The sequence below is a fragment of the Mucilaginibacter sp. OK268 genome (genome assembly GCF_900103125.1).
In the GTDB taxonomy this organism is placed as follows: Bacteria; Bacteroidota; Bacteroidia; order Sphingobacteriales; family Sphingobacteriaceae; genus Mucilaginibacter.
On the sequence record NZ_FNJV01000006.1, the window covers coordinates 173,015 to 230,685 of the forward strand.

48 protein-coding genes and 1 pseudogene (1 of these 49 cut by a window edge) are annotated in these 57,671 nt (G+C 42.1%); 29 read left to right on the forward strand and 20 right to left on the reverse strand.

Features of this window, described 5'->3' with window-relative positions:
- Positions 1-736: the 3' end of a M13 family metallopeptidase gene (locus BLR84_RS19170; RefSeq protein ID WP_090471344.1), read on the forward strand. The gene continues 1,316 nt to the left of window position 1, outside the view; 736 of the gene's 2,052 nt are visible here — the last part of the coding sequence; its start codon lies beyond the left edge, outside the window; it ends in the stop codon at positions 734-736.
- Positions 737-922: 186 nt separating this feature from the next.
- On the opposite strand, the gene BLR84_RS19175 is transcribed toward BLR84_RS19170, so the two are convergent.
- Entirely contained in the window at positions 923-1,870 is a 948-nt protein-coding gene (locus BLR84_RS19175; protein WP_090471726.1) for a tryptophan 2,3-dioxygenase family protein, read from the reverse strand.
- Positions 1,871-2,008: 138 nt separating this feature from the next.
- Between BLR84_RS19175 and BLR84_RS19180 the strand changes: the two genes are divergently transcribed.
- Positions 2,009-2,479, forward strand: coding sequence for a universal stress protein (locus BLR84_RS19180; protein ID WP_090471346.1), 471 nt, complete (start codon positions 2,009-2,011; stop codon positions 2,477-2,479).
- Between the two features lie 74 nt (positions 2,480-2,553).
- Here BLR84_RS19180 and BLR84_RS19185 read toward each other — a convergent pair whose 3' ends face one another.
- Positions 2,554-3,843 carry an HAD-IB family phosphatase gene (locus BLR84_RS19185; protein WP_090471728.1) on the reverse strand — a complete coding sequence of 430 codons (1,290 nt, stop codon included), beginning with the start codon at positions 3,841-3,843 and terminating at the stop codon, positions 2,554-2,556.
- A gap of 280 nt (positions 3,844-4,123) precedes the next feature.
- Entirely contained in the window at positions 4,124-5,089 is a 966-nt protein-coding gene (locus BLR84_RS19190; protein ID WP_090471348.1) for an NAD-dependent epimerase/dehydratase family protein, read from the reverse strand.
- A gap of 200 nt (positions 5,090-5,289) precedes the next feature.
- Here BLR84_RS19190 and BLR84_RS19195 point away from each other — a divergent pair, with 200 nt between their 5' ends.
- The 3 genes from BLR84_RS19195 (at position 5,290) to BLR84_RS19205 (ending at position 8,932) form a co-directional block, all read left to right on the forward strand.
- The gene (locus BLR84_RS19195) at positions 5,290-6,471 is read left to right on the forward strand and encodes a formimidoylglutamase (RefSeq protein WP_090471350.1); all 1,182 of its coding nucleotides are present in this window, start codon (positions 5,290-5,292) and stop codon (positions 6,469-6,471) included.
- A 57-nt stretch (positions 6,472-6,528) separates the two neighbouring features.
- Complete coding sequence (locus BLR84_RS19200; protein ID WP_090471352.1) at positions 6,529-7,701, forward strand: TlpA disulfide reductase family protein; 1,173 nt, start codon at positions 6,529-6,531, stop codon at positions 7,699-7,701.
- 85 nt (positions 7,702-7,786) lie between these two features.
- Positions 7,787-8,932, forward strand: coding sequence for a TlpA disulfide reductase family protein (locus BLR84_RS19205; RefSeq protein WP_255366991.1), 1,146 nt, complete (start codon positions 7,787-7,789; stop codon positions 8,930-8,932).
- Between the two features lie 131 nt (positions 8,933-9,063).
- On the opposite strand, the gene purD is transcribed toward BLR84_RS19205, so the two are convergent.
- From purD to BLR84_RS19220, 3 genes are all read right to left on the reverse strand, one after another.
- Entirely contained in the window at positions 9,064-10,338 is a 1,275-nt protein-coding gene (gene purD, locus BLR84_RS19210; protein WP_090471354.1) for a phosphoribosylamine--glycine ligase, read from the reverse strand.
- Between the two features lie 105 nt (positions 10,339-10,443).
- Positions 10,444-10,860 carry an acyl-CoA thioesterase gene (locus tag BLR84_RS19215; RefSeq protein ID WP_090471356.1) on the reverse strand — a complete coding sequence of 139 codons (417 nt, stop codon included), beginning with the start codon at positions 10,858-10,860 and terminating at the stop codon, positions 10,444-10,446.
- Positions 10,861-11,017: 157 nt separating this feature from the next.
- On the reverse strand, positions 11,018-11,899 hold the full coding sequence (locus tag BLR84_RS19220) for an AraC family transcriptional regulator (RefSeq protein WP_090471732.1): 882 nt from the start codon (positions 11,897-11,899) through the stop codon (positions 11,018-11,020).
- Positions 11,900-11,988: 89 nt separating this feature from the next.
- Between BLR84_RS19220 and BLR84_RS19225 the strand changes: the two genes are divergently transcribed.
- Positions 11,989-12,939 carry an NADP-dependent oxidoreductase gene (locus BLR84_RS19225; protein ID WP_090471358.1) on the forward strand — a complete coding sequence of 317 codons (951 nt, stop codon included), beginning with the start codon at positions 11,989-11,991 and terminating at the stop codon, positions 12,937-12,939.
- 268 nt (positions 12,940-13,207) lie between these two features.
- On the forward strand, positions 13,208-14,092 hold the full coding sequence (locus tag BLR84_RS19230) for a DUF3078 domain-containing protein (RefSeq protein WP_090471359.1): 885 nt from the start codon (positions 13,208-13,210) through the stop codon (positions 14,090-14,092).
- A gap of 72 nt (positions 14,093-14,164) precedes the next feature.
- Here the strand turns inward: BLR84_RS19230 and BLR84_RS19235 are convergent, their stop codons facing one another.
- Complete coding sequence (locus tag BLR84_RS19235; RefSeq protein WP_218128392.1) at positions 14,165-14,803, reverse strand: DUF1349 domain-containing protein; 639 nt, start codon at positions 14,801-14,803, stop codon at positions 14,165-14,167.
- Between the two features lie 184 nt (positions 14,804-14,987).
- Between BLR84_RS19235 and BLR84_RS19240 the strand changes: the two genes are divergently transcribed.
- A complete protein-coding gene (locus BLR84_RS19240) occupies positions 14,988-15,863 on the forward strand; it encodes an OmpA/MotB family protein (RefSeq protein WP_090471362.1) in 876 nt (291 codons plus the stop codon).
- A gap of 103 nt (positions 15,864-15,966) precedes the next feature.
- On the opposite strand, the gene BLR84_RS19245 is transcribed toward BLR84_RS19240, so the two are convergent.
- Entirely contained in the window at positions 15,967-16,608 is a 642-nt protein-coding gene (locus BLR84_RS19245) for an FISUMP domain-containing protein (RefSeq protein ID WP_090471364.1), read from the reverse strand.
- Between the two features lie 55 nt (positions 16,609-16,663).
- On the opposite strand from BLR84_RS19245, the gene BLR84_RS29755 reads away from it, so the two are divergent.
- The 5 genes from BLR84_RS29755 (at position 16,664) to BLR84_RS19265 (ending at position 22,784) form a co-directional block, all read left to right on the forward strand.
- On the forward strand, positions 16,664-16,921 hold the full coding sequence (locus BLR84_RS29755) for a hypothetical protein (RefSeq protein ID WP_143013951.1): 258 nt from the start codon (positions 16,664-16,666) through the stop codon (positions 16,919-16,921).
- Positions 16,864-18,219, forward strand: coding sequence for a Gfo/Idh/MocA family protein (locus BLR84_RS19250; RefSeq protein WP_090471367.1), 1,356 nt, complete (start codon positions 16,864-16,866; stop codon positions 18,217-18,219). The genes BLR84_RS29755 and BLR84_RS19250 overlap by 58 nt, the downstream gene beginning before the upstream one ends.
- A gap of 119 nt (positions 18,220-18,338) precedes the next feature.
- Positions 18,339-19,376, forward strand: coding sequence for a DUF6807 domain-containing protein (locus BLR84_RS19255; protein WP_090471736.1), 1,038 nt, complete (start codon positions 18,339-18,341; stop codon positions 19,374-19,376).
- 295 nt (positions 19,377-19,671) lie between these two features.
- Positions 19,672-21,126, forward strand: coding sequence for a serine hydrolase (locus BLR84_RS19260; protein WP_090471369.1), 1,455 nt, complete (start codon positions 19,672-19,674; stop codon positions 21,124-21,126).
- A gap of 134 nt (positions 21,127-21,260) precedes the next feature.
- Positions 21,261-22,784, forward strand: coding sequence for a M20/M25/M40 family metallo-hydrolase (locus BLR84_RS19265; RefSeq protein ID WP_090471370.1), 1,524 nt, complete (start codon positions 21,261-21,263; stop codon positions 22,782-22,784).
- A gap of 242 nt (positions 22,785-23,026) precedes the next feature.
- Here the strand turns inward: BLR84_RS19265 and BLR84_RS19270 are convergent, their stop codons facing one another.
- The 4 genes from BLR84_RS19270 to BLR84_RS19285 all read right to left on the reverse strand — a co-directional run bounded on the left by BLR84_RS19270 (position 23,027) and on the right by BLR84_RS19285 (position 27,354).
- Entirely contained in the window at positions 23,027-23,464 is a 438-nt protein-coding gene (locus BLR84_RS19270; RefSeq protein WP_090471372.1) for a hypothetical protein, read from the reverse strand.
- Between the two features lie 56 nt (positions 23,465-23,520).
- Positions 23,521-24,006 (reverse strand): hypothetical protein, encoded by a 486-nt coding sequence (locus tag BLR84_RS19275; RefSeq protein ID WP_090471374.1) that lies wholly within the window; start codon positions 24,004-24,006, stop codon positions 23,521-23,523.
- Positions 24,007-24,628: 622 nt separating this feature from the next.
- Positions 24,629-26,185 carry an alginate lyase family protein gene (locus tag BLR84_RS19280; protein WP_218128393.1) on the reverse strand — a complete coding sequence of 519 codons (1,557 nt, stop codon included), beginning with the start codon at positions 26,183-26,185 and terminating at the stop codon, positions 24,629-24,631.
- 542 nt (positions 26,186-26,727) lie between these two features.
- Positions 26,728-27,354 carry a LysE family translocator gene (locus BLR84_RS19285; RefSeq protein ID WP_090471375.1) on the reverse strand — a complete coding sequence of 209 codons (627 nt, stop codon included), beginning with the start codon at positions 27,352-27,354 and terminating at the stop codon, positions 26,728-26,730.
- Positions 27,355-27,514: 160 nt separating this feature from the next.
- Between BLR84_RS19285 and BLR84_RS19290 the strand changes: the two genes are divergently transcribed.
- Together BLR84_RS19290 and BLR84_RS19295 are read left to right on the forward strand one after the other, a co-directional pair.
- Complete coding sequence (locus BLR84_RS19290; protein WP_090471377.1) at positions 27,515-29,803, forward strand: glycosyl hydrolase family 95 catalytic domain-containing protein; 2,289 nt, start codon at positions 27,515-27,517, stop codon at positions 29,801-29,803.
- Between the two features lie 220 nt (positions 29,804-30,023).
- Positions 30,024-32,120: a tetratricopeptide repeat-containing sensor histidine kinase gene (locus BLR84_RS19295; RefSeq protein WP_090471379.1), complete on the forward strand. Its 2,097-nt coding sequence runs from the start codon at positions 30,024-30,026 to the stop codon at positions 32,118-32,120.
- Between the two features lie 379 nt (positions 32,121-32,499).
- On the opposite strand, the gene BLR84_RS19300 is transcribed toward BLR84_RS19295, so the two are convergent.
- Both BLR84_RS19300 and BLR84_RS19305 read right to left on the reverse strand, forming a co-directional pair.
- Positions 32,500-34,977, reverse strand: a complete 2,478-nt coding sequence (locus BLR84_RS19300) for a TonB-dependent receptor (protein ID WP_090471381.1) — start codon at positions 34,975-34,977, stop codon at positions 32,500-32,502.
- 17 nt (positions 34,978-34,994) lie between these two features.
- Positions 34,995-35,519 carry a DUF2911 domain-containing protein gene (locus BLR84_RS19305; protein WP_090471383.1) on the reverse strand — a complete coding sequence of 175 codons (525 nt, stop codon included), beginning with the start codon at positions 35,517-35,519 and terminating at the stop codon, positions 34,995-34,997.
- 221 nt (positions 35,520-35,740) lie between these two features.
- On the opposite strand from BLR84_RS19305, the gene BLR84_RS19310 reads away from it, so the two are divergent.
- The 8 genes from BLR84_RS19310 (at position 35,741) to BLR84_RS19345 (ending at position 47,361) form a co-directional block, all read left to right on the forward strand.
- Entirely contained in the window at positions 35,741-36,754 is a 1,014-nt protein-coding gene (locus tag BLR84_RS19310; RefSeq protein ID WP_090471385.1) for a sensor histidine kinase, read from the forward strand.
- On the forward strand, positions 36,751-37,461 hold the full coding sequence (locus BLR84_RS19315; RefSeq protein ID WP_090471387.1) for a LytR/AlgR family response regulator transcription factor: 711 nt from the start codon (positions 36,751-36,753) through the stop codon (positions 37,459-37,461). Before BLR84_RS19310 ends, BLR84_RS19315 begins: the two co-directional genes overlap by 4 nt.
- 156 nt (positions 37,462-37,617) lie before the next feature.
- Positions 37,618-38,208, forward strand: a complete 591-nt coding sequence (locus BLR84_RS19320) for an RNA polymerase sigma factor (RefSeq protein WP_090471388.1) — start codon at positions 37,618-37,620, stop codon at positions 38,206-38,208.
- 71 nt (positions 38,209-38,279) lie between these two features.
- A complete protein-coding gene (locus BLR84_RS19325; protein WP_090471390.1) occupies positions 38,280-39,230 on the forward strand; it encodes a FecR family protein in 951 nt (316 codons plus the stop codon).
- A gap of 128 nt (positions 39,231-39,358) precedes the next feature.
- The gene (locus BLR84_RS19330) at positions 39,359-42,751 is read left to right on the forward strand and encodes a SusC/RagA family TonB-linked outer membrane protein (protein ID WP_255366992.1); all 3,393 of its coding nucleotides are present in this window, start codon (positions 39,359-39,361) and stop codon (positions 42,749-42,751) included.
- A gap of 29 nt (positions 42,752-42,780) precedes the next feature.
- On the forward strand, positions 42,781-44,319 hold the full coding sequence (locus BLR84_RS19335) for a RagB/SusD family nutrient uptake outer membrane protein (RefSeq protein ID WP_090471392.1): 1,539 nt from the start codon (positions 42,781-42,783) through the stop codon (positions 44,317-44,319).
- A gap of 67 nt (positions 44,320-44,386) precedes the next feature.
- Positions 44,387-45,439 carry a metallophosphoesterase gene (locus tag BLR84_RS19340; protein WP_090471394.1) on the forward strand — a complete coding sequence of 351 codons (1,053 nt, stop codon included), beginning with the start codon at positions 44,387-44,389 and terminating at the stop codon, positions 45,437-45,439.
- Positions 45,440-45,504: 65 nt separating this feature from the next.
- Entirely contained in the window at positions 45,505-47,361 is a 1,857-nt protein-coding gene (locus BLR84_RS19345; protein WP_090471396.1) for an FG-GAP-like repeat-containing protein, read from the forward strand.
- A 105-nt stretch (positions 47,362-47,466) separates the two neighbouring features.
- Here the strand turns inward: BLR84_RS19345 and BLR84_RS19350 are convergent, their stop codons facing one another.
- The 5 genes from BLR84_RS19350 to BLR84_RS19375 all read right to left on the reverse strand — a co-directional run bounded on the left by BLR84_RS19350 (position 47,467) and on the right by BLR84_RS19375 (position 51,339).
- Positions 47,467-48,147 carry an adenylate/guanylate cyclase domain-containing protein gene (locus BLR84_RS19350; protein WP_090471400.1) on the reverse strand — a complete coding sequence of 227 codons (681 nt, stop codon included), beginning with the start codon at positions 48,145-48,147 and terminating at the stop codon, positions 47,467-47,469.
- 640 nt (positions 48,148-48,787) lie between these two features.
- The gene (locus tag BLR84_RS19360; protein WP_090471404.1) at positions 48,788-49,159 is read right to left on the reverse strand and encodes a hypothetical protein; all 372 of its coding nucleotides are present in this window, start codon (positions 49,157-49,159) and stop codon (positions 48,788-48,790) included.
- The gene (locus BLR84_RS19365; RefSeq protein ID WP_090471407.1) at positions 49,149-49,781 is read right to left on the reverse strand and encodes a hypothetical protein; all 633 of its coding nucleotides are present in this window, start codon (positions 49,779-49,781) and stop codon (positions 49,149-49,151) included. The genes BLR84_RS19360 and BLR84_RS19365 overlap by 11 nt, the downstream gene beginning before the upstream one ends.
- Before the next feature lie 20 nt (positions 49,782-49,801).
- On the reverse strand, positions 49,802-50,407 hold the full coding sequence (locus BLR84_RS19370; RefSeq protein WP_090471408.1) for a hypothetical protein: 606 nt from the start codon (positions 50,405-50,407) through the stop codon (positions 49,802-49,804).
- A 266-nt stretch (positions 50,408-50,673) separates the two neighbouring features.
- Positions 50,674-51,339, reverse strand: coding sequence for a DUF6904 family protein (locus BLR84_RS19375; RefSeq protein ID WP_090471410.1), 666 nt, complete (start codon positions 51,337-51,339; stop codon positions 50,674-50,676).
- A gap of 129 nt (positions 51,340-51,468) precedes the next feature.
- Between BLR84_RS19375 and BLR84_RS19380 the strand changes: the two are divergent.
- From BLR84_RS19380 to BLR84_RS19410, 6 genes and pseudogenes are all read left to right on the forward strand, one after another.
- Positions 51,469-52,461: pseudogene (locus BLR84_RS19380) on the forward strand (TrlF family ATPase); the annotation flags it as partial.
- A 444-nt stretch (positions 52,462-52,905) separates the two neighbouring features.
- The gene (locus tag BLR84_RS19390; RefSeq protein ID WP_090471415.1) at positions 52,906-53,397 is read left to right on the forward strand and encodes a hypothetical protein; all 492 of its coding nucleotides are present in this window, start codon (positions 52,906-52,908) and stop codon (positions 53,395-53,397) included.
- 2 nt (positions 53,398-53,399) lie between these two features.
- Positions 53,400-54,068 (forward strand): hypothetical protein, encoded by a 669-nt coding sequence (locus BLR84_RS19395; protein WP_090471417.1) that lies wholly within the window; start codon positions 53,400-53,402, stop codon positions 54,066-54,068.
- 122 nt (positions 54,069-54,190) lie between these two features.
- Positions 54,191-55,675: a hypothetical protein gene (locus BLR84_RS19400; RefSeq protein ID WP_090471419.1), complete on the forward strand. Its 1,485-nt coding sequence runs from the start codon at positions 54,191-54,193 to the stop codon at positions 55,673-55,675.
- Between the two features lie 307 nt (positions 55,676-55,982).
- Positions 55,983-56,384, forward strand: coding sequence for a hypothetical protein (locus tag BLR84_RS19405; protein ID WP_090471422.1), 402 nt, complete (start codon positions 55,983-55,985; stop codon positions 56,382-56,384).
- Positions 56,381-56,590, forward strand: coding sequence for a hypothetical protein (locus tag BLR84_RS19410; RefSeq protein ID WP_090471424.1), 210 nt, complete (start codon positions 56,381-56,383; stop codon positions 56,588-56,590). Before BLR84_RS19405 ends, BLR84_RS19410 begins: the two co-directional genes overlap by 4 nt.
- Positions 56,591-56,978: 388 nt before the next feature.
- Here the strand turns inward: BLR84_RS19410 and BLR84_RS19415 are convergent, their stop codons facing one another.
- Complete coding sequence (locus BLR84_RS19415; protein WP_090471425.1) at positions 56,979-57,380, reverse strand: cupin domain-containing protein; 402 nt, start codon at positions 57,378-57,380, stop codon at positions 56,979-56,981.
- Between the last annotated feature and the right edge of the window lie 291 nt (positions 57,381-57,671).

Sequence of the window (57,671 nt, forward strand, 5' to 3'; positions counted from 1 at the left end):
CAAAGATGCTTATTACAAAAACCAGGAATCCATTGCCCGTCACCACTACAACGAAATGATCAAAAAGGCAGGCAAACCAGTTGATAAAACCGAATGGGGTATGACACCGCCAACGGTTAACGCCTACTATAACCCTACCTTTAACGAGATCGTTTTCCCAGCTGGTATATTACAATTCCCTTTCTTTGATAAGGATGCGGATGATGCCATTAACTATGGTGCTATTGGCGCGGTGATCGGTCACGAAATGACCCACGGTTTTGATGACCAGGGCCGTCAGTACGACAAAGATGGTAACCTGAAAGACTGGTGGACCAAACAGGATGCCGATAAGTTTAAAAGTCGTGTAGGTCTGATGATAGAGCAATACAACAAATTTACCGTATTGAACAACCTGCACGTAAACGGCAGCCTTACCCAGGGCGAAAACCTGGCTGATATTGGTGGTGTGGCTATCGCTTACGAAGCGTTTAAAAGAACCGAGCAGGGCAAAGGCGATGCTAAGATTGATGGCTTTACACCCGATCAGCGTTTCTTCCTGTCGTTTGGCCAGGTATGGCGCATCAAAACACGCGACGAAACTATGCGTATGCGTATCAGCATTGACCCGCACTCGCCAGAAATGTACCGTGTGAACGGTTCGCTGTCAAACACCCCGGCATTTTACAAAGCATTTGACGTAAAACCCGGCGATAAACTTTACCGCCCCGAAAATGAGCGTGTGAAAGTTTGGTAAGATATAATTGCCTGTGAGGACACAGGTAATGGGAAAAAAAGAAAAGCGCCGTCTGGTATCAGAGGGCGCTTTTCTTTTAAAATATTTTGTCATTCTGAGCGTAGCGAAGAATCTGTTCTGAAGATTGTATGTTCAAGAATAGATTCTTCGTCCCTCAGAATGACAAACAAATGTTATTAAGATATTTTAAGCTAGTACGCTCTCCACCCAGGCCTTGCCCCAATTCTCAAGCTCATCGGCGGTCCATAGCGTTGGGTAAAATATCCGTTTCTGGAAACGTGGGGGCAGGTACTTTTGCCAGTTGGTTCCTCCGGTGGCTTTGATCTCCTCGGGTTCACGGTTCAGGTATCGTACTGCCGATTTATAGTGTGATAGCGGCCAGTTGATGTTCACGTTCACATCCAGTTGTTTGAGTTCCAGTTTAAGCTCGGGTGTTAATTGCCCGGCGGCTTCAAACTGGCGGGCCAGGGCATTAAAGTTGTGGTTAACACTGGCTTTGCCCAGCTCAATAAATATTTTGGAATATTTTTTCTCAAACTGTTTGAGGGTGAGTGTTTTTTTGCCGGTGGATAGTTCCGTCGCGCCAAATTTCCAGTAGAGGTATTCAAATTGGTCCTCGATAGAAGCCTTACTGAGCTCCTGGCGTTTGTCCTTATCAACCAGGTTAATGAAATCGGTAGCATGTATCTCGATCATGCGATACTGGCCCGACTGGAACCCGCTGGCTGGCAGCAATGACATCCTGAATTGAAGGAACTGTTCTTTCTCCATCCCATCAACCATGATCTCAAATGATTGGGTAAGGGCGCCAAAATAGCGGTTGATGCGTTTTAACCGTGCGGTAAAAAACTCAACGGTAAGCGGTTGTGCTTCGGCAATTTGCCGGCACTCATGCAGGGCTAATTTAAAATACAGCTCGGTGATCTGGTGATAGATAATAAATATCTCCTCATCAGGAAAGGGTGTTTTAGGGCTCTGCAAGCTTAGCAGAGTATCCAGGTGGATATAGTCCCAGTAGGTTAAAAAATCGGCATGCAGCAGGCCGTCAAGGTAGGAGGTCATGTCCTGCCCCATGGCTTCATATTTTTCCTGCAAACGTGCCAGGCGATCTTCAATTTCAGGATGGAAATGCATGATCAAAGGTAGTAAAAATGAGATATCAGCAAATTGAGATGATATCTGCAAAAAGCAGAAACATTTTTGCGGCATAAATGTCTTTATAGCAACATACCCGATCAAAATTTTAACGCTGAAAATTTAAGCTTAAACCTCATGAAGATCAGTAAAATACTTATAGGTATTGACGATAGCGCGTATGCGCGCAATGCTGCTGCCTATGGCTTTGATATGGCCCGCGATTATAAAGCTGCTGTGGGCTTGGTGCACATCATCGAACCCATTGTAATACCTTCAACACCGGCAGATAATTTAACCGGGATACCCATGGATAGCACCTTTGGTATTCAGGATGTGGAGTTAAGCGAGGTGCAAACCAGCCAAACAGAAACACTTATTGCTAATACCATCAAAGAGTTTGGGGATGGACTGGAGATAACGGCTTTTAAACAATATGGCTCCCGGGCCGAGGGGATAATTGACTGCTGCAAAGAGTTTAATGCGGATATTATTGTAATTGGCACGCACAAACGTTCGGGCTTCGACCGCCTGCTCATCGGCAGTGTAGCCGAGCATGTGGTACGCCATTCGGCTGTTCCTGTGCTGGTGGTGCCGTTTACGGAGTAAGGTGGTACGTTATAAGTTTTACGTGATACGTTTTCATGGTTACGTACAACGCCAAACGTATAACCAACAACGTATTAATACAGCAACCTGAACTTAATAGTATGTTCAATAGCTTTTAGCTCGTTAAGTACCTGCGGATCATAACCGGTGTTTACGTCGGTAATTACATAGCCTATGAGGGCGTTGGTCACCAGGAATTCGCCTACTATATTGATGTTGTGGCGGGCAAATACCTCGTTTATTTTGGCCAGTATGCCGGGTATGTTTTTATGGATATGTATGAGCCTGTGGGCATTATTGATGCGGGGTGGCTGCAGATCTGGAAAATTGCAGCTGGTATGTGTTTTACCCTCGTTCATAAAAGCCATTACCCGGCGGGGTATAAAATCGTTATTATGGGGGTTATGTTTAGGATCGTCAAATATGATGATGCCACTTTCTGTAGCTGCATCGGCCAGCTTACGGTTGCATTTGCCAAAAATACCGATCACTTTTAGTCTGCCCGCGTTTTGTACTTGTTCCGGACTGGGCTGATTGGCTTCATCGCAAAACAAAACGCCGGCTTCTTCCAGGTATTTATCTTCAATACTTTCGCGATGGCGCAGGTTATAGCCTTCTTTTTTCATTTGCGCCAGCGCGTCATCATCCACATTACCTACTATAAGGCATTTGATGCGATTTTTTGGATACGATATAGCCCGCGGCAGCTTATTGAGGTATAAAAACTCGTCAAAGCTCGGTGTTATGTGGTCGGCTTTTTCGGCTACAGATTTACGTTCGATGTTTTCGGTAAAGGCGAAGAACTTTTTGATCATGCCCGATTCCTTCAGCTGGAAATCTGAATAACCATCACCAATGCCATAAATATCGCCGGGCAGTTGCAGTTCTTTCAGCAATTTAACTTTACCGCCTTCCTGTGATAATGGGTTTTCACGGTCGTAACCAATGATCTTGCCATCCTCGTCAAACACAAAAGTATTCGCGTAGATGTTTTCTTTTTTGATATGATATTCGGTAACTACCGGGGTAATAAACTCTTTAAAGCCACCGGATACAATCAATACCTCGTCCTGGTGATTTTTAAAAAATATGGTATTGCGCGAAAAAGAAGTAGATACCTTTTTCTTAAGATGGGTGATGAGTTGCTTTAAATGATCGCGGTTGGCCTCTAATAGTTTAACGCGGTTTTCCAGACTTTCAGTGAACGACAAACGACCTTCCATTGAGGCGTTGGTCAAATCTTCTATCTGTTTGTAAATAGCCTCCCGGTTGGGGTGATTTTTGAGGGAAATGCGGGCCAGTTCGTCAAGGGCCTCTACCTGTGTAAACGTGCTGTCGAAATCAATAATAAAGTACTGCTCCATCTTGGGTGCAAATGTGCGAAATTTTTTGCTGATGAGGTGGAATAATATATAGAATCCATAGGGGTTATCATGATTGATTACTATAAAGTTGTAGTAGGATAGGGCGTCAGGTATAATCATCACGTCATTGCGAGCTCAGCGTGGCAATCCCTAACTATACAGAGCGGATCTGCTCATCAGGGATTATTAATGTTATGCTTGTTTTATTTGGTATTAATGAGCTCCCTCTGGTCGGTTGTCTTCGTGCCTCGCAATGACGCACGGAGAGTGAAGTGCTGCTTCAGGCCAGCGCCTTGCACACCTCCGCAATAGTTTCGCTTACCGGTTTAAACTCAATATTGATGGCCGCTTTGATCTTTGAATTATCAAAATTCCGGACCTCAGAAGCTGCCCGGGCCGAGACCTTGTCGATAGCAGGTGATCCACCGGTTAAGGTGGCAATGATGGCCGCCCCGCGCCAGGCCAGGCCCATCATCCAGGGTTTGGCAAATTTGGCTGGTGGTTTTATGCCGAAATTGTGGGCAATTTCGGTGGTCATAGCTTGATAAGTATAATTTTCGGCACTGATAATATAGCGTTCGGCTGTAATATCGCTGTTCATGAGTGCTACCATACATTTGGCCACATCTACCACATCAACAAAACCACCACTGCCGCCGGTATAATATTTAAGTCCTTTGCGTACGGTCTGAAACAGGGCTCCCGTGCCGGATGTACCCGCGCTGACCCCTAAAATGAGGGATGGGTTAACAATCACAGCATCCAGGCCTTCGGCAATGCCCCGCCACACCTCCATTTCACTTTCCAGCTTGGATATGGCATAACCATCATGCTCGGTAGATTGTTCCAGGTGATGGTTCTCGGTGATCAGCTCACCTGGTTTGGCTATACCAATGGCGGCTATGGAGCTCACATGAACCATCCGTATGCCACGCTCGGCACACAGGTTAACCACATTGGCCGTACCTGTAACATTGGTATTGATCATAGGATCTTTATCCACCTGTTTTAAGGACACCCAGGCCGCGCAATGGTAAACCTGTTTAATACCTTCCAACGCGTCGGCAAGGGCGAATATATCCATCATATCGGCATCAACCCATTCTATTTGCGTTTGATAGGGTATTAACAGAGCGGGTATCCTGGAATTACTCCTTTTTGTGCAACGGATATGTTGGCCTGAATTCACCAGCAGTTTTGCCAGTTCAGCTCCTAAAAAACCTGTTGCGCCGGTGATCAGTATCATATGTGCAAATGTGATAATAAATGTGCAGATATGTAGATGTGCGGATGTGCAAATTTTTTGTTTGAATTAGAGTTAAAGATCACCAGAATTATAAAATCATCTGCACATCTGAAATTCGCATATTTGCACATCCGCATATTTGCACATCTGCACATCTATCTGCACATTTGCACATCTGCATATTTGCACATTAAAAAATTATGTCCTTAGCTGATTTTTTTACACCCATTGATCTTAAAAAGATCGCTCCTAAAAAGGGGTATTATACCAGCCAGCTTGGCGACAAAATTGTGCATTATTCTGTCGATTTTCCCGATCTGGAAGAGAAAACTGACCTGGCCATCATTGGTGTTATGGATGATCGTAATGCTACCGATAACCCGGGTTGCGCACTTGGTCCCGATTATATCCGCGAAAAACTTTACCAGCTTTATGAAGGCGGTTACAGTGTAAAAATTGCCGATCTGGGTAATATACGCGCCGGGGCCACGGTTACCGATACTTATTTCGCGCTTAAAACTGTAGTTGCAGAGCTTATCAAAAAAGATATCATCCCTATTATATTAGGCGGCGGCCAGGATTTGACCTATGCCCAATACCTGGGTTATGAGGACCTGGAACAAAAAGTTGACCTGGTAGTTGTTGATTCGCATTTTGATCTGGATGAAGACGATACGCGGGGTGGTATTGAAACCACCTCCACATCATATCTTAATAAAATATTTTTGCACGAGCCTAATTTCCTCTTCAATTACAGTAACCTGGGTTACCAAACTTACTTCGTAAGCCAGGAAAGCCTGCGGGTAATGGAGAAGCTTTATTTTGATGTACACCGCCTGGGCGAGCTTACCGGCAATGTGGCAGTCACCGAACCGGCCATCCGTAATGCCAGTATGATTAGTTTTGATGTGGGGGCCATTCGCTCGGCCGATGCTATGGGCAACGCCAACGCTACACCAAATGGTTTTTACGGCGAAGAAGCCTGTCAGCTTTGCCGCTATGCGGGTTTTAATGATAAGTTAACCTCCATCGGTTTTTATGAGTTTAACCCGGCCTATGACAGCAACGGGCAAACCGCTACACAACTGGCGCAAATGATATGGTATTTTATTGAAGGGGTTTATAACCGTAAGCGCGATTTTCCGCTTAATCCTAAAAGCCAGTATCTCATTTATAAAACCAGCTTAAAGCACGAAGATCAGGAAGTGGTGTTTGTGAAAAGCAAAAAATCCGACCGCTGGTGGATGCAGGTACCTTACCCTACAGGCGGATCACGGAACGAGCGTTTTCACCTGGTGCCCTGCAGTTATGCCGACTATAAAATGGCAGCTTCGGGCGAGTTACCCGATCTTTGGTGGCGTACTTATCAAAAATTAAACTAATAATTATAATTCAACCGGCATTCTTGCGTTAAGAATGCTTATAGTTTTGATACTCAAATGAAGAAATTGATTTTCTCTGTGGCAGCTATGTTGCCGATAATGGCATTTGCCCAAGCCCCCGATACTTTTACTATTAACGGTAAAGTAGGCACTATTGGTGCTCCTGCCAAAGTGTACCTGATATATCAGCTGGGTTCCAATAACGTGGTGGATTCATCTAACGTAACCGCTGGTAGTTTTAGCTTTAAGGGTAACCTATTAAACCCGGTGAATGCAACCCTGTCGTTAGATTATAAAGGTATCGGTCTGAACAAATTTATACAGCAGAATTATCCGGATGGTGGTCCGTCAAGTACCGCAGATGATCTGAACCTTTTTTTGGAAAAAGGTACAATAGCCATCAATAGTAAAGATTCTCTTTCCAAATCCCTGATCACCGGCTCGGTTTTAAATGATGATAACCGAAGGCTTACAGGGCAACTGGCCGCAATCAATAAAAAAGCGCAGGCATTAATGGCCGAAGCCAAAGCCGCTACGCCCGAACAACAAAAAGCGCCTGATTTTCAAAGCAGGATGCAGGCCCGTTATAAAAACATCCAGGCCGAACAGAAGGCGGTACTCAAAAATTTTATTACCAATAACCCAAACAGCTATTTGAGCTTGCTGGCTATTAACTCAGTGGCTGGCCCGGCGCCTGATCCTTCGGAGATTGAACCTTTATTTAATGGCTTGTCACAAAGTTTAAAAGATTCAGAAAGTGGTAAAAACCTGAAACACGGTATCGACGCTTTAAAAGTTACCGCTATAGGAGCCCTAGCACCAGATTTTATACAGAGCGATGTCAATGGTACACCGGTTAAGCTGTCGTCATTTCGGGGTAAATATGTGCTGATCGATTTCTGGGCTTCCTGGTGCGGTCCTTGCCGTCAGGAAAACCCGAATGTGGTACGTAACTATAATAAATATAAAACTAAAAATTTCACGGTATTAGGTGTGTCGCTTGATAAGCCGGAAGGTAAATCGGCCTGGCTGGAAGCGATTAAGAACGATGGGCTAACCTGGACACAGGTATCCGACCTTAAATTCTGGAACAATGAAGCAGCTGGTCTTTACCAGGTAAGCTCTATCCCACAAAATTTCCTGATCGATCCGGATGGAAAGATCATAGCCAAAAACCTGCGTGGGGAAGATCTCGACGCCAAACTGCAGGAACTGTTTGGTAAAATTTAACATGGCAGGGTGTTAAGCACCGGTGCATTTGGTAATATTTTAATCAATAAGTATTTATATAATTGAAATATTACTATTTTGCCGTATGAATATTACCGCGCTAAAAAAAATAACTTTACTGGCATTGGCAGGTATGCCGGCCATAGGTTTTGCACAGGATGCAAAATATACTGTTCAAGGTAAAATTGGGGACAGTAACGCACCTGCTAAAGTATACCTGGAATATCGCAAACAAGGTAAAACTATTATTGACTCGGTTACTTTAACTGGTGGCAAGTTCCAGTTTAGTGGTGTAACGGGTAATGATCCTGTTAGCGCGTACCTGTTATTCAATAAAAAAGGTAATGGTGCTAATAATTCTGAAGATTACCGTTCTATTTATATTGAGGCTGGAACAGTTAATGTTGCTACCGCCGATCTGCTGGCAAATGCTACCGTTGACGGGCCAAAAATCAATAAGGATAACGAAAAATACAGACTGGCCCAAAAGCCTATAAACGATGCTTATAAAGCGCTTGAAGACAAGCAAAAAGCAGCAACTCCCGAACAACAAAGTTCTCCTGAATTTATTAAAAAAGCTAAGGCTGACGAAAAGGCCATAGATGATCAAAGTGCTCTTGTCGATAAAAAGTTTATTCAGGATAACCCTGATTCATACATCAGTCTGAACGCGCTGGAAGGTTATGCCTACAGTGCCGATTATGTGGATATCGCACCATTATTCAGTGCCTTAACACCAGCTGTAAAGGAAACCGAGGCCGGTAAAAAATTCGCCGAGCGTTTACCCAAACTCAAAGCGGTGGCCTTAGGCGCTACAGCTCCTGAGTTTGCCGAAGCCGATACCAGCGGTAAGGAGATCAGCCTATCATCATTCCGTGGTAAATATGTATTGATTGACTTCTGGGCTTCATGGTGCGGTCCATGCCGCAGGGAAAACCCTAATGTGGTTGTGGCTTACAATAAATATAAAAACAAAAAATTTACTATCCTGGGTGTGTCTTTAGACAGGCCGAATGCTAAAGATAAATGGCTGGCAGCTATTCATAAAGACGGCCTTACCTGGAACCATGTATCCGACCTGAAATTCTGGGACAGCAAGGCTGCCGCCTTATACGCGGTGCGCGGTATCCCTCAAAACTTTTTATTAGATCCTAACGGTAAGATCATCGCCAAAAACCTGAGAGGCGAAGACCTGGAAAATAAACTGGCCGAAATTTTTGGAAAGATATAATTTGATCATTGAGGCATAAGGTCATTAAGTCATTGACCTGATAGATAATAAAGAAGGCGTAATAATTACTTATTACGCCTTCTTTATTTTTTTCAATGACTCAATGACGATTCATCAAATGACCTAATGATCTACAGTAGGTCAAACCCGATATCACGGCGGAAATACATGCCATCGTAATAAATACGGCTGGCATCGGCGGTAGCCTGTTGCAGGGCATTAAACATATTGTCCTGTAGGGTGGTAATAGCCAAAACGCGGCCTCCGGTGCTGATCACGTTGTCGCCATCGGTTGATGTGCCTGCGTGAAACACGATAGATTCATGGATGTTCTCGGTTCCGGTGATCACCTTGTTTTTAAGGTACTCACCAGGGTATCCGCCTGCCACCATCACTACGGTAGCCGCGGTTTTAGGGCTGATAACTAATTCTTTCTGATCCAGGTTTACTTCGGCAACGCCTTGCAGAAGGTCAACAAAATCGGAGTCGATACGGCGCATTACGCTTTCTGTTTCCGGGTCGCCCATGCGGCAGTTGTATTCAATAACCCAGGGCTCGCCCTCGCTGTTCATCAAACCAATAAAAATAAAGCCTTTATAAGGGATGCCATCTTTTTTCAAACCTTCAATGGTCGGGATGATCACTTTCTCCTCTACCTTTTTCATATAAATAGCATCGGCAAATGGCACCGGCGAAACAGAGCCCATGCCGCCGGTATTCAGTCCGGTGTCGCCTTCGCCAATACGTTTATAGTCTTTGGCTTCGGGCAATATCTTATAACTATTACCATCGGTCATTACAAATACCGAAAGTTCAATACCTGTTAAAAACTGTTCGATGACCACGCGTGAACTGGCTTCGCCAAATTTGGCTTCGGCAAGCATCTCGGTAAGCTCCTGCTGGGCCTCTTCAAGGGTGGTACATATCAATACGCCTTTGCCGGCTGCCAGTCCATCAGCTTTCAATACCACAGGTAAACCCCCTGTGGTCAGGTAGGTTAAACCTTCCTGTAAAGTATCTTTAGTAAAAGTTTTGTAAGCGGCCGTAGGGATGTTATGTTTTTCCATAAACTGTTTGGAAAAGTCCTTACTGCCTTCCAGTTGAGCCGCTTCCTGTTGCGGACCTACAACCGGGATGTTTTTCAGCTGCTCGTCGTTCAGGAAAAAATCATGAACGCCTTTTACCAGCGGTTCTTCGGGGCCAACCAGTACCAGGTTAATGCCATTGCCGAGCACAAAAGTTTTGATACCTTCAAAGTCGGTAACTTTAAGGTTAACATTGGTGCCATACTGCGTGGTGCCGGCATTACCGGGCGCAATAAAAAGGTTTTGACACTTTGGGCTTTGAGCAATTTTCCAGGCGAAGGCACTTTCCCTTCCGCCCGAACCGAGGATCAGGATATTCATGGCGGCAAAGATAGTTATTTGACATTAAGTTTGGGACGATACTCTATCTCATAAAAAAGACCTTTAACCATGCAGGCTAAAGGTCTTTTCTTAATCAATTCTAGGCTAAGCTTCCAAAACCGGCGCGTCTTTTATTTTTTCCAATACCGATGCCGGTAAATAAGGCCTGCCACCGGTAGCAGGTACGCAGGTGCCGGTAAAAACAGCCTTGGTCATCACCTTATTATTCAGGATGATGGATTGTTTAAAGTGCAGCTTGGGAGCTCCGCCTTTATCTGCAAAAAGCTCGCAGGTTACCGTAAAGTCATCTCCTTTTTTCAGCGATCTTAAAAAGCTGATGCTATAATTTGATAACACCATGTATACACCGTTTTTAGCCTCGATCTCGAAATCAAAGCCCAATATTTCGCGGATGTAATCATGTCGGCAGTACTCCATATAAAAAGGGTAATACAGGCCATCCATAATTTCCTGAACATCGATGTGTTCTTCCTTCGCAACGTAATTTTTAGAATATTCCATAAGTATGTATTTTAATAGGGCAATGCGGCAAATATATAAACTAAAAAATCCCGGCTATATTACAGTCGGGATTTTTATTAATAGTATTTTAACTTATTTGGCAAAGGCATTTTTTAACTCGGTACCAGCCTGCAGTGTGGCTGCTTTTAATACTGTTTTAAGCTACTTTAAATTTTATGGGTTGATCATTTCCCCGTATGTTTTTCCGGAATTGTGCCGGCGACTCACCCTTGTATTTTTTAAATGTTTTGGTGAGATGGCTTTCATCGGTAAAACCAAGCTCAAAGGCAATTTCATTCAGCCGCATATTACTATGACGCAGCCTGGTTTCGGCCAGCGACAGTTTGTAATTAATGATGAATTGCTGCAGGTTTTCGCCGGTTTGTTTTTTAAAATACTCGCTGATATAGTTGGTGGAGATCTTAAACTTTTCGGCAATATTTTCGGCCTTTAACTTTTCGGCATCATAAATATTCAGGTGTACATGGTTGATGATTTGCAAGGCAATGGTATCACCTCCTGTTTTCGCGTCGCATCTGATGGTGATGTTGCGGGTTACTATCGTGACCAGCGTATTGATCAGTTGCTGTACCAGCTCCTTTTGCATGTTCGGGCCTTGCTCATATTCGGCTACAATTCCGGCTATAATGGCGTCTACCAGCGGTTGGTCGCGTTCATTCCTGATGATTTCACCCTGATCCTGTTTGCTTTGGAAAATATATTCCAGTTTCTGCATCCAGTTTTCTGCGCTATGCTGTTCTTCATTGCCGGCGGTTATACCCTTCAGGTAAATATTATTAAAGCAAATAAATACAAAAGAGGTGGTCTTTTCTACCGTAAAATGATGCGTCATGAACGGGCCCAGCATGTAAAGGTTGCCGGGTTTGTACCGGAAATCGTTACCATTAATATTATGCATACCCTCACCCTCCATAATGTATACCAGTTCAAAAAAGGTATGCTTATGGGTGCGCATCGGGCACTCATCCGACCGAAGAAGCCTGATTTCGAAAGGGTCAAATAGGTGTTGGGTCTGCATATCCTTAAATACTACTTTTTTATCCCAAAAATGTACAGGAATTGGGGCCTTGCCTAACCCGATCTTTGGGGTATACAAAAAGTAAAGATATGAAAGCTATAATATTAAGTGAAAACGGTGGTACCGATAAACTCATTTTAAAAGAGATAAGCAAACCTCTAATTGCGCCAAATGAGGTGCTGATTGCAACAAAAGCCATTAGTATTAACCCGGTTGACGGTTTTGCACGGACAAATGAAGTTTACACAAAAAAGAAACTGATGCCGCTACCCGGTGAAGAAATGATACTGGGTTGGGATGTTGCTGGCACAGTTGTAGAAACCGGCAGCGAGGTGACCGATTTTAAAAATGGCGACGAAGTATTTGGTATGGTTAAATTTCCGGGTCATGCTAAAGGTTATGCCGAATATGTGGCAGCCCCGGCCGGGCATCTGGCTAAAAAACCTGCCAATACATCATTTAACGATGCCGCTGCGGCTACCCTGGCTGCTTTAACAGCATGGCAGGGTTTGGTTACTTATGCCAAGGTACAACCAGGCGATAAGGTGCTGATCCACGCGGCCGCAGGCGGTGTTGGGCATTATGCTATTCAAATAGCAAAACATTTTGGGGCTTATGTAATAGGTACAGGTTCGGCAGCAAGTAAAGATTTTATACTGAGCCAGGGCGCCGATGAATTTATTGACTATACCCTGGAAAAGTTTGAAGAAAAGGTGCAGGATGCCGATATCGTGCTTGATTCTATTTATGGCGATCACATCCTGCGCTCAATTAACGCGGTGAAACGGGGCGGACGTTTAGTAAGCCTGCTTGCCTTTTTTGAGGGTGAAATTGCCGAAAAGGCCAAAGCTAAAGAGCTGCTTACCTACCGTATAGCTGTGGAATCAAACGGTAACGATATGAAACAGATCGCGAAACTCATGGCCGATGGGGAGTTAAAATCATATGTTTCTGAAGTTTACAGTTTTGAGGATATCCCTAAAGCGCAGGATAAAGTTGATGGCGGCAAAAGCAGGGGTAAAGTGGTGGTTGAGTTATAATTTTAATCATTTGTATAATACGCTGATAAACAATAAGAGCCGGTTTTTAAGCCGGCTCTTATTGTTTTAATATGGCCTGGAAATTAAAGGTTATATTAATTATAAAGTAATAATAAATAATAAATGCGATATTTGTCATACATCTGTCAGGCTGCTGATAAAAATATCGCATCCAAAAAGAACGGATAATTATTGGGGGAAACCTCATTATGGCGGGTAGGATGAATGGCAGATATAATTTTTTAAACCATTAAACATTTTACCTTCTATGAAAAAGCTTTCCCTATTATTAGCCGCACTATGCATGGCTGCTATCAGTTATGCTCAAACCCCTGCAACAACTCCCGACACCGCCAAAAGATGGAAGATACACGGTGAAAACACTTTTTTGATCAGCCAAAGCTCGTACAAAAACTGGTCGGCAGGTGGTGTAAATGCCTTTGCCGGTAACCTGATCTTTAATTATGATTTTAACTACAAAAAAGACGTATGGAGCTGGGACAATAAAGTGATCCTGGGGTATGGATTAAGTAAACAACAGGATGCAGGCTGGCGCAAAAACGACGATCGTATAATCCTGAACAGTTTATTGGGTCGCCAGGCATCAAAATACTGGCTATATACATTTTATATGAACTTCCAGAGCCAGTTTACCAAAGGCTATGATTATAATACCACGCCAAAAACATTGATATCAAATTTCCTGGCACCGGCTTATTTGACCTTCGGTCCGGGTTTTGCCTACAAACGTTCTGATAATTTCAGGATCAATATTTCGCCAGCCGCGGCACGTATCATTATCGTTCAGAATGATTCATTGTCGCATGTAGGTGCATTTGGCGTTACACCTGATCATAAAAGTCTGTTCCAGTTTGGAGCCTCGTTGGATGCCTATTACAAGGTTAACCTGGTACAGAATATCAGCCTGGAAAATATCCTGAAACTATACTCAGATTACCTGCACAAACCAGGCGATATCTATACTGACTATACCGCTAACCTGTTTATGAAAGTAAATAAGTTTGTAACGGTTAATGCCGGCGCGCAATTGATTTATGACGGTAAAACCCGGATACCTAATGGAGATGGGACTTCCAAGATAGCCCTACAGGTTAAACAGATCTTCGGAGCTGGGTTAACATATAAGTTTTAATTACTCCAACAATACTTTACAAAAGCCCCTTAACTTTATGGTTAAGGGGCTTTTCCTTATAAAAAGGAAGCTTTATTTTACAGCTTCAACCTTAAAATTCTCAAAAGTTACCGGGAAGCTCAGTTTACCCGGAGCTGCGGCTACCATACCAATTTTTACCTTTTTATCGGGCGGGAAATAAGCCAGGCGAAGCATATCATATTTCTGCCCGTCAAAAGAGTATTTGATCTCTACATAATCGCCCTTGCGCAATAGTTTTAACCATACCGATTTAGGACTGTCATGACGCGGTACTACCGACCAGTCAGACACTTCACGGGTAACTACAGCGCTCACGTTTTGTACACCCTCCACATATTCAATACCGGTTTTAATCCAGTTTTTTTCGTCGATACGCACCATTAGACCCGCCTGGTGAAACAGTTCATGATAGCTGCCGGTAATTTTTACGCTGGCCTCAAAGTTACCGGCCATTTCCTGGTAGTAAAACGGACCGTTATCGCGCTTAAACCCATAATGCGTAACCTGCCAGTAATCGGTGCTTGGATCAACAGTAAAGGTTAAGCTGGCAGCATCACCCGCCCATTTGGAGGGTTGGTTAAACCATTTCATGGCAGGATTGCTTTGAGCAAAAACGCCGGTTACAGCAAGCAGGCAGATCATAGCGGTTAATTTGATTTTTTTGTTCAGGATGTAGCAGAATGTTCTCATTTTTTAGATGGATAAGTGTGCTGCCAAGATAGGAAATAAGTTTGGGGGCGTATATCAGGGCATGTACTTTCCAACATAAATCAGCGTTAAGAAGCTGTCGTCATTTATGTGTAAACAAAACTTTATGGCGACTGAGTAGTTGTTCTTTATTGTACTATATTTAAGCATAAAAAAAATCAAAAACATGAGATATCGAATATCCATTTTAGCCCTGCTTGCAGTAGCAGTGCTAAGTCAAAGTTGCGTAAGCACAAAGAAATATAAAGAGCTGGATGCCAACTATACCCAGCTCCAGAACAGTACCCGCGATCTGAGCGTTAAGTACCAAACCAGCGAGCAGGCACTGGCAGTAGCCAATGGCCGGGTAAGCAGCCTGGAGGATCAGTTAAAGTCTGAACGGTCAAACGTAAAAGCATTACAGGACGCGTTGGATAAATGTTTAAATTCCAGCAACCAGGGCAGCGTAAATATTTCTAAACTGGTTGATGAGATCAACAGCTCAAACCGTTATATCCAGCAACTGATAAATGCCAAAAGCAAAAGCGATTCGCTTAATATGGTGTTAACCAACAACCTTACCCGTTCATTAAGTCCTCAGGAAACACAGGATGTTGATGTGAAGGTATTGAAAGGCGTGGTTTACATTTCGCTTTCTGATAACATGCTGTACAAATCTGGCAGCTATGAAATCTCTGATAAAGCAGGTGCAACCCTGAGCAAAATTGCCAAGATCATTACCGATTACAGCAATTATGATGTGCTGATAGAAGGTAACACCGATAACGTGCCTATCTCACAGAAAAACATCCGTAACAACTGGGACCTGAGCGCATTGCGTGCATCGTCAGTAGTGCAGGCCCTGCAAAACAATTACCAGGTTGATCCTAAACGCCTAACAGCTGGCGGTCGTGGTGAATACAACCCGATTGCTGATAACAGCTCTCCAACCGGGAAAGCGCAAAACAGGCGTACACAAATTATCATTACACCAAAACTCGATCAGTTTATGGACCTGATAGGCAAAGCGCCAGCGCCACAGCCATTAGCACCACAGAAATAAGAAGAATAAGTAATTATTTAAAAAGCGGCGGTCATGAAAATGACAGCCGCTTTTTTGTTTTGAGATCGATGAAGAGTTTCGTTGCTATGTTATTACAATCTGATTAATTGTCTTTAACAAAACGTACAGAAAATCTGCATGAATTAATATAGTTCCTATACTCTACAGTTACAAAGTTTAATGAAGCGCCTCTGTCATTCGTTATCCGCAAAGTATACTGAACAAAGGAAAACGGTCCTACCGAAGCTGTCCAAAAAGTGGTATCCGTTCCCGTTCCCTCATAAGCATTATAGGCCAGACCCACAGGGTAAGCATTAAAGCCGCTATCATTTGTACCTTGTGTTAAACTCCAGCCAGATTTTGATCTAAGTTTTGTTGAAACAGCGGCGTCGCCTTGCACATTATTATTGATGTCTTTAGTAGCTCCTAAAAACAGCAGTAATTTATCGGCGTCTTCCCGGGTTGGTAAGCGCCACCCCGCCGGTAAAGTGATGGCCATAGCTTGAGTCAAGCTATAAAACTTTCCGGTAACAGGATCGTTATCAAGGCTCCTATTATAATTTTCACCTCCGGGGCCATTATAATTGACAGCGGTCCAGGTTTGGGTGCCAATTTTTACAGTAGCATAGTTGGTGCCGTTAATGTTTACGACGTTAGTGTCCCCGGGTTTTGTGTCGTTTTTTTTGCTACAGGAAATGGTTGAAAAAATTGAGAAGAGCAGAATCAGCAGGTGTCCTTTTTTCATGATGGTTTTGTGATCGGTCTGGATTTTAATTTATGCTTCCAAAAATACCAGATCTATGTTAACTTATTGTGATGAAAAAGAGGGCCTCTTGAAGTTTCTCCTTATGCTGGCAAATGTAATTCCTGTCGCTTTTTGTAACAACCCGTTTACGCAATCGTTTCCGTATATTATTGTTGGCTTTTCAGGCTATTTCTTCGATATTTGGTTGGGCCGGTTAAACGGACCTGCTATATTTAACCAATTTACCTATTCTTCATGGAAAAATCACGCCGTACTTTTATCAGGCAGGCTGCGCTGGCGGGTGCCGGTGTAATGCTTGCTCAGAAAAGCTGGAGCGCCCAAAGTTATAAACGCATCATCGGTGCTAACGACCGCGTGCGGGTTGGTGTAGTAGGCTTTTCAGACAGGCACCGCAGCTCACATATCCCCAGCTTTATGAACCACTACAAGGAACTCAATTTTGAAGTGGTTGGCGTATCTGATATCTGGAAACGGCGTCGTGAGGAAGGGGCGGCCATCTGGAAAGAGAAGATGCAGCATGATGTAAAGGCGTATCGCAATAACGAAGAAATGTATGATAGTAAAGCGGTCGACGCGGTATTTATCAGTACGGCCGATTTTCAGCACGCGCGCCACACCATTGAGGCGGTAAAAGCAGGCTGCGATGCTTATGTAGAAAAACCTTTCGCCGAAACCATGGAAGATAACCGCGCCGCACTCAAAGCGGTAAAGGAATCGGGCAAGATTGTACAGATAGGCTCACAACGCCGCAGCGGTGCCAATTACCATGCGGCTAATGATTTTATACGCTCGGGCAAGTTTGGCCCTATCACCATGGTGGAACTTACCTGGAACGTGAACCAGCCGGGCCGCTGGCGTCGGCCAGAGTTGCTGGGTTTGCTCAAAGAAGAAGATACCGATTGGAAACGATTTATCATGAACCGCCCATATGAGGCTTTTGATCCCCGTAAATATTTGGAGTACCGCCTATTTTGGCCATATTCATCTGGTTTGGCCGGTCAGTGGATGAGCCACCAGATCGACACGGTACACTGGTTCAGTGGATTGAAACATCCGCGCAGTGTGGTAGCTAACGGTGGTATATACGTATGGAAAGATGGCCGTCGAAACTGGGATACCATTTTGGCCGCCTTTGATTACGGTCCGCTGGATGACCCGTCAACAGGCTTCCAGGTAACTTTTGGCTCGCGCATGCACAATGGCGATGAGCACCCGGCCGAGATCTACTACTCCAACGGCGGCGAACTGAATCTGAACACGAATAAGGTTTCACCAGAAGGTGGCCTGACCCAAAAGATGGCTGATGCCATGCACATGCAGGCCAATCTATTGCCCGAGATCAACCTGGCTAATACCGAAAAAGTGGTAGTATCTGCCAATACCGGCGGCGATGTGCTTACCTCAAACCATGTGCGTAACTGGATGGAATGTGTACGCAGCCGTAAAGAACCGCATGCCCCGGTTGACGCCGGTTACAGTCATTCCATAGCCAATATCATGACTAATGCAGCCGTACATACCGGCTATAAAGCCACTTTTGATGAGGCTACGCAGGAAGTAATGGCTAATGGTAAGGTGTTTAAATATTAAAACCTCACCCAACCCTCTCCAAAGGAGAGGGCTTTAAAACTTTTGGGAAAGAAATTTATCTCCGATACGTCATTGCTTCGTACCTCGCAATGACGCGTTTATTTAACCTTATAAATACTATGAGAACCATAAAAACTTTAAGCATCATTCTGCTTGCAGCAGTATCTTCATTAGCACAGGCTCAAAAAGCAGAGCCAGTAAAGATCGTTAAAACGTCAAAGGATAAAATAGATATTTCAATCGGCGGTAAGCCTTTCACCAGTTTTCTTTTTCCGGATACGCTGGAAAAGCCCGTGTTGTATCCTTTGTACACCGCCGGTGGTACGGTGGTAACCCGTGGTTTTCCGCTGGCACCACGTGCAGGTGACCCGGTTGATCATCCGCACCACATCGGTATCTGGTTTAATTTTGAAAACCTCAATGGGCTCGATTTCTGGAACAATTCGTACGCTATCCCCCAAAGTAAAAAGCACGCTTACGGTTGGATCCGTACCGATAAGATATTGGAAACCAAAAGCGGCAGTACAGGGATACTTTCTTATCATGCCAACTGGACCAATCAGCAAAAGGAGGTGATCCTGGAAGAAACAACCCGCTTTGAATTTAGTGGGGATGCCAGCCAGCGCATTATCGACAGGTACACAACCCTGAAAGCCGATATGGATGCTGTTTTTAAAGATGCCAAGGATGGCCTGCTGGGCCTGCGTTTTGCGCATGAATTGCAAATTCCCGATACGGCAGATCAGAAATATACCGACGACAAAGGCAATGTAACCGTTGTAAAAGGCGGGAAGGATAATATCGCCAACGGAACCTACCTCACGAGTGCAGGCAAAACCGGTAACGACGCCTGGAGCACGCGGGGCGTATGGTGTAAAGTTTACGGTAAAATGGGTGCTGACTCGGTAAGCATAGCCATTATCGATCATCCGCAGAATCCTAACTATCCAACCTTCTGGCATGCCCGTGGTTACGGACTGTTCGCGGCCAACCCGCTTGGTGAAAAGATATTTACCAACGGCAAATCAGAAAAGAACCTGACATTGAAAAAAGGGGAATCGGTAACCTTCCGTTATCGCATCGTGATCAGCAACGGTACGCAAACCACTAGTGTGGCAAAGCTTAATGAATTGGCTGGTAGCTTTAGTAAAAAATAGAGTAATATAGCCCATGGTTAGACATTAAAAAAAAGGGCTGTCATGCTGAGCGCCGTCGAAGCATAGTGGGCGGGTCTCTACGCTCGACCCTTCGACGTAGCTCAGGGTGACAGCCCTTTTTTTGAACAGTATTTGTTCATTATGTCTAACCATGGGCTATTACTTAGAAATAGGGTATAAGAAAGTTTATATCATTTAGGCTGCTTTTGCTTTTTATTTAATATTATATTCTGTTTTATTTTTTATTTCAAAATTATATTTTGTATAATTGTTTAATTCGAAATATAAATCTAATATGAAGACGTTACGTCAACTACTCATTCTGCCTTTGCTGCTCTTGGTGCAGCTATCGGCTTTTGCGCAAAGCGATACAGAAGACAAAATACAGCAGGTAGAAACCAACCTGGTGGGTTCCCTACAAATAGCAGGTGAAAAACCGGGCACCTTGCAGGAGCGCATGACTTTTTATAAAGTGAACGGCCTGAGCATAGCGGTGATCCAGAATTACCATATTGCCTGGGCCAAAGGTTATGGCCTGGCCGATGACAGTTTAAAAATTCCGGTAACACCGCAAACACTTTTCCAGGCAGCATCTATCAGCAAATCATTAAATGGGGTTGGGGTACTTAAGCTGATGCAGACGAAAAAGCTTGACCTGTATACCGATATCAACACCTACTTAACCAGCTGGAAATTTCCTTATGATAGTTTGAGCAAAGGTAAAAAGATTACTGTGGCTAACTTACTGAGCCATACAGGGGGCTTAGGCATACATGGCTTTCCGGGCTATCGGCAAGGCAAGCCCTTGCCAACCATTGTACAAATACTTGATGGACAAAAGCCGGCAAATACGTCTGCCGTCCGCTCTATGTATGAGCCGGGGTTAAAGTCGGAATACTCGGGTGGTGGCATCACCATTTCGCAAATGATCGTGATGGATATTACCCACGAACCTTATGCTGACTATATGAAAAAAGAAGTACTGCAACCTTTGGGTATGACCAGCAGTACTTACAGCCAACCTCTTATAGGTATTAAACCAGCCTTGCTGGCCACAGCGTACTACGCCAACGGTAAACAAATACCCGGTAAATATCATATTTACCCGGAACAGGGAGCCGCTGGTTTATGGACAACACCTACCGATTTGGCCAAATACATTATTGAAACACAACTGGCTTACGAAGGAAAGTCGGCAAAGGTGCTCAACCAGGCCACAACTCAGCTCCGTCTTACACCCTACCTGGATAAAACAGCCGCTTTAGGTGTATTTACCGAGGATATGGACGGGACTAAGTATTTTGGACATGGGGGCTCTAATGCCGGTTTCCGCAGCCAGTATTATGGTAGTTTGGAGGGTGGCAACGGTGTAGTGGTAATGGTTAATTCGGACCGGGGCGATATTATACCGGAGCTGGTTAACGGCGTAGCCAAAGTTTACGGTTTTAAAGGCTTATACCGTTCGGTAGTTAAAACCATCGTTAGCGTACCGGATGCTGTGATGCAAATCTATGTTGGTAAATATGCCATAACACCTACTGTTACATTAACCATTACGTACGAAGAGGGCAAGTTGAAAGGCCAGCCGACTGGTCAATCAAAATTGATCCTTTATCCTGAAAGCCAAACTAAATTTTTCCCCAGGGAAGCCCCCGTAAATGTAGAATTTGTAAAAGACGCCGCCGGAAAGGTTAACGAAGTGGTGGTATTAGAGAATGGTCACCGGACCGAAGCCAAAAGGATCCAATAATATAGGTAGGGTTCGAGTCTCGCCTGCTACACACAAAGGTTGGGATGCATTTACAATTTTAATGAGGTTTGTAGTTACTGTGCAAATAAAAAGCATTTAAGTATATTGTACACATTAACCATATCTGGCTATCTATGAAACTGACCTCGTGCTTACTCACTTCCGTTTTATTGCTTGGCGCCTATTCGCTATCGGCACAAAACAACCTTCAAAAAATAACCGATTTCCGTAAAGCCAATGAACAGGAGATCATCGGCGAATACCTTAAACTGGTTGCCATACCCGATGAAACTAATGATTCTGTAAACATTCGCCTAAACGCATCGTACATCAAAGATATGCTGATTAAGCGAGGTGTTAAAGCCGAGCTATGGAGCACTGCCGAAAGCAATCCGGTTGTTTTTGGTGAGGTTAATGTTCCGGGAGCCACCAAAACAATTATTTTTTATGCTCATTATGATGGGCAACCTGTAAATCCAAAGCAATGGGCACCGGGTTTAAAGCCTTTTGAGCCGGTTTTTATTACGGCTCCTGTTGAACAGGGCGGGCATATTGTTAATTATAAACAGGGTGATAGTATAGACCCAACCTGGCGGTTAAGCGGGCGTGCCAGTGCAGACGATAAAGCGGGTGTAATGTGCATCATTAATGCTTATGACGCGCTTATAAAAAGCAAAATAAAGCCGGGCTGCAACATCAAGTTCTTTTTTGAGGGAGAGGAAGAAAAGGGATCGCCCCGGCTGGCCGAAATATTCAGAAAGTATAAAAGCAGACTAAATTCTGATCTATGGGTGATATGTGATGGGCCACGGCATGCATCCGGTAAAAAATCAATCATGTTTGGTGTAAGGGGTGATGTGAATTTATGGCTTACCGTTTATGGCCCTAAACGCCCTTTGCATAGCGGCAACTATGGTAACTGGGCTCCTAATCCCGGTTTGATGCTGGCACAACTGCTTGCCGGTATGAAAGATGATAAAGGCCATGTAAATGTTAAAGGTTTTTATGACGATGTATTGCCCCTCAGCAAAAGCGAAAAAGAAGCCCTTAGTAAAGTGCCGCCCATTGAGCCCGGACTAAAAAAAGAATTAGGTATAGCCGAACCCGAAGGCGGATCGCGCCCATTGGTTGAAGCTTTTATGTTGCCAACCCTCAATATAAACGGTATGGCCAGCGGTAACGTTGGTGCCCAGGCCGCTAATGTGATACCCACCAAAGCCGAAGCCGTACTTGATCTGCGCCTGGTGCTGGGTAATGATATGGACCGCCAGATTGCTAAAGTAACAGAACATATTAAAGCACAGGGCTATTTTATTACCGATAAGGAACCTACCGACGAAGAAAGGGCCAAATATGATAAGATCATAAAAATTACGCATGATGCCGGTTATAATGCGCAGCGTACACCAATGGATCTGCCCATAGCTCAATCAGTAGTTAAAGCCATACAATCAACCGTTAATTATCCCGTAGTACTTGTACCCAGTGGTGGCGGCAGCCTGCCCTTATTTATTTTTGAGAAAGAACTGGGCGCTAAAGTAATTACTGTGCCATTGGTGAACTACGATAATAACCAACATGCCGAAAATGAAAATGTTAAGATCAGTTTTTTGTGGGAAGGGATTGAAACAATAGCTGCCGTAATGCAAATGAAGTAAAGGGTTAGCTTGGATTAAGAATAGCTGCTGTCTTGCACTCGTTACAGCCCAGAGATATTGGAAAGAGCAAAAAAGCGGGAGGCTGTGTGATTCCCCTCTTGAGAGGGGTGGAGGGGTGTGTTCTTTCGCTTCATTAACACCCCCCTGCTACTACCAATCCCATGCGCCCTTCTCAAGGGCAACTATATCCAAGGTGGAACAATATGAAAAAATCAATTAAACTTTACTTTTGAAATCTATTTTCAGCAAAAGCAATCAGTCGGATGAGGACAAAGCCATACAAAAATATACCATAGCAGAATTAAAAGCCCTACAAAGGCCGCCAAGCGAGTTGCAAAAAGAATTTGATTTGCGTAAGTACTTGCTTGAGAAGCGCTGGTTTGTGAAGTTTTGAAATTAAGTTCATCAATTTCCATTTGTTTTTTATAGCCACCATTGTTATAAAACAATCTTCCCTCAAATGTTGAATATACACAGTCAACTGGTTGTGTATTATATGTTGTTTCTTTTACTAATACAAATCCATCTTTTTCAAGTTTAAGAATAACTTCGGTTAATTCTTTTTTAGGAAATTGTTTAAATTCGGACAATACATCTGAATAAAATATCTTATTATCATTTTTATTGATGATATATGCCAATACAATGTCTAATTTATTTAAAGGAGATAGTTCAAGCATAAAAAAAGAGGCTATTGGTTTAGCTCCTTAAATTATAGAAAATGAATTATTAATTTTTATTTATTTTCATCACTAAAAACACATGGCAAGTAAGTTTGAAGTTTAATCGCTGACTTTTCATTTATGTCTCTTTCTTCTATTCCAATTCTTACTTTTACTACTTTATGGCTTTTAAGTTTATCAATGTCTGATTCTGATAAATCCATAATGCCTATATAAAAAAATGTATGAGCGTCTAACATATGGCAATCGGTTGTGGCTTCATCTGATTTTATTACCTCTCCGTCATCTAATAATATGAACAAATCTTTATTACGATAATTACTATATCCAGCGTTAAAACTAACCATGATTTTATTCAATGTAAATCCATCTACTAAGGTTTTGGTTAAAACCATATCTATTTTGCCTAAGGATGGACTTTTGTATTCCGTTGATTTTTTAAATGGATCAACTTTCTTTTTGATGTCTTTGCAATAGTCTTTTTGAGCAAAGCAATTGAATGATGCTAATAAGCATCCGATAAGGATCAGGTGTTTCACTTTTATGGTGTTTTTGAGTGGCTTAATAATTTCACAGGAGCGTTGAGCATTGACAATTAAACGTACAATATTGTCGATGCCCCCCTTATTGCTCTGTGCATTACAAAGATAAGATTATTGTCCCAACTACTACATAGTTGCCCTCTCAAGAGTAATAGCCATGGTTAGACATAATGAACAAATACTGATCAAAAGAGGGCTGTCACACTGAGCTCCGTCGAAGGGTCGAGCGTAGAGGCCCGCCCACTATGCTTCGACGGCGCTCAGCATGACACCCTTTTTTTAAAAATGTCTAACCATGGGCTATTACTCTCTCAAGAAGGGATTTTAATCAGCAACATACGCTCTTACAAACACTCGTAGTCACAGACGAATGCCTAATAGGAGTAGCATCTAAGCGAAGCGAAAAATATTCTGCATTAAAACACGTCAGGAATTTGTTAAAATAGATGTTTTGAATAAGTTTTCGATGATTTTCGACCCATTTTCATTCATTTTTTGGGCAGAAAAGTGTTAAAATAAGGCTTTAAAAAGTTTTGCAGGTCGCAGTCAGAACATCAATCTTAAAAATATCACCCCCGATTTATTAACCAGGGGTGATACTATTCGGTAATAAAATTTATTAATTCCCTACTGTAAATGATTCCCAGCCAGAAGCTGTAGCCCGGGTGCAGGTCATGGCCTGGGTGCCGTTCTCGCTGCTGATAAATAAACCATTATTACCCCGCAGGGTTACTTTACCATCGGGTGTGGTTATCCAGTCGAACTTTTCCCAGTCGCCCGCGGTTGCGCGGTTACAGGTAATGGCCATAGTACCATTTTCTGAGGATACAAATTTGGCTTTGCTGCGTAAGGAAATTTTACCGCCACCCGCATCAATTACGGTAAAATGCTCGGTATCGCCGGCTGTGGTGCGGGTACAGGTCATGGCTGTAGTACCGTTCTCGCCGCTTACATAGGCATTGTTAAACCCCTTGAGGGATATCACTGAACCAATAGGCGGGTTTGAACCTGTTGGAGGAGTAGTGGTACCGCCACCCACATTAAAGTGGGTATAAGAGGTAAAGCCTAAAAAAGTATTGTCGTTTGGCACACCCAGCGGGTCCTGCTGGTTACGTAACGACAACATGTTAGCCGTACCATAATGATGATAAGCCACCTCAACACCCGGGAAAATAGGGCTCGAAGTTGAACAATAGTTACAACCGGTGCTTTGGTTATAAGCGCTGCGCTCAAAATCATAACCGGAGCTGATGCGGCTGGAAAGCGCGGTGTAAAGTGAGCCATCACCTTGCATGTTTGCGATTTCGGCAGCATAGGTTAGGCCGGTTAGGGAATACTGGTAGTGCACACAGTCTTGGCGGTCGCAAAGCTCAGGCATAGTACCGTTGCTCTGTATCACTTGAGGCATTGCCGCGTTGACCGCGTCTTCGCCTGCCTGGAAAACGCTGGCGCTGTTCAGGAAAACCCCGATAGCCATTTTGGCGTAACCGGCAGATACGTTCCAGTTGTTGTTATAGGCAGGTACGTTGTTGATGTAGTTGTTTTTTACATTGTTCAGGTAGTCGTTAAACTTATTGATATCTGTGGTCGACCAGTTGGCCGATACGCCATTGGGCTTGTAATACCTGATAATTTCGGCGGCTGCTACAAAGCTGGGTGTAGTCCAGGAGGCTTCTAACGCGGGTTGGTTAGGGTTGTCAGTGGCATCAATAGGGGCGTAGTTCTGGAAGGTGTATGACCAGCCGTTCAGTATCGCGATACATTGGTTTGCATAGGTAACATCGGCTGTTTTGGCAAAACGGAGGGCCAGCGCGTAAGCCAGCTCGGCATCCTTCCTGATCTGGCTTTTTGACGGACTGGTATGCCCGTTTGATCCAACATAAACCGTGGTATAAAATTGGGTTGGTAAGGCGTTGTTGCTGATAAAATCAAGCACTTTTTGGTAAGCGGCTGTGCGGGTGGCGTCACCACTGTTCACCTGTGAGGCGATCAGATCGAGATTAGCCTGTGTGTTGATTACGCCGGGATGGATAAAAGTGGTTACCGCACGCGGGCTGGTTTGTGGTGTGGCATCTGGTGTGCCGCTTTTAACAGTTGATTTTTTACACTGGCACAAAAAAGCGCACAGGGTAAACAGGCAGGCAAAAGCCAGCCAATAGGAGATTTTCTTTCTCATAGCTTAAGAAATTTGGTTTATTGGTTTTGGTTAGTTAATTCTCTGATCTGTACATCGATCATAAACACCTTGGTAAAAGTGTAGCTTCAGCACTCCGAAGTGCGTGGCTTTTTGTGTCGATGTAAATAGCTGTATGATCAGCCGGATGTTAATGCAGGGTTTCTCATCATTTTAAATTGGTTTATGTTATAAAATTGGTTTATAGGATGTGCAGCAATAACAACAACAAACTGCCCTGAGCTTGTCGCTAAAAGAATTGGGTTTATAAAGTATAGGTTAATTAGTGGTTAACTCAAATTTATTTATTAGCTTTTATAAAAAGCTTATTTCCAGGTATTTATTTACGATAACGTTTTCGTTACGGCATATTATTGAGTATATAAACGCGATGCTGTATGATGAAAATTGGGTTTACACTTTTTTCATTAAAATAAATTTAACTAATTGATTAATAGCTATTTAAGTGTGTATTTGCATTAAAAAGTGTAAACTATGATTTTGCTTTGTTTATGAGGGGGCCACCCAAGCTAATAGTGATGTAATTATCTTTTGGTAAAAGCTATTTTAATACCCACCAGCACAAAAGCTATAGCCGAAAATTTATTGAGCCAGGCGCCTATAAACGGGCTGTTTTTGAGTTTGACTGAAAATGAACCCGCGAAAAAAGTTAGTACCAAAAGCCACAGCAAACCCATAACCGCGTAGGTTATCCCCAGGAAAATAAACGGCCGGGCATTATGGATATATGCCGGTTGTATGAATTGCGGGAAAAAAGCCAGGAAGAAAATAGCCACCTTAGGGTTAAGCACATTGGTGAAAACCGCGGACACATAAGTTTTATGAATGGAAACCAATGGTGTTTGCCCATCCTGCTTGATCATGTTTCCACTTGAGAATAATTTGGTGATGCCCATGCCGATCAGATAGGCCGCCCCTGCATATTTGATAATGCTGAAAGCCATAGCCGATTGCGCCAGGATCAGCGAAAGGCCAAACGCTGCCAATGTAGTATGTACTAATACACCGGTGGTGATACCCAGCGTAGCATATATGCCTGATTTTCGCCCCTGTGCAATGGATTTGTTCAGAATAAATACCGTGTCTATCCCCGGCGAAATAATAAACAGAAAGGAGGCGACAATAAAAGTAGCGTAGTTAATGATACCCATATTTCAAAGATAATGATTCGGGGAGAGTTAAGTTGGACGATAAGTATTTTATGAATGATTTGTGTCTGTTGATGGATATTAGTAACATCGTAGAATCAAAACCATAAATTGCCAAAGAATGGTTTTAACCAATTCTTAATATCCTGGAACTATACCAATTATGAAAAAAGTAATCCTGATCATCGCTGGTCTTTTATTTTATAACGGCGTATCGGCACAAAATGAAACAAACCACGACTTAAAATTTGATACCCTGGCCAGGCATTGGGATGAAGCCATTCCCTTGGGTAACGGTATGTTAGGAGCGTTGGTATGGCAGAAGGGCGATCATTTACGCTTCTCCTTAGACAGGGCCGATCTTTGGGATCTGCGCCCCATGAAAGGGCTTCATCGTAAAGAATTTAGCTATCAGTGGGTAATTAACCAGGTCAATAAAAAAGATTATGCACCGGTACAAAAGTATCTGGACGAACCTTATGATCATGAACCGGCTCCCTCCAAGATCCCTGGTGGGGCTTTAGAGTTTGATACCAAAGACTGGGGTAAAGTAAAATCTGTCAATTTGCATCTGCCCAACGCATTATGCACCGTTAAATGGGCAAATGGAGTGGTATTGAAAACCTTTGTACATGCCACAGCGCCGGTAGGTTGGTTCAGGTTTGAAAATATCAAAACAGGTTTTGAACCCAAGCTGATCGCCCCAAAATACCAGGGAGAAGTAAAAGTATCAGGCGATCCAGTTGGTGGGGATGACCTGTCACGGCTGGGTTATCCTGCCGGAACAATCAGTCAGCAAGGCAATAGCATTACCTACAAACAAAAGGGCTGGGGCGGTTTTACTTACCAGATCAATGTAAGCTGGCATAAGGTAAATGCAAACGCTATAGAAGGCGTGTGGACTATCTCCTCACAATATCCTGCTAAAAAAATCAACCCCGCAGCTGCTATAGTATCCGCGAACGCCTTAAAACGGGGCCTTCAGACTGATTTCGACTCGCATGAAAACTGGTGGGATAATTTCTGGAGTAAATCTGCCATTCATATACCAGACGCGTTGTTGGAGAAACAATGGTACCTGGAGCAATACAAATTTGGCTCGGCATCAAGAGTAGGAGCTCCGCCGATTTCGCTACAGGCGGTATGGACAGCTGATAATGGTCGCCTGCCACCCTGGAAAGGCGACTTTCACCATGATTTGAATACCCAGTTAAGTTATTGGCCCAGTTATAGCGCCAATCATCTGGATGAAGGTATAGCTTACCTGAACCACCTGGATGCCAACAAAGCTAATTACGAGCGGTATACAAAAATGTATTTTGGTAAAAATGGATTAGCTGTTCCGGGTGTTACTACCATGAACGGTACAGAAATGGGAGGCTGGATACAGTACTCGCTTTCACCAACGGTATCTTCATGGCTGGGGCAGCATTACTATTTGCAATGGCGCTACAGTATGGATAAAAACTTTTTGCGCACCCGGGCCTATCCATGGATAAAAGCAACTGCCACATTTATTGAAAGCCTTACGGCTTTGGATAATAAAGGCCATCGTAAATTACCTATTAGCTCAAGTCCGGAGATCAATGATAATGATATCACAGCCTGGTTCCATCAAAATACCAACTACGATCTGGCTTTGATGAAATTTAGCTTTAAAGCCGCGGCAGAGCTGGCCACGGAACTGGATCAGAAAACCGAAGCTGCGCACTGGCAAAAGATATATGATCAGTTTGATGATTTCGCGGTAACGCCTGCCAATGAGCTGATGTTTGCGCCTTCCATGGCTTATAACCAGTCGCACAGGCATTTTTCTAACATGCTGTGCATTTATCCTCTGGGCTTGTTGAAGTGGGAAGACGGCGAAAAGACGCAATCAGTCATCAAAAACTCCATCCATTTGTTGGATAGTGTGGGCCCTGCTTATTGGTGTGGCTATTCCTACTCCTGGCTGGCTAATATGAAGGCCAGGGCAAAAGATGGCCAAGGGGCGGCTAAGGACCTGACCATTTTTGCAAAAGCATTTTGCTCTATCAATAGTTTCCACTTAAACGGCGATCAAACCAAGTCAGGTTATTCTAAATTTCAATATCGCCCATTTACATTGGAGGGTAACTTCGCGTTTGCTTCGGGTTTGCAGGAAATGCTGTTACAAAGTTATGCCGGCTTTATGGAGATAACACCAGCTGTACCAGCCGCATGGAAAAATCTTTCATTTGAAAATTTGCGGGCCGAAGGAGCTTTCCTGGTCAGTGTAAAAAAAGAAGGCGGTCAAATTGATGAAGTGAAAATTGTGTCAGAAAAAGGAGGGAAAACTAAATTGAAACTCCCTTTCAAAACATGGTTTGCCCAAAGCCAAACGGATGTCGAAATAGGAGCTATTAAAGACGGCCTTGTTGATCTGGATTTTAAACCTGGTGCAGTGCTTGTTTTAAAAAATGGATATGAATGATCTGATCTTATCCAACATAAAAGAATACAACAGGAAAGCTGCTTTTTTGAGTGGCTTTCTTAAAAATTAGTTATAGATTGGCATTTCCCTTATGCAATAGTCTATTTTAATTTTCCCGGCAAAAAGCAATTGAGTAATTTGATTGTTTATAAATACAAATTTTAACTTTACTAAAGCCTTGTCCGTATACCTTTTGTAAATGCTATCAAATGTTTAGCTTATGCCTTTGCCTTTATGCCTGTACCCTGCTAAATTAGTAAAATGGAGCTGTCTAGGTCTCCTGTTAACATGCGTTCTGTTTTTATCTGCCTGTAAACAGGTATCTACAAAAAATATCAATCATCCTGCTCTTGCTGACTCCATCATCGATAAAACCAATACTTTGCTCAATAGCGGGCAGCTGGAACGTTCTGTTATTTCTCTCGATTCGGCATACCGCGGTTTCCCCAACCCCGGGGTTACTGATCTCTGGAAAAAGTATAATCAGAAGGCTAATTATTATTTATACTACGACAAAAATCCTGTAAAAGAAAGGTTGTATGCCGATAGCATGTTGTTGATATTGAAAGGTAAAGAACTACAATACAAAACAGAATATGCAGGTGCTGTATTTGCCAAAGGAGACGTTTTGATAGTTGAAAAAAGATATGCTGAAGCATTTAAATGTTACTATGATGGTAAGATCTTTGGCGAAAAGAATCTGGATAGCTGTAGCTATTGCCAGCTCACTTATCAATTAGGAATGGTTAGGTATATACAGGGTAACTATTTAAGGGCTATCCCGTATTTTAAACAAGCTTTTACCGAAAACAGCCACTGCAAGGCTGGCGCGGGCTTTAGTAATTTGTTTATTTATCCGCAATCACATCTCAATACTATTGCACTGTGTTTTGAAAGGGCTAATATGCCCGATAGTGCCATTTATTATTATAAACGCGCGCTAACCTTTATTAACCGCAATGCAGGGCGTTTTCCGGAAAAAAAGCAGTTTGCAGAGATGGCCCGGGCGGTAGTGTATGGTAATTTGGGCGGTGTTTATGCTTTGGTGAATAACTATACCGAAGCAGAAAAATATTTACAGGAAAGCATCCATATCAATAATCGACAGGGTTATGCTGTAGAAGACGCACAAACGGCGCAACTCAAACTGGCAGGCTTGTATGTTCAGTTCTCCCGGTTTACAGCAGCCGATTCCTTATTAAAACAAATTGAGCTCGACCTGCTTGCCGGGCGTGGAAAAAGCCAAAGCAATGCGGATAACCGCTTAAAGTGGAAAAAGTTAAAATGGAAATATTATGATAAAACCCATCAGGTTGCACTGGCGTACCAGTATATTCAGCAATATGATAACATGCGCGACTCGCTTGATGAGGTCAGTAAAGGCTTAAAGATAGCTGATATAGATCAAGGCTTTAAGAACATCGAACAACAATACCGGTTAACTTTATTAAGTAAAAACGATGAGTTAAAAACTGCTTACCTGGCTGCAATCATCGTTTTTTCGGTGATGACGATTATTATTTTGCTATTGGTGTGGTATAACCTGAGGCGTTATCGAAATAGTGTCAATGAGCTAACCAAGCTGAATCAAAAGATCAGCGAATATAATACGCAGATGCAAAAAACGCTCACCGCGTTGGAGCAAAGTCAGGAAGAAAATACCCGTATGATGAAAATGGTAGCACATGACTTACGTAACCCGGTGGGCGCTATGATGACGGTAGCCACGATGATGCTGGATAACAAACGCGGGCTCGGTGATGACCGTACCATGCTGGAGCTGATCAAAACTTCCGGAAAGAATTCACTGAACCTGATTGATGACCTTTTGCAGATTCACACTCGACTCGAAGAGCTTAAAATGGAGCCGGTTGATATGTTTACCCTGCTGCATTATTGTGTAGAACTTTTATATTTTAAAGCCGAAGCAAAAGGTCAACAGATCCAGCTGACAGCGGATCATCTCACCATCAGCGTTAACCGGGAAAAAATGTGGCGTGTGATCAGCAACCTGATCGCCAACGCCATTAAATTCAGTCCCAGCGGCGCTATTGTCAATGTACAGATGATCAGCAAGGAAGATAGCGTATTGATAACCATTGAAGATCATGGCATAGGCATACCCGCAGAAATGCATGATAGAGTTTTTGACATGTTCACCGAAGCCAAAAGACCCGGAACAGCCGGAGAACAGCCCTTTGGTATGGGGCTGGCCATCTCCAAACAGATCGTGGAAGCACATGGAGGCCATATCTGGTTCGAAAGCAAACAAAACAACGGCACATTTTTCTATGTAGAATTGCCGCTAAATAATTGAAGGTTTTTTGCCCGTCAAATAGCAGTATAAGGCAATAAATTAACTTGAGCCCAGGATAAGCAGAAAGACACCCTGAATACATTGCATAAAGCGGATCAATGTAAACCCTATTATTTATGGTTTACACTGTAAACCGTTTTTTTTAATGTAAAATAAAGTAATTAATTGATTATCAATTATATGCATTAATGTAAACCATGAAAAGTGTAAACCATGTAAACCCAATTTTAACATAGCGGGCATCGGGATCAGGTTTGCATTCCTTATCCCGAACTTACATTAAATTAGGCATTCTCTTCTTAATGCCTAATTTCTACTAACTGATCTAAAGAACGAATGAAGAATTTTAGTATTGACTGAAAACATAAAATTTTTCTATCTAAGAAGCATCGTCAATCCGCTTATCCGGATTATCTTCTTTTTTCTTGGGTTGTTTGTGAGCCCCTGTGCTTTTACCAAAATGATAAGTAAAGCTTAAGGTGGCTCTTGAACCCAATGTCAGTCGCTGAAAGTCCAAAAGCAATGCATCGCTGCTTCTTAAAAACGCCCATTTACGGGTATTGAAAATATCAACGCTATTAAAGCTTAAAGATACCTGGTTGCCCGGAAAATCGTATTTAGCACCGGCATCAAGGCCAAATGCGGGGCGGTTCCTGTCCTGGATAATAAAATCGGCAGCGCGGTAATCTGCCCGGATTTGTATAGCCAGGCTTTTTACGATAGCTATATTATTGGTGATGTTGGCATTCCAGCTTAAACCACTGTTTGCCGCTATCCCAAATTGAGGGGCTGCATCATTTTGCCGTTCATAAATGTTGGCGTTAACAGTAAAATCCCAGGCTTTAATCAGATCAAAATGACCTATCAGCTCCAGCCCAGTGGTAGTAGAATGTTTTAAATTTTGAGCCGTTGTGATGATAACTCCATTAACCGGTGCGCTCTCAATGTGTTTAATGACATTATTAAGACGGCTATAATAAAGGCTTGATGTAAATGAAATATTTTTCCAGTTTTTATTATATCCCAGTTCCAGCGAATTAATGCTCTCGGGTATCAAATGCGGATTCCCTGTTTCATAATTTGTTGGATCAGAGAAATCTGTAGATGGGTTAAGCTCTCTTGGAGTAGGCCGGGTTACCCGGTTGGTAAAGCTAAATTGCAGTTGCTGATCGCCTTTAAATTTTTGCGTCAAAAACACACTGGGGTACAAACCTTTGCTTGGGACCCGGATAGGTGTGCTATATGATGAGTTGTTGGCATCGTATCCTGTATAGGTTGCGTTTAAGTGAGAATCTTCGGCCCTTAAACCGATTTCATAGTTAAAGTTCCTGATCTGGTTCTGGTAGTTTAAATAAATGGCATGGATCTGTTTATTGCTGCTGAAAAGGTTGGTGTAAGTATAGAACGGAGAGGGGATCCCATTGTTTAGGTCATAGGCATATTGATTATTGTTACCCAGGCTGATCTGACTACGATAACCGGCAGATATTTGCCCGGTTTTACCTGTAGGCAGTATGTAATCGGCCTGTATATTATAATTATTGCCATTGTTCCATATATCGCTTTCTAATGGATCAGGATCTGGAGGTGTTAGCCCTCGTTGGCTCGGCATATTTAAATGGTTTTGATAAACCTGAAAATTCCGGGAGGTGCCATGAGAATAAGAAAAATTGAAAGTTAGCTCCTCTTTTGGTTTTTTAAAGTGCTGGCTGTAGTCCAGATCCAGCTCATAACTTTTTCCATTACTATTAGTGGTATTGTTTTGATGGCTTAATGATATGGGTAGGCTGCTGGCATCCAGGTTGTTTATTTCTAAAAGCTCATCACGATGGGTATCGCGTAGATTGAGACTGCCGGAAACACTCAATATACTTTTGGGGGCTAATGAATAATCGATACCCGCTTTTACATTCTGTATCTTGTTATGGGTGGTAGAAGGGAATGTTTCATTGGAATAAACGGTTGCATCAGTTGGTTGTAAAAAGGTGAGATACTGGAACCCGTTGCTATAGGTATCTCCATCGCGTAAGCTGTAATTTCCATAAACGTTTACCTTGCCTGTTTGATAACTTAAAGCTCCACTGCCATTATAATTATTGCGGGTACCTGCGGCCGCGGTTACCGAACCATTGAAACCTATTTTACTATTCTTTTTTAAAATGATATTAATAATGCCTTGCCCTTCGGCATCATATTTAGCCGATGGATTGGCAATCACCTCCACATTTTCAATAGAACTAGCCGGGATGGATTGAAGAATTTGTGTAACGTCGCCGCCTGCAATAAGTGATGGTTTACCGTCGACCAGAACTTTTACCCCGGTTGAACCGCGTAAGCTCACATTTCCATTTACGTCAATTTGAAGTGTGGGTACGTTCTGTAACAGATCGGCAGCGGTGCCACCCTGGCTTACCAGGCTCTGATTTACAGCGAAAACTTTTTTTCCATCCTTGTTTTGCAGGGTTGGTTTCTTAGCCGTAACGGTTACCTCATTCAATACTTTATTGGGGGAGGAACTCATTTGGATTTCGCCCAGGTTTACAACACCACCCGACGAGCCGACGTTGACATTCTCTTTAACAACAACGTTATAGCCGAGATAACTTAACCGGAGTGCAAATGTGCCGGAAGGTAAATTGGCGATGGTAAAATTGCCGCTGGTGTCTGTTTGCGTTGTCTGAATATTAGTTTTAGTGGCGGGATTTATTAAAGCCACGGTGGCAAATGAGATGGCTTCATGAGTTTGGGTATCTTTTACACGACCGGTTATTTTTCCATTATTTTGGGCATATAGATTGTTGCTCAGGCCCGAAAGCATGAGCATGGTGATGACTAATTTCAACTTAAACACTTTCATCTGTATGGAATTTGGCTTTATCTTATTGGAATGAAAACGGATCGCTTTTCCCAGTTTAATAAAACCCCTTTTGGAGTGATCCTATAGATAAGCATTTCTTGGTCATCCGGTAAAGAGGATGTTGAGGATGTTTTTACATCAACGCGAAGCTGATCTTTGCTTTTATCATATTTGAAGGCGCCCCATTGGTTAGGTACCTTATTAAAAACGGCTATCCATTTACCTTTTTCTTTCGGTACCAGGAAAAAACCATATTTGCCAGCGGGCAATTGTTGATGTGCTATTTTAATATTTTTGTCAGTTTCAAATGTGGTAGCTTCGTTCGCGCCTGCACGCCAAACTGTATCGTAAGGAACTAATCCGCCCCAGATCTTTCTGCCCTTTACTGATGGGCTGCTGTAATGAATAGTGATGGTAGCATCACCTATTTTCCCGGTTACAGATTCCGCCGGGCTTACCCGTGGTTTAGGGCTTTGTGCATAGGCCGGGGCCGATAGGATCACTGCAATTAAAAGCAGATAAATGTTTTTGAATGTTTTCATGATTTTGATTTTTGATGATCAAAGCTGCCTCTTGCAAATCGCCTTCACGAATCTTTTCGACCCGTCTGATTCGATCTTTAATGAAAAGGGGTATTTATTCGACAACCTGGCTTTTGACGTTCTTTTGGCTAATCGTCTGATTTTTTGGGGTAATTGTAGAGAATAATAGCCCAATGATGTAAAACAATACCTTAAAACATAAAAGGCTGGTATTTTTGAACATGAAAATAAAAAGACCCAGTACCACCCTGCTTCAACTACTCATCTGGGTGGCTGTATTATTGTTGATCTTTTTTTCAGCATTACCGATGGATGGCGTCCGGAAGTCTGTAATATCTACCCTGATCGGTACACTTTCTTATGCGATTATTATTTATGGAAATATCCTGGTCTTGTACCCCATGTTTTATCAAAAAAAGAAGTTTGTTTGGTACGGCATCCTGGTGGTACTTTTTCTTGTGGTTGTCGGGATGTTGCGCGGGTATACATCCATCGTGGCTTATCAGTATTTTTCAATCATAAAACCAGTTCATATAAAATTCTTGAATTTGCTCTATTATGTTCCAAGCGGGATCCTGATCTATATTCTCAGTCTTATTTTTCGTATTTCAATTGCTTACTTTACTTTAAAGCAGCAAACCGAGGAGATCATGCTTCAAAAAAGCCAGGCCGAGCTTAATTTACTCAAATCGCAGGTACAACCACATTTTCTGTTTAACACGCTGAATAATATTTACTATAAGGTTTACAAAGTTGATCCCCCCTCGGCCAGCTTGATAGAGCGTTTGTCAGATATCATGCGTTATTTTGTTGACGAAAGCCCGAAGGATGTAGTTCCATTGACAACTGAAGTTGCGTTTATTGAAAACTATATGGCGTTGGAAAGAATTCGTATCAGGTATGGCGTTACTATTAACTTTGAAAAAGCGTATCAGGTGGAGCTACGTATCCCCCCGATGTTGCTAATGACCTTTGTAGAAAATATATTTAAGCATGGGATCAATAAGTCGAGCAAGCAAAACCAGATAGATATCTCGTTAATCCAAAAAGATGGCTATCTGCTTTTCAAGACCAGCAATCGCCGGTTTAACCCGACGGTACCGACTGATTCAAACGGATTTGGGATTGCGAACTTGACAAAAAGACTATCGATGCTGTATGGCTCAAATTTTGAGTTAACTACTAAGAAGGACGGGGAACTATACCACGCTTTTTTAAAAATACCGCTTGTATGAATTTAAGCTGCATAATTATTGATGATGAGCCTGATGCGGTTGACCTGCTGGAGTTGTTGATAAAACAAAGTACAGAATGGCAGCTAAAAGCTAAGTGTTATGATGCCTTGGAAGCATTAGCTTTTTTAAAGAAAAACCACGTCGATTTTATTTTTTTAGATATTAATATGCCCCAGCTTACCGGTATGGAACTGGCTACTTTATTGCCGCCTCAAACCAAAATCGTTTTTACCACCGCTTATTCCGAATATGCTGTAGACAGTTATACTTTTCAAACGGTCGACTATCTACTAAAACCTATCACCCTAAAACGTTTTTTATCATCAGTGCAAAAAATAGAACCTTATTTTTTGAAACGCGAGCCTGAAAGACTTGTAAATGCCGAACCAGACAGGGATTACTTTTTCGTAAAATCGGGCAAAGCATTTAGAAAAATATCCCTGAAAGATATTCTGTATTTTGAAGGAGAAAAGGACTATGTAAGATTAGTAACTTCACAGGAGCAGTTACTCATTTACCGCAGGTTAAAGGACATTGAGCAACAACTTTTACTGCCATTTATCAGGGTACATAATTCTTATATTGTCAATTCCGAACAATTAGTTAAAATAGAAGATAACCATATTTTTATCGGCGACAAGCGCCTCCCTATAAGCGAAAAATTCAGGAGTAGTTTTATGGAGATCATCGACAAAAAGAGATTTTGATCATCCCTTGCTTCCAGCACCAATCTAATTAATCTGAATCTTGCTAATTTTTCGAATAATTACCCGAGTTCAAAAATACAGTCATGACAACCATAGGGTGGTTGTTTTCTTAAAGTTTAGTTAACATTAGTAGTGTAGGTTTGTGGCAAACAAATCATGGAAATTGCCGAAGCTATTTTACTCTCACGTATCCGGGAAGACGATCATTCGGCTTTTGACCTGATGTTTGAGCGTTATTGGGAGCGGCTATACCGGGCAGCCTTGTCCAGACTTGATGATGAAGCGCAGGCACAAGATCTTGTGCAAGAGATTTTTATTAAACTTTGGCAGCGCAGGCATACCTTATCCATTCAAACCACTTTGGAGCAATATTTACTGAGCGCTGTACGCTTTAGCGTGATCAGTTATTTTAGATCGCAAAAAGTTACACATGTTCGCCTTGAGGATGCCTTGCAGCGAGTGGAGTTGCTTGAAAATTCAATACATGACCATGCTGGGTATCTTGAGCTGGAGCAGACACTCGAACAGGCTGTTAAACATATGCCCGAAATGCTGCAAAAAGTTTATCAACTACGCAGCGAAAATCAATCGGTAAAGGCTATTGCCAGCGAACTGGGACTAGCCGAACAAACAGTTAAAAATTATATCTCTGAAGTGTTACGAAGGCTACGTATCGTTGTTTCTGAAAAACATCCCGAACAAAGTGCTGCTTATATTGCTTTGATATTATTCGCGCTTTACAATTAGTTAACGAAATGTTGATGTAAATTATAAGTACCTGCAGGGCTTTTTAACGACTTACTGTTGAAAATCCCAACATGGAGCTACGTAAATTTATAAAACAACTGCGCCGGTACCAGAAAGGCACCACTAATGAAACCGAAAAAGCCATAATTGAAGCCTGGTATGATTCGTACGAAGGCGAAAATGAAAAGCAGGTGTTATCTGCGGAGGAGCGGGAGCGTGTCAGAAATGCCATACACGCAAACATTAGTGAATCTATCCATATCAATAAATCAACACCTTCATTATGGTTCAATTACCGCATTGCTGCAAGTGTTTTGTTGCTATGCTCTTTGTCTTCGCTAATTTATTTCCTGCTCAGGCCCGCGACTCCGGTTCCGGAAACCTACACTACTTTACGTACGCTTAACGGAGAGGTTAGGAAATTAACCCTGCCCGATAGCTCGGTGATATGGCTAAACGCGCAAAGCCAGGTGCGCATACCTTCCAATTTTGATAAAGACATACGCCAGGTTTATTTAGATGAAGGTGAGGCTTTTTTTGAAGTAAAACATAATACCCATAAGCCATTCAGAGTTGTTACGGCTCCGCTGCAGGTACAGGTTTTAGGGACCTCGTTCAATATCAACGCCTATCATAGTTTGCCTCACGTTAAAATTACAGTGGTTACCGGTAAAGTAGGAGTAAGCAAGGGGGCAAAACTACTGTCATTCCTCACGCTGGGACACGAGCTCACTTACGTGACCAATAAGGGGACTTTTGAGAAGAAAGAAGTAGATGCCAGTCAGAGCCAAAGTTGGAAAGACGGCGACACCTATTTGAACCGCGTAAAATTTGAAGAGCTATCACTTGTTTTTAAAAACCTGTATGGTCTTACATTAAAAGCGGGTAACCAGCGTGTACATGACTATCTGTTCAGTTTACGTATCAAACGCGATATGCCTGCTTCAGAAACGCTAAAACTCATCAGCGCGATACATAATGCACATTTCAGAAAGGAGGGCACTAACGTAATTATTTATTAGCCCTAATTAATAAAGAAACCGGTCCCTGTTTCAGCAGGAGCCGGCTTTAGTTTTCAGCAGGTGAAGGTTTGCAGACCCCACTTGCCATGCTCAGCAACTATTTGACTCATTACAAAGCAATCAAAAATATGAATTTCCATACACAGTTATGCAGACAGTTTATGCGTATCTCTTTTTTACTTATTTCCATATCAATAACCATAGGCCTGGTATCGGTGCGGGCCACTGAGTTAGCAGCACAGGGCGTGAATACCCGGGTGGATATCAGCTTCGGCAACGAGGACCTTTCTTCGGTTATCAAAAAACTGGAGCAAAAGGCCAATGTGGTATTTGCCTATGACGACGTATTTTTAAAACTCGCCAGCAAATATACCGACGCGGCGAATTATAAAAATGAAAGCCTGAAAAACATCCTTATGGCCTTGTTCAAAGGGCAGGAGATCGGTTTTAAAGAACAGGCCGGTAATATCATCCTCTACAGGCAACTCGCGGGGCGGATAAGCGGGAGGGTCACGGATGAAAACGGTGAGCCCATGCCAGGCGCGTCGGTCAGTATCGTGGGCACCTCATATGGAATGATAACCGATCTTGATGGCAAATATAACCTCAGCTTGCCCGAGGGTATTTACACGGTAGCCGTAACGTTTGTGGGCTATAACCGGGTGGAATCTGCCAATGTTAAAGTTACCGGTAACCAGGCCACGGTGTTAAATATCCGTCTGATGGCGGATAATCAGCTTAAAGAGGTTACGGTAAGTTATGGTAAGCAGCGATCGAGGGAAATTACGGGTTCAATAGCACAGCTTAATGCCGCGCCATTGCAGGATATGCCGGTAATGCAGTTTGCACAACAACTGGAGGGTAAGGTAGCCGGTGTATCGGTTGTGCAAAGCAGCGGTCAGCCGGGTAGAGGGATAGATTTCCGTATTCGTGGTGCTGCATCTTTTTTTACAGATAACCAGCCTCTTTTTGTAATTGATGGAATGCCTATAACCGGTAGTATCAACAATATTAATCCAGATGAAATTGAGAGTTTTAGTATTCTGAAAGATGCGTCTGCCACGGCTTTATACGGCTCAAGGGCATCTAACGGGGTAGTACTTATCACTACCCGACACGCTAAACCGGGAGGGGGTACTTCAGTGGAGTTTAATGCTAACTATGGTGTGCAGGTACTTCCTGGTAACCGGGTTCCGAAGGTAATGAACGGCGAGCAGTTTGCCGAGTTTATGAGAGAGCGGGCACAGGATGGCTTGTTATATGAAAAAAATTATACCATCGCCAATGACTATAAGGCCGCTTACCTCGATGTCGACCCTTCAAGCTATGGTACCGGAACCAATTGGTATAAACTGCTTACGCGAACCGCGCCTATTCAGAGTTACGATGTAGCGATACAGTCGGCAACCGAAAAATCATCCTCTACTGCCATAGTCAGTTACCAGGATCAGCAAGGTGTTTTAATTAACACAGGGACACGTTTATTTTCTGCACGTTTCAATAAAGATCTGTCTGTAGCCAATGGCAAACTAAAAGTAGGGGTTAATTTGGCACCAAGCTACCGTTTGGATCATAACAACCGTTTAACAACAGATGGTGTGGGCGGCTTATTTGAGCGTATCTTCGAAGCCAGTCCGCTGATTTCTCCTTTCAATGCCGATGGAACTTATCAGCGCAATGTGAGTTCACCAGGCATGGTAGCCTATGTTAATCCATTGGCCCAGTTTAATCTTACTAATGATAATTACAAAACTACACGCATACTTGGAAACGCTTACCTCAATTATGAGGTTATAAAAGATCTGCTTTTAAAAGTAAACGTAGGCGTTGATAAAGGTGGCGAAACACGTAACTATTACCAGTCGGGTATTGTAACTTCTACAGCTAATAACCCAACGGGTACCAGCAGCTCGGTCGATAATGGTTCATATACAGCAGAGGGCTATCTGAACTATACTAAAACTTTTCATCAGGATCATCATTTCGAAATATTAGGTGGATATTCTGTTCAGAAGTATTCATCAACTTCAAATACGCTAACCGGCCTGGGATTCCCAAATGATGATATCCCGTACCTGACCGCGGCCACCAGCGTAACCGGTAATAGTTCCTACACAGCTTATTCATTATTATCGGTTATCGGACGTATCAACTATAATTATAAAGGCAAGTATCTGCTGCAGGGAGCATTCCGTAATGACGGGTCTTCCCGTTTTGGTGCAAATTCCAGGTACGGTAATTTTCCTTCTGTATCGGCTGGCTGGGTAGCAAGTGACGAGAAATTTATGGAACGTTTAAAAGTCGTTGACCTGTTTAAAATTCGCGCCAGTTATGGGGTAACAGGCAATAATTTCTTTTCGAGTAATTATGTAGCACAATCTACTACTTCAAATTACTATTACAATTATAATAATACCATTACCCAGGGTACTACGCTTAGTAATTTGGGTAACCCTAATTTGCAATGGGAGCGGAGTTTACAGCTTGATTTAGGGTTTGATCTCAGTTTACTGAAAAATCGTATCAGCCTTACTTATGACTATTATCACAAAATTTCTGACCACCTGATTCAAGCCAGGGCGCTGCCAACATCATCGGGTTATACAACTGTTTATGATAATGTGGGTAAGCTGGCCTTCTGGGGCCATGAAATTACCATCAACACGGTTAACATTAACAACCGTGATTTTAACTGGAGCAGTTCTTTCAATGTGTCGTTTGATCGTAACCTGATCAAGAGCCTGGTGTCGCCAGGGTATATCCGCCGCAATAACACTGTATCATCCGATTACTTCAGGCAACAGGTTGGTCATCATTTAGGTGAGTTTTACGGGTTTGTTTTTGAAGGCTTGTATAAAGATGCAGCCGATCTGGCCAATTCTCCAAAATATCAGGCTACGGCTACCTCGCCTAAGGGGGTATCAGATATAGGGACCATCAAGGTTAAAGATATCAATGGTGATGGCGTGATTGACGATGTGAACGATCGTACATTTATCGGTGATCCTACACCTAAGTTTACAGGCGGCTTTACCAACCACTTTACCTATAAAAAGTTCGACCTGAATATCCATACCTCGTTTTCTGTGGGCGGTAAGATCCTTAATGCCGCAAAATGGGCCTATCAAACCAATATGGATGGTTCGCGTGTGCCGCTTGCTGCTGCACTTGATCATTGGCGCTCGGTTGATAACCCAGGTTCGGGCATTTATCCTCGCACCGAAACGGGTACTACAGCACTTGGGCGTGCGGTAAACTCCCAATGGATCGAGAATGGATCGTACTTAGCCATAAAAAACATTTCGTTGGGATACACAGTGCGCTTCAAAAATAATTTCGCGTTTAAATCTCTCCGCGTTTATACTTCGGTGCAGCAGGCTTTTGTATTTACCGGTTACTCGGGCATGAACCCTGAAATTAACCTGAGCGGGCAAGACGCAACCCAGGGTATTGGTGTTGATGAAAATGCGTATCCCATCCCTAGGACTTTTTCATTAGGCGTTTCGGCTTCAATAAAATAATCAAACTACAAAACTTTAAAAAGAGCACAATGAAAAAAATATATATTTTGATGGGGTTATCATTACTAACAGCTGCCTCATGTAAAAAAAGCTTTATTGATTTAACACCCCAATCATCATACAGCGATCAAAATTATTATAAAACCGATGCACAGTTTGGGCAGGCGGTTACAGCTGCTTATGCAGGCTTGCGCGATGTAGTAACAACAGATTACCTGTTTTCTGAAATGCGCTCAGATAACACCATTTATCAGTCGTTTTTAAATAACCGGGGTACAGCGTATACAGATCGTGAAAAACTTTCTGATTTTATGGACGCTTCAACCGATAGTTATACCGCTACCGAATGGCAAAACGCTTATCTGGTAATATCCAGGGCAAATATTGTGATTTCGAGGCTTAAAACGGCATCGGGTATTGCCGATGCTTCTGTGAAAAGTTATGATGGGCAAAGTAAATTTCTGCGTGCGCTGATGTACTTTAAATTGGTGAGGCTGTTTGGCGGCGTTCCGCTTTTTGTTAAGGAAGTGACTACGCCCGATGATGCATTCCTGCCGCGCTCGTCTTCCGATGATGTGTACAAGCAGATCATTGCCGATGCCACCGATGCCTTGAACGAACTGGCGCCTCCCGCAAAGTTTCCGCAAACGGGAATTGCTACCAAAGGTTCGGCAGCTGTGCTGCTGGCCGATGTATATGTAACATTAAAACGTTGGGCTGATGCAGAAGCCCAACTAAGCACTTTAGCGGCCATGGGCTACGGTTTGAACACCAATTATGCCGACGCGTTTTTACCTGCCAATAAAAACAACAAAGAGTCGCTGTTTGAAGTGCAGTTTTTGGATGGAACGCTTACCGGCGCCACACCCAATCCATTGTGCTTTCATTTCCTGCCCCGAAGTAAAAATACATCGTTAATTACTACGCTGGCTATTGACAATACTACTACCGGTGGCTGGAATACGCCATCACAGGACCTGATCAGTAATTATGAAACTGGCGACAAACGCCTGGATGCCTCTGTAGGTATTGCCGAGGGTACATATGATGGCAGTAGTTATTTTACTTATTCGGCAGTAAAGAGCATTGTAAATTACAGCGGACCCCCAAGTGGAAAAACAGCAGTGCCTTATATCAAAAAATATGAGCACACACCAGCTGCCATAACCGGCTCGGCCGATGATTTTCCGATCTACCGTTATTCAGAGGCTTTACTATTACTGGCCGAAGCCCAAAACGAGCAGGGTAAATCACCGCTGTTGGCTTTAAATACGGTTAGGGCCCGCGCAGGTCTGGCTCCGGTTGCCAGTGCTGATCAGACAACGTTGCGCAATACTATTTTGCATGAACGCCGTGTTGAGCTGGCATTCGAAAACAAGCGCTGGCACGATTTGGTGCGCACTGGTAATGCAGTTAATTTAATGAATGCTTTTGGTGTTAAGCTAAAAACCCAGATCAGCTACATCTCGCCTGATTCATACATTGTTAATAATAATAAACTGTTATATCCTTTACCTCAGGCTGAAATAGGCTTGAATACATCGCTAACACAAAACCCCGGTTATTGATCTGATATTTTTACATCCCCTCGTGCATATTGGCAGGAGGGGATATTATGAATCTTTAAACAAAAATATGATGTCGAATTACAGAAAAACATTCGCAGCCGGGTTTTGCCTTGGCCTGTTGTTACTGAATTATCATGCAAATGCTGAAAATGGTTTACCCTTAACGGATACGGTTTTAAATACTCCCGGCCCCGACCCTGTGGTTAAACCCGGGGATTTTTGCATCGCGGTGCTACCCGATACACAATACTACCTGGCCCAGGCCCAGCTTGGCGGAACCTTTGATATGTTCAAAGCGCAGATAGAATGGATAAAAAAGAACCAGGTTAGAGAGAACATCGCTTATGTAGCACACATGGGCGACATTACCGAACATGGGGATAATCCTGTTACCGCAAGGAGCGAATGGTATCTGGCCAAAACCGCGCTTTACGGCCTGGAAAACCCGGTAAGCATCCCTTACGGCCTGGCTGTTGGTAACCATGACCAGTTCCCGTCGCAATACCCGGTTAAGGGCACCACCAATGGGTATAATCAATATTTTGGGGTAAAACATTTTGAGGGCCGGTCTTATTACGGTGGTCACTACGGTAATAATAACGATAGCCACTATGATCTTTTTAAGGCTGGTGGTGTTGATTTCATTGTGTTGTTTTTAGAGTTTGATGCTTTTAATGAAGACCAGGCTGGAATGTACGGCTGGGCCAACCAAATCCTGGCCAAATATGTAACCCGCAAGGCAATTGTGGTAAGCCATTCCATTTTGCATTTTAACCCGGTAACCGGTTCCAATACACCGCAGGCCCCTTTTAACGCGCAGGGTAAAGCCATTTATGAAAGCCTTAAGGGCAATCCAAATCTGTTCATGATGCTTTGCGGTCACGTAGGTGATAATGGCGAGGGTTATCGTACAGAAACTTTTAACGGACATACGATCAAGGCTTTCCTTAATGATTATCAAAGCCGGCCAAACGGAGGTAATGGTTTGATGCGCCTGTATAAATTCTCCGTTAAGAATAATGAGTTATCGGTCAAAACATTTTCACCTTATGCCAATACAAGTGAAACTGATGCCGATAGCCAGTTCACCGTTCCATTGTTTGATAAACCAGTAAAGTAAACCTGATTAATCACACTATAACGTACTATATGTAAATCGTCCTATTAAATAAATATCAACCTATCATGAAAAATAACAACACAAACTTTATCAAAGCAACAGCCTGTTTGTTAGGCAGCTTGTTGTGCTTTTCCAGCTGCCAGAAATCACAGCTTGGCGATTCAAAAACAGTAAATAACAGTAAGCCGCCGACTGTTAATGAGCTATCGGCATCGGCAACAAGTCCAGAGATCAGGGTTTTGTCCTTCAACGTAAGACATAATGATCCTTCCGACGCACAATCTATTACGGAGCGCCAGGGCAATATCCGCCAGATCATCGTTGACAATAACCCCGATATTTTCGGGCTGCAGGAGTTTTCGGATAATTCATTTGAAAACTGGTTTATCCCGCAGATGGCAACCCTGGGTTATGGGGTGTATTTTGATGAATCGGCAGGCATGGGCACGCCCAAAGTTATTTTTTATAAAACCAACCGCTTTACGTTGCAAAGTAGCGGTACCATTGTGCTTGGGCCAACCAATACCGGTACCTGGGCCAAATTACTCGATAATTCTACGGGTCTGAGATACTTTGTAAGTAACAGCCACTGGCAATTTGACTCACAGCCCGTCAGGCTGCAAAATTCACAGGCTCTGGTTGCAGCGGTTAAACAGTATAATACCGAAGGTCTACCAGAAATTGTTTTTGGTGACTTTAATGCTAAACCCGGTACCGAAGAGATCAATAATCTGAAGGATGGCCTGGATCTGGTGGATGCTCTTGGTGATACTGATGGCGACCTTACGTTTCATGGTTGGACACCTACCGGTACGGGTAAGATAGACTGGATAATGAGCGACCGGAGCATGTCTTTCACTTCGTGGAAGGTAATTACTACCAGTTATAACGGTTTCTGGCCTTCAGATCACTGGCCGGTGATGGCAAATTTTGTGCCCGGTATTTTTGGCGGCGCCCTCGCTGATGCCAACGGGAAAAGCGCAAACGCGAATACCAAATTCTATTTTGCCGATATCAACGGCGACGGTAAAGCAGATAAAGTATACTGGAACGCTACCTACGATAGTGGTCGCCCACAAATATTCCTTTCCAATGGCGATGGTACTTTCGTGGCAACGGCGGTTGTGCATACAGCAGGTGCTTCTACATCAACTACCACGCGTTATTATTATGCCGATGTGAATGGCGATGGCAAGGCCGATGAGATACTCTGGGATCCAACCTTAAACTCCGGGCATACACGTGTTTATTTAGCTACCACCAATGGCAATTTTAGCGCAACCGTGATCGATAATCCTGAAGGAACCAGCGCAGGAACTACCACTATCTATAATTTTGCCGATGTAAACGGTGATGGCAAGGCAGATAAGATCTATTGGAATGGCACTTTTGATTCTGGTCATACCCGTGTATATCTCGCCACCTCAAACGGTAATTTCAGCGGTACGGTGGTATCTGGCACCGAAGGTGCGAGTACTACAGGTGGTTCGGCATTTTATTATGCAGATGTAAATGGTGATGGAAAGGCAGATAAGATACTTTGGCAACCAACGCTCAACTCCGGTAAACCATCGGTTTTCCTGTCAGATGGCGATGGTACCTTTACCGCTTCAACCTCATTTACTGATGCCGGCGCTTCAAGTGTTTCGGCCGCTACGGTATTTTATTTCACCGATGTAAATGGCGATGGCCGGGCAGACAAGATATACTGGAACCCTGGTAATTATTTAGGTAAGCTCAAGATTTATTATGCTACCACTGCTAATACATTTGATGGTCCGTATTATTCATTGCGGGGTACTTCACAAAGCGGTGATACCGATTTCTTTTTTGCTGATATCAATGGTGACGGAAAGAATGACCAGATCAGGTGGAACTACGCTGAAAATAGCGGCGAATTAAGAAATTATTTCGCCAAATAGAGCTTCGGGTGATACCGGGCTTTGATCGTATAAAGAATTACACTATAATATAAGAAGGGGACTCAAAAAATATAAAACCAACTATCCGGATAGGGGTAGTTGGTTTTAACCAGATATCGCTAACAAATAATCCAAATCTGTTTTCGGGCTGGCTAAATAATGCAGATTATTATAGGACTTCCCTGCCAAACGTATCTGTTGACTTTGGCGGATACCTTGCAGTTCAATGGTGTGTAGGCTGGAGTAATCATCGGTAGGTATTAACGATTGATAAGCATATTCGGAAATAAGGAAATCATTGTTCAGCTCCTTTGTTTTAGCTTGAAGCCTGGCAGCGATATTCACCGGCAGGCCCATTACTGACAATTGCGGCGTGTTGTCCAGCCCAAATTCGCCCACAAATACTTTACCCGCGTGTAAGCCGACCCCAATTTCCAATGGCCCACCGTCATATGGCTCCGTGTAAGCATCGTTAAACATCCTGACGGTTTGAAACATCATTTTGGCGGCCTGGTAAGCATTGTTTACGGATTCCTTCAACTCGGTTTGCAAGCCAAATACAGCGTATAAACTGTCGCCGGCAACCCCAACTACTTTACCCTCAAATTTCTTTATGATCTGATTAAAGGTGGTGAATAAACGACGAACCACCTGGATAACCGTTTGCTCCGGCTGTGATTCCATCAAGCCGGTAAAGTTGCGGATATCCAAAAACAGTATAGCGAGCTCCTGCTCTTTGTTGGGCGCAGCAGGTATTGGGTTCGGTATGATGTAGTTATTTTCCATAGTGATATAGACGATTAATCTGGTAAAATATTTTAAATAAGATGATTAATCATTGCTGTAAAACTAAACCCGGGAAAGACCTGCGACAAGATCAAACTGGTTAAACCTTCCGAATGATCGGTAAGGGAGGGTATTCGGGCGGTAAAAAAGAATTGATGCTACCGGTGTAGGTAAAGGGGAAATTAAATTATAAAAAACAAAGCCTTGAAAGGTTTTGCTTTCAAGGCTTTTGCCGTTTGTAGTAGAAGGGAGTGGTAATTTGTCGACTTTTTTAACTGATTTACAGGCTGTTGCAGATGCAAAGTGGTTGTTTGACAAAGTTGACCTTTAATAGTTCCTTGATATTTAACTTTTAATGCTTTACGAAATGTGTAGGCTATTTCTGTAGCCAAATATGAAAGACTTTAAAGCCAATTTGCGGAGGATTTAGGGCGTTTAAGCCGAATCGACAAGTTTTGAGTGATTTTGAAATCTATCATTCTTTTACTGATGGAGTCTAAAAAAAAAGGGCTTCATCGGTAATTAAGTGGATAACGGTCCTCTGAAATTTGCCACATTTTATTTGGGAGTGATTTTTATTCCGGTAAACTTTGCATGATCTTTTTGTGCTCTGACTGGCTCGATATAATAATCGATTGTGTTAATCAAAATTGCCGATCGCAATTAATGGTTTATAATCAGCAACTATATCCTTTTCGCCTAAAAAGTAACTTTCAACTTTTTTAGAATCTGCGAAATATTCCACATCTAATATATACTTACCTCTTGTGAGAAATTTAATACCCGTAATGTGATTCTTGATTTCCAAAGCAGTTGGTTTAAGTTCTTCACTTGGCTTCCCCAATGATTTGGTTACCGCGTCGATGTTCTTGCCTTTCAAAGCGGGCAGGTCAAAAACATAACCAGTGATTGTTTTGGCAGATTCCGGCGGTTTTGTAGTTGCCAGACACGTAATGATAAAAAGGAAAAAGATAGTTTCATTCTCAAATGTGATAATATGGTTATATGCCATAGAATTTTTTGATGATCTCAGTTAATATACCGCCAGAAGCCGCAATTCCTATTTCCCACGTACCATTCAGTGATTTATCCAACATCTTTCTTATCCAGTTTTTTGCCTGCGGACCGTAACCAACTATTTCGGGCTCCTCTGCAATAACTATAGCAGAAATTTCATTAATATCTTCCTGTTCGACTTTGTGTTTCTTTAACTCCTCCTGGAAAAATGCAATGTCTCTCGCAGATATATTTATCTGCGCGTTGATTGTATTTTGGTTCCCAGTGTTAATCAAATTACCGTGACCGGTAGCATGTATATTAATTTGAGTTCCTTCTTTTGCCAAGTCGGATTGTTCTTTCAATTGTTGCTTTTTAAATTCAGCTTTAAAACCTCCATTCTCTATGAATATGTCAGCGGGTGATTCAAGATTGATGACAATGGGCAGTAAATTTTCTTCGGTTTCACCAACCCGCGTAATAAACCTACGCCGCACTAAAACGTCAAGAAGGGCGTTGGCCTTTCTTTCGTTGGGTTCAACGGTAAGTATTTTTTCAGCTTCGAGATAGTCTTTGTTCTCAAATAGATCTAATATCTGATCGAGTTTATCACACTGACTTTCATTTAAATTGTACATGATAAGATTAGGTTTAGTGGTTATAGCGTATAAATAAGTAAGAATAATGATAAGACCAATGAGCCGATTGATGGTATATTCGAACCGGTTCGAAGTAATAGTCCGATGGTATCTTTAGAAGGGCCACCAGCCTGAACCTCCGCCAATAAAAGGGTCAACAATGCTAAGGCCTCATTTCGTTTATCTTCATCTATAAAAATATCATCTCCAAGGACATCTTTTATTTTTTGCGTCTGGGCCTTTATCGCGGATCTATCAAAAGTCTGCGATAGATTAAATACGTTGTTATTACCCATATTGACAATATTTCCCTCCCCCGAAGAATGAATGTTGTAAGTAATAATAGGGCCAAAATGTTCGGTAGCCTCATCTGGGCTTTCATTGGCCTGTTCCACCTCCTTTACTCCTTTATGACTTAACCTAATGGTTCCACCTAATCCGTGGGGTTCAATCAAGCCTTCATTCATTAAATAGTCAACCACATTTCTCATCAGGTTGTACTCAAAACCCAGTTCATTCCCGAGTTCTTCCATATCATAGACCGCATTGAGGCTGCCGCCAGCTTGCTCATATAGATAATTCAGGTAGCGAAATCTGTCTTTCTTAATTTGAGATATATCGATCATATATATTGTTTTCTGTTATGTTAATTGGAACATCCAAACTACAATTTATTCCCTGTCAATGTATTCCATAGACTTGTTGACAATCTTTAATTCGTCATATGTGTAAACCGTTTTGAAATACAATTTTCGCTTTTCAGCCAGAAATTCACTGTCATATACCCCTAATACCGGATCATTAGGACGGCTCGTGTTTATTAATATATATACTGTCATGATAAAACTATTGGGGTTTGAAATGATTGAACAGATGTAAGAACTTAATCACCTTACCACTTGATTTCTGGAAATTCACTAAACTCAAGATCCGTAATTTCACAACCTTTTTCCGTGGCAGACTTTTGGAATGAAGCGATAAGATTTTTGTATTCAGCTGACCATGTATTAAAATAATGGGAAATCAGTTGAGGTATCTTACGAAACCTTACTTTGCCGCTGCGGTCAGATACAAAGTCGATATGTAATGCCTGATAGATGATAAAGGCATATTCATTTCCAACAGAAAAGTCCTTTTCTAGAATAGTTATGATTTCACCTCCTGCTGGATCGTATTCTAACAGCGCTTTCTGGATCACATATTCGAGTAAATATAGATTAGCCTGATGTAATTTACTTGTTGAAAAATACCCTGCATTTTGGCGTAACGCGGTAATAAATATTAAAATATCTGTCCAAACTAACTGAAATCCGGAGTAGTATAATTTATGATCGTCACCCGGATATTGAAATTCATCGGTTAATCGATCGCCTGAATAAGCGTGTCTGATTTCATAAGCGAAGTTCATCAATAATTGATGTTGTCCCTTTTGAAATTTATTTTCTTCATTTAATGTATGCGCTATTTGGTGAACCGTTTCATATAGTGAAGATAAATCGCCGTAGTCTCCGAAAATGGAAACGCCAGTTCCGTTTTTAGTGGGATAAGCCTGAAGCATATATTGTAATATTGTTTAGATTAGGTTATAAAGGTAAAAATAACTTGATTTACAATAGCTGTTAAAATGTCAAAAAGATGTTTTCTTAAAATCAGGGATTATTGTAACTTTTATTGACAAATACCAGCAGAAAAAACAACGCTCGAAAAAGAGCTGGAAAAGCCATTTAAAGATTATCAAAATTACCTCGTTAAGATAAAAGATTGGGAAACTAAGCAGAAAGCAATCATCGGCTCGGATGTTATTCCCGATACAATTAAATTTTTTGAGGCTGAATTGGCCTACATAGATAATGATCTGCCAAAAGAAATCGAAACTCATAAAGAGTTGCGCAAGCAGTTTACACTGGAGGTTTACAATCAAAAGAAGCAGATTCAGGAAATCTATAATAAAATGAAGCAAGCCATTTCCGGTATTTTGGAAGAATACAGCGCCGAACAAAACATCACCATTGAAAGTTCATTTAAAGTAGATAAAATATTTTATACACAGTTTTTTGACTATGTATTCCGCTATGGTGATTTTCATAATAATGGCGACGAAGCGATCCGCAAGTTAATTGGCAAATATGATTTTGATTTTGAGGACAGTATCAATGAGTTTTTGGCGGAAATTGATACGCTGGATATTCGTTATAAGGATAACCGTAAAATTGATTTCTTTAATTACTTATGCTCTCTTTCCTATCTAAAGCCGGAATATGACCTGCGGTTAAATGATAAGGGCTTAAACCAATTATCACCGGGGGAGAAAGGCGGACTGTTACTCGTTTTTTATCTTGTATTGGATAAGGATAATAAGCCGTTGATAATTGACCAACCTGAAGATAATCTCGATAATCAGAGCGTGGCCGAAATCCTGGTTCCATACATTAAACGTGCAAAGAAACTTCGGCAGATAGTTATGGTTACCCATAACCCAAACCTTGCGATAGTAGCCGATGCTGAGCAGATCATATACATGAACATCGATAAGGAAAATGATTACGTGGTTTCCTGTGATGCTGGCGGAATTGAGGACAAAATTATGAACAATCACATTGTAGATATCCTGGAAGGTAAGATGAAAGCTTTCGACAATCGTAGGGTGAAATATAAAAAATATCCTGCCTTGGGGTTTTAGTATTATTTTAATTCAAGGCCATCTGGAAGATTTACATTTTATATCCTCCAGATGGGACTCGAACCCATAACCTACAGATTAGTAATCTGCTGCTCTATCCAATTGAGCTACTGATAGATCATAAAGATATGTTTTTTTCTACAAAATCATTTGCTTTCAAAAAGTAAATATCAATTGGAGCTTTCTCATTTCTAATTTATCAAATAGCGAAAATGGGCATTGTTGGATTTAGTAATCCCCTATAATATCTCGATGATTTAGAAGACAACACTTTTGAGAAATGAGAGTTGCAATATGTGAAGGAAGTTTTATTAAATGAGTTAATCATCTCATATAACTATAGATTTTTCCACTTTTCCACATGTCCAACTAAAATTATTAAGCAGGTGAGGTTTTTATTTGAATTATTGGTCATAATAGATGTAACTTACCATATCAAACCTTATGACGGAACAATTAGCCAAGCAGATTTTTGAGGCGCTTTTAGATGAATTTAGGCGTAATAATCTTACAGATATATTAACGTTTGCCATTCCGCCGAACGAATCCCAAAAAGCATATTATGAATATAGCTCTGATTATAGTTATCGGAGTACCGAAACTGAATTGCAGTTTTTGATCAATCTCTCAACCCAAAATGATCGGGGAGCCTCCCGTGCATTAGTTATCTTGTTGGAAGCCGGGAGCGAGTATTTTAATAAACTTTCAGGTATTCCCCATGGGTTTTCACAAAGGATTAATCGTCTTTTTGATTCGGATTCCGTTAATTATAAAATTGCCATCAGCGGGAACTGGCGACAGGTCGAGCTTAATCATATTCTCGAACAACCAAATATTAACAAATTAATACGGCTATTGGATTTTCTAAGAGAATATCGAGAATTGGATGATGACAGATTTTTAACGGAACTTGATACGTTCTTAACCGAAATTTAATTATGAGCGTCCTATCCTTAAAAGCAAAATTCGATAGCCTACTTACTGGGCTTAAAAGTGTTTCTACCGTTCGTTTTTCCAAAACTGTGGAATCGGCTTACGAAGCCTTGGTTTTGGCGGATTTAATGCAAGAATACGCCCGGATTAAAAGTGGTGTTAAAAATATCAATTCCCCGGCTGCCGGTTACTTTTTAAATCAGGCTCCAGGTAAATTCAGGAAAGAACAGTCTTTTTTTATTGAATTTAACAATGGGGAGGCCTACTATTTTGCTGCTGATGTTGAAGTTTTTGGATTAGTAGCCAGGGAAAGGTCAGCCCCCACGGGTATGCTGTTTGAAGCAGATGCCGTTGTGATCAAATCGGAGCTGGCGGATGAAGTCATTACCGATTACGATGGTTATCCTGCACCGCAACACATTGATTGTTTGATCGAATGTAAGTTTGGCAGATATTATAAGGGCCAGTTAAGAGAGCTTTTAGGCTTGCGCAGGCATGTTAGTTTACTTGGTCGTAAAATTGCGCATGCTCCGGTTACAGGAGCCCTTTATGGAATTGGACTGCAACGAGCCGTCCCACCAATTGCGCTATTCATGGCCAGACCTATAGCAGCAACTTTTGTCGATATCAATACCGCTGAACTTTACGATTTGGGACAAATACGCATTAGTTAAATTTTATAAAAATGAAATTATATCGAGGTGATGATCTTTTTAACACTACCGAACCGGGGCACTATCGAATGGACGGTATCAGACTGCACATCTTGACTCAAGTTCTCCCTTAAACCTAAATCATGAAAAAGCTCTTTAAACAGTTTAGATATAGTGTTTCATTATTTATTCGCAATAAAACGCGCCTCATTATCCGAAACGTAACAAGAAATAGATTGGAGAAATTAATTGATCGTAGCATAGAATCCATACTTGGCGAAATTTTAAATAATCCCAAAAACAATTCCTGGGTAGTAAGTACCATCAATAGAAAATTCAATTATGTTAGTATCGACCTCTCGGAGTATCAAAATTGGCATCGTGATCCAAAACAATTAGCAAAAGATATTACCAAAGTGTTTAATAAACGCTTTACAGAACGAGAAGTATCCATAGCGTTTCTCAGGAAGTTCAATAATATCACTTTACACCTGCTTTATGGTGGCGAGGATTCATACAATGAAAACTGTCAAATCTTTAAAGTTTATACGCCTGAAAAAAATGCAGTTCGACCACCTAAGAAAGGTTTGCTAAAAAAACTTTTTGAAAGCATCTGGATATGGCCAACCCTTATCGCAACCACTGCTACCGCGGTATTGACGGTATGTTCAATAAAACATTTTTATAATGCTGATGAAAAAGAACTGGACAAGATCGCTGTAATTAATCAAAATATCAACTTTGTTACAGGTATCTTTGGTTCGTTTATTATGACGTTTCTAATGACGCGTGTTCTGAATCTCAGGCAGGAAAAATTAAAACGAGCCCCTCAGATAAAGGCATTGTCTGATAAGCTGGCGCAATTTCAAAAGATATGTTTCCATTTGATAAACGATCATGTATTCTGGAATGAAAGTGAAGATTTCAAATATGCTAAACGAATCAGCGATAGGATTTCATATTGGGATGCTAAAGGATTGGAAATGGACCAAACCGATGTAGAATTTAATTACTTTCAATCACTGATAACAGCCCCCGGATTTAGAGCGGATATTATCTGGCTATATCTACAGCTAAAAATGTTTGCCGACCTACACCCTTTGCAGAATCTTAATTTATTATATACTAAACACCCGCCAGTCATAATTTTTGCCTCGAAGGAAATAAAGGACTTTTTAGCGTTTGTTGATTACAATGAAGTGTATAATTACCTTGATAATAAAAAAAATGCTCCTGTTTACGATGCTCAATCCACATTTGGTAAAAATATTATCAGTGCTGCCAAGCAATTTGACGCCGGCAAGTTCAGTGATGTAACATATTCTAAAGAGCTGTTGATAGATATTGCTGACGAAGTACAAAATAGAGTGTTGCCTAACCTTTATTATTTGCTTACGCTTAATGAAGATAAGCTTCCGCTTTCGGTAAAATATTACTTTGGGGCAGTGGTTTCAATAATTTCCCTTACCGTAATCTGGCCGGTCATTTTTAACCTGTTCCTGTCGAATAAATTATTTCTTAACATTGGAAGCATTGTTCTTTTAGGGGTTTTCATCCACATATTACTTATGTTTCTATTGTTTCTGAAAAACGAGGCTCTTCTCAAAAGACCAGATGACTATAGGTAAATTATAAATGAACAGTATTTCACGCTTTCTGTATGCGTCAGACCATTTAAATTTTCTACCTCTTGAATTTCTACCTCTTGAAAATACGTCACTCATTCCCGTCTCTGTTACCTGCTTTTGATTTTTTACCGTTGGATATGGAGCGCTTTTTTCATCTGCCCGTGACAAAGTAAGCATCGGCAGATCATCACATTCCTAGAGAACCAAGCCATGTACAACTTGGAAAGGCCGAAGCAGCGGCCAACGATTATGTGAACTACATTGCTTTCACGCTGTTTTGGATGATTCTAACTTGAATACGCATAGAATGGAATGCGTGAGTGAAAGGAGACAGCTATTACGGCAACTTGCACTACAGCAATCGGCACTTTCTAAGGCTCGAAAGCTATTTGTGGAAGATATATTGAAGTTTGATGACTACAGTGAATTCAAAAAAGAGTTTCTGGCAACTTCCGCATGTCTAAAAAAAGAGCTGGGCGATAATATTGATAAGCTGAACAATATTGATATACAGCGTCAATTAGAGCATGGAGCCTTGGTAGATCCCTTTAGGGGATATGCCAGTCTGGACACCGCGGACAAAAAGCATCTAGTCAAGCTTATTCCGCCGAATGAGGTGAACTTTCAAACGGGCGAGATTTCGTTGGGTCTTACCGATGCATTGTCAAAAATATTGGTATTGAACATAAAGAGCAAGTCAAAGAAATGAACTTTATAGAAAGAAAGGTTTCGGTCAAACGTGCAATTTTCGTTTTGGCCAAAAATGGCATTGAGGTAGATGATAGCGAGGCTAGCGTCATCTTGGATTTTCTTTATCTGATAGCGAAGAATTATAGCAAAAAAGAGGAAGTAGAAAATGCCCATAACCCAAAGGAGAAGTCGAACACATCAAAATCGACCATAATAGACCCTTAAAGCTGCTTTTTAGACCATTTTGAATAAATGTCTAAAGAGTTTTTTAGTAATTGTCGAACACGAATCGGTCGGACGGTAACAGTTTGGACCACAGGATTTTATTGGCATAAAAAAAGGAAACAACCCCAATGGGGTGTCCTTAAGTAGCGAGAGTGAAAGATTTTCAACCGTTTTGTGGAAGATTTGGAGCGTTTAAGCCGAATTGATAAACTCAGCGAGGATTCGTAAATCTTTTGCTTATGTGGTAATACCTTTATTCGACGACGTGAGGGCTTGACTTTTTGATTGATTAATCACAGCCAATGATAAGTCAGAATTTTGCTTATCATTGGCGAAATACCACATTAGCAATTTATAATAATTGCTTGTTCAATCAAGCCTGAACTAACTATTTAAAGCTGTTGTACTGCTCGTAGCTAATAGGCTCAAGCCAGTCCACCACACCCTTTTCCGTATTGATCCCCACAGCATAGTGCGCAAACCTGCCGTTGGGCGTTGCGCCATGCCAGTGTTTTACACCCGGCAACACATTCACAATATCACCAATCTTAATTTCCTGTATAGGCGAACCCTCTTCCTGGTAATAACCCACGCCTTGCGTAACAATCAATATCTGGTTGCTGGGATGTGTATGCCAGTTGTTCCGGCAGCCTGGCTCAAATATCACTTCGCCTATGGCACAATTGATCACCTCATCTGCGGTTACCCTCATTTTCAACCAGGTATTGCCGGTAAAGTATTGTGCGGCCACCGAGCCGAAGCCCTCGGGTGCTGTATATTGATTTTCCATGTTTCTAAATTTTATATAGTCGCCGCATAGATAACATACCGATAGCGTGCTCGCTTGTTTACTACTTTATCCCTGGCATCATTGATCTCCGATGCTTTAATAATTCGATCTGCGGTAGATCTTGTTTTCAGGGTATAAGCTCATCACTTCCTGTGTTCCGGGATGACACCTTGCGACCAGCGTAGCTTTTTGTTTTATAATACTCATTGTTTGATTATTAATAGATGAAAATACTTGCGCGGTCGCGCCAGCATCAAACCGGCCCCGGATACAGCAGTTTGCTGAATAAAT

Excerpts from the sequence above, each read along its gene's own strand:
- BLR84_RS19175 (WP_090471726.1), bottom strand. The coding sequence starts at position 1,870 with ATGCATTTCCATCCTGAAATTGAAGATCGCCTGGCACGTTTGCAGGAA.
- BLR84_RS19180 (WP_090471346.1), top strand. The coding sequence starts at position 2,009 with ATGAAGATCAGTAAAATACTTATAGGTATTGACGATAGCGCGTATGCG.
- BLR84_RS19185 (WP_090471728.1), bottom strand. The coding sequence starts at position 3,843 with ATGGAGCAGTACTTTATTATTGATTTCGACAGCACGTTTACACAGGTA.
- BLR84_RS19190 (WP_090471348.1), bottom strand. The coding sequence starts at position 5,089 with ATGATACTGATCACCGGCGCAACAGGTTTTTTAGGAGCTGAACTGGCA.
- BLR84_RS19195 (WP_090471350.1), top strand. The coding sequence starts at position 5,290 with ATGTCCTTAGCTGATTTTTTTACACCCATTGATCTTAAAAAGATCGCT.
- BLR84_RS19200 (WP_090471352.1), top strand. The coding sequence starts at position 6,529 with ATGAAGAAATTGATTTTCTCTGTGGCAGCTATGTTGCCGATAATGGCA.
- BLR84_RS19205 (WP_255366991.1), top strand. The coding sequence starts at position 7,787 with ATGAATATTACCGCGCTAAAAAAAATAACTTTACTGGCATTGGCAGGT.
- purD (WP_090471354.1), bottom strand. The coding sequence starts at position 10,338 with ATGAATATCCTGATCCTCGGTTCGGGCGGAAGGGAAAGTGCCTTCGCC.
- BLR84_RS19215 (WP_090471356.1), bottom strand. The coding sequence starts at position 10,860 with ATGGAATATTCTAAAAATTACGTTGCGAAGGAAGAACACATCGATGTT.
- BLR84_RS19220 (WP_090471732.1), bottom strand. The coding sequence starts at position 11,899 with ATGCAGACCCAACACCTATTTGACCCTTTCGAAATCAGGCTTCTTCGG.
- BLR84_RS19225 (WP_090471358.1), top strand. The coding sequence starts at position 11,989 with ATGAAAGCTATAATATTAAGTGAAAACGGTGGTACCGATAAACTCATT.
- BLR84_RS19230 (WP_090471359.1), top strand. The coding sequence starts at position 13,208 with ATGAAAAAGCTTTCCCTATTATTAGCCGCACTATGCATGGCTGCTATC.
- BLR84_RS19235 (WP_218128392.1), bottom strand. The coding sequence starts at position 14,803 with ATGAGAACATTCTGCTACATCCTGAACAAAAAAATCAAATTAACCGCT.
- BLR84_RS19240 (WP_090471362.1), top strand. The coding sequence starts at position 14,988 with ATGAGATATCGAATATCCATTTTAGCCCTGCTTGCAGTAGCAGTGCTA.
- BLR84_RS19245 (WP_090471364.1), bottom strand. The coding sequence starts at position 16,608 with ATGAAAAAAGGACACCTGCTGATTCTGCTCTTCTCAATTTTTTCAACC.
- BLR84_RS29755 (WP_143013951.1), top strand. The coding sequence starts at position 16,664 with ATGTTAACTTATTGTGATGAAAAAGAGGGCCTCTTGAAGTTTCTCCTT.
- BLR84_RS19250 (WP_090471367.1), top strand. The coding sequence starts at position 16,864 with ATGGAAAAATCACGCCGTACTTTTATCAGGCAGGCTGCGCTGGCGGGT.
- BLR84_RS19255 (WP_090471736.1), top strand. The coding sequence starts at position 18,339 with ATGAGAACCATAAAAACTTTAAGCATCATTCTGCTTGCAGCAGTATCT.
- BLR84_RS19260 (WP_090471369.1), top strand. The coding sequence starts at position 19,672 with ATGAAGACGTTACGTCAACTACTCATTCTGCCTTTGCTGCTCTTGGTG.
- BLR84_RS19265 (WP_090471370.1), top strand. The coding sequence starts at position 21,261 with ATGAAACTGACCTCGTGCTTACTCACTTCCGTTTTATTGCTTGGCGCC.
- BLR84_RS19270 (WP_090471372.1), bottom strand. The coding sequence starts at position 23,464 with ATGCTTGAACTATCTCCTTTAAATAAATTAGACATTGTATTGGCATAT.
- BLR84_RS19280 (WP_218128393.1), bottom strand. The coding sequence starts at position 26,185 with ATGAGAAAGAAAATCTCCTATTGGCTGGCTTTTGCCTGCCTGTTTACC.
- BLR84_RS19285 (WP_090471375.1), bottom strand. The coding sequence starts at position 27,354 with ATGGGTATCATTAACTACGCTACTTTTATTGTCGCCTCCTTTCTGTTT.
- BLR84_RS19290 (WP_090471377.1), top strand. The coding sequence starts at position 27,515 with ATGAAAAAAGTAATCCTGATCATCGCTGGTCTTTTATTTTATAACGGC.
- BLR84_RS19295 (WP_090471379.1), top strand. The coding sequence starts at position 30,024 with ATGCCTTTGCCTTTATGCCTGTACCCTGCTAAATTAGTAAAATGGAGC.
- BLR84_RS19300 (WP_090471381.1), bottom strand. The coding sequence starts at position 34,977 with ATGAAAGTGTTTAAGTTGAAATTAGTCATCACCATGCTCATGCTTTCG.
- BLR84_RS19305 (WP_090471383.1), bottom strand. The coding sequence starts at position 35,519 with ATGAAAACATTCAAAAACATTTATCTGCTTTTAATTGCAGTGATCCTA.
- BLR84_RS19310 (WP_090471385.1), top strand. The coding sequence starts at position 35,741 with ATGAAAATAAAAAGACCCAGTACCACCCTGCTTCAACTACTCATCTGG.
- BLR84_RS19315 (WP_090471387.1), top strand. The coding sequence starts at position 36,751 with ATGAATTTAAGCTGCATAATTATTGATGATGAGCCTGATGCGGTTGAC.
- BLR84_RS19320 (WP_090471388.1), top strand. The coding sequence starts at position 37,618 with ATGGAAATTGCCGAAGCTATTTTACTCTCACGTATCCGGGAAGACGAT.
- BLR84_RS19325 (WP_090471390.1), top strand. The coding sequence starts at position 38,280 with ATGGAGCTACGTAAATTTATAAAACAACTGCGCCGGTACCAGAAAGGC.
- BLR84_RS19330 (WP_255366992.1), top strand. The coding sequence starts at position 39,359 with ATGAATTTCCATACACAGTTATGCAGACAGTTTATGCGTATCTCTTTT.
- BLR84_RS19335 (WP_090471392.1), top strand. The coding sequence starts at position 42,781 with ATGAAAAAAATATATATTTTGATGGGGTTATCATTACTAACAGCTGCC.
- BLR84_RS19340 (WP_090471394.1), top strand. The coding sequence starts at position 44,387 with ATGATGTCGAATTACAGAAAAACATTCGCAGCCGGGTTTTGCCTTGGC.
- BLR84_RS19345 (WP_090471396.1), top strand. The coding sequence starts at position 45,505 with ATGAAAAATAACAACACAAACTTTATCAAAGCAACAGCCTGTTTGTTA.
- BLR84_RS19350 (WP_090471400.1), bottom strand. The coding sequence starts at position 48,147 with ATGGAAAATAACTACATCATACCGAACCCAATACCTGCTGCGCCCAAC.
- BLR84_RS19360 (WP_090471404.1), bottom strand. The coding sequence starts at position 49,159 with ATGGCATATAACCATATTATCACATTTGAGAATGAAACTATCTTTTTC.
- BLR84_RS19365 (WP_090471407.1), bottom strand. The coding sequence starts at position 49,781 with ATGTACAATTTAAATGAAAGTCAGTGTGATAAACTCGATCAGATATTA.
- BLR84_RS19370 (WP_090471408.1), bottom strand. The coding sequence starts at position 50,407 with ATGATCGATATATCTCAAATTAAGAAAGACAGATTTCGCTACCTGAAT.
- BLR84_RS19375 (WP_090471410.1), bottom strand. The coding sequence starts at position 51,339 with ATGCTTCAGGCTTATCCCACTAAAAACGGAACTGGCGTTTCCATTTTC.
- BLR84_RS19390 (WP_090471415.1), top strand. The coding sequence starts at position 52,906 with ATGACGGAACAATTAGCCAAGCAGATTTTTGAGGCGCTTTTAGATGAA.
- BLR84_RS19395 (WP_090471417.1), top strand. The coding sequence starts at position 53,400 with ATGAGCGTCCTATCCTTAAAAGCAAAATTCGATAGCCTACTTACTGGG.
- BLR84_RS19400 (WP_090471419.1), top strand. The coding sequence starts at position 54,191 with ATGAAAAAGCTCTTTAAACAGTTTAGATATAGTGTTTCATTATTTATT.
- BLR84_RS19405 (WP_090471422.1), top strand. The coding sequence starts at position 55,983 with ATGGAATGCGTGAGTGAAAGGAGACAGCTATTACGGCAACTTGCACTA.
- BLR84_RS19410 (WP_090471424.1), top strand. The coding sequence starts at position 56,381 with ATGAACTTTATAGAAAGAAAGGTTTCGGTCAAACGTGCAATTTTCGTT.
- BLR84_RS19415 (WP_090471425.1), bottom strand. The coding sequence starts at position 57,380 with ATGGAAAATCAATATACAGCACCCGAGGGCTTCGGCTCGGTGGCCGCA.